Here is a 56,541-nt window from a genome sequence, read left to right as displayed (position 1 = left end):
CCGGACGCGCTGGACGCGGCCTGGCGTGGCCGCGTCTCGGTGGCCGAGGGGGACGCCGCCGACGCCGCCCTCCTGGGCCGCGCCCTGCACGGGGCCGACGTGGCCTACTACCTGCTGCACTCGATGGACGCCCGCGGCGACTTCGTCGCGCGGGACCGGGCGCTGGCCACCGGGTTCGCCGACGCGGCCCGTGCCGCCGGCACCGGCCGCATCGTCTACCTCAGCGGCCTCCACCCCGGAGGCCACCTCTCCCCACACCTGGCCTCCCGCGTCGAGGTGGGCGAGATCCTCCTCGATTCGGGCGTCCCGACCGCGGTGCTGCAGGCGGGTGTCGTGTTGGGGGCGGGATCGGCGTCGTTCGCGATGCTGCGCCACCTCACCGAACGGCTGCCGGTCATGGTCGGCCCCCGGTGGCTGACCAACCGCATCCAACCGATCGCGTTGGCCGACGTCGTCCACTACCTCGTCCGGGCGGCCGACCTGCCGCCCGAGGTCAACCGCACGCTCGACATCGGGATGGACGAGGTGCTCACCTACGCCGGCATGATGCGGCGCTACGCGCGGATCGCCGGGCTGCGGCCCCGCCTGGTGGCGACGGTGCCGGTGCTCACGCCTTGGCTGGCCTCGCACTGGGTGGGGCTGATCACCCCCGTGTCCGCCGCCATCGCCAAGCCCCTGGTGGGGAGCCTGATCCACGAGGCCGTCCGCCGGGAGACGGACGCCGCCGACCTGCTCGGCGACCCCGCCGGCGGGCTGCTGGGGTACGACGAGGCCGTCCGGCGTGCTCTCGCGGGCGCCGACCCGAAGCGGTGGGGGCGGAGGTTCGCCGTTGTCGGGGCCGCTCTGGTGGCCTGCGCCCTGGCCGGAGCCCTCTCCGCCCTCGTTCCGGCCCGACCGCGGCACAGCCCCGAACCGCGACCCGAGAGGAAGGCGGACGCCCGGTGAGTCGCTACTCCTCGCGGTCCCACGCGCGCGCGACGGCCACGGCGCCGATCGCGGACCCGTCGGTGCCGGAGACGACCGCGAAGGTCATCGTCACGTAGATCTTCTCTCCGGCGGGCCCCACCGCGCGGGTGTGCCGGGCACGGCCGTCCGAGGCGAGGTGCCCGCTCTCCATGGCCGTGAAGAAGCCGCGATCGTGGGAGCCCTGCAGGCGCTCGGGGATCATGATCTTCACGTCCTGCCCGATCACCTGCTCGGCGGTCCACAGGAACAGGCGCTCGGCGAAACCGTTCCAAGCGCGGATGATGCCGTCGCTGTCGATCACGATGATCGCGTCGCCGGCATGGTCGAGTGCTGCGGCCTTGAGGGCAACCAGGTCGTCGGTCATGTCCCCGATTGTCCATGAGAAGGCATGGACGCGCACCCTGACCGCAGGGAGGGGCCGCCTCAGACGGCTCGGCCCGCCTGCGCATTGCGCCAGAGGGCGACGCCGACCGGGATCAGCGACACGGCGACGATCCCGACGGAGATGACCTCGATGTTGTTCGCGATCCACGTGACGTCGCCCAGCCAGACGCCCGCGAGGATCAGCACGGCCGACCAGAGCGCCGCGCCGAGCACGTTCCAGCCCATGAAGTGCTTCCAGGGGTGGCGGACGGCCCCGGCGACGACGGGCAGGAACGTCCGGACGACGGGGACGAACCGGGCCAGCACGATCGAGCGCCCGCCGTAGCGGTGGAAGAACCCCTCGGCCTGCGCCAGGTACTTCGTCTTCAGCACGCGCGCGTCCTCGGTGAAGAGCCCGCGTCCGTACCGGTCGCCGAGGAGGTAGCCCGCGGCCGAACCGAGCACCGCTGCGCCGAGGACCACGCCGATGAGCAGGCTCATGTCGAGATTGAGTGCCAGGTGGAGCATGCCGGCGGTGAACAGCAACGAGTCGCCGGGCAGGAAGGGGAACAGCAGCCCCGACTCGATGAACACCATGGCGGCGATCCCCACCAGGACCCACGGACCCCAGCCGTGGAGCAGGTCGTGCAGGTTCGGGATTCCCGTCAGGGTCGGGATGAGGAGGGTTGCGATGGTCACGGGAGGCGAACCTACCCCCGGTTCCTGTGCGCGGCCTGTGCGTCGTCGGGTCAGGGGCCGGCGCTGGCCAACTGCACCACGAGGTTGATGGTGGTCGCGACCACGATCGACCCGAGGAAGAAGGAGAGGAGTGCGTGGCGCAGGGCCGTCCCGCGCAGTTCGCCGCCCTTGATTCCGGTGTCGGAGACCTGATAGGTCATGCCGATGGTGTAGGCCACGTAGGCGAAGTCCCGGTAGGTGGGTTCCTCGTCGCCGGGGAAGTCCACACCGTGCTCCGGGTCGGCCACGTGGATGCGCGCGTAGCGCAGCGTGAAGAGCATGTGGGTGGTGAGCCAGGACGCCACCACGGCCAGCACACCGATGAGGGCGTCCAGGGGTGCATCGGGCTGGGTGTGGGAGCTGGCCAAGAGCAGGAAGCCGACCCCCACCACGGCCGCCACCGAGGCCACCAGGAGGAGGACGTCACCCAGGGCTCGTCCGGTGTCCTCCCGCTGCGCGTGGGAGCGGACCTCCGCGGGGTCCATCCCGCGCACGCGCAGCCACACCCACAGGCACATGACGGCGGCCGTGGTGATCCAACCGCCCAGCGGGGCCCACAGCGCGCCCGTCCTCGCGAGCGCCAGCCAGGTCCCGAGCCCCACGGAAGCCGCGATGACGATGCGCGGGAGGGTCGAGTCGACCCAGGGCGGCGTGTTCATGGAGGCCATTGTGCCGCCAGCCGTGGAGGGCCCGGGCAGGGGGGTGGTCCCACCCTCGGGCGCTCAGGGCAGGACCGACGCCAGCGCCCAGCCCGCGCCGGCCGCGGCCACGGACGCCACCAGCATCACGGTGGCCAGGACCAGCGCGGCGTCGCGTCGGCCGTCCCGCCACAGTTCGGCCGACTCGGCCGAGGAGGTGGAGAAGGTGGTGAACCCTCCCAGCAACCCGGTGCCCAGGATCGTCAGGACGGCCTCGGGAACCAAGCGTCCGGCCCACCCGACCAGGAGTCCCAGCGCGAACGACCCGACGGCGTTCACGGCGAGGGTGGCCCATGACGACCGTCCGCCCGCCAGCTGGACACCGACGTGCGCCAGGTGCCGCAGGGCAGCACCGACACCGCCCGCGAGGGCCATCCACAGCCAGGTCACGAGCTCGCTCACCCCCGACGCCGCCGTGAGTTCGCGGCGTCCGCCAAGGCGAAGCCGAGGAGCGCCGCGACGAAGCCGCACGCCACTTGGCCGACGCCCAACGCCAGCCCCAGGGCCGGCCCACCGGCCGAGCCCAGCCGCATCACCTCCACCGCGAACGCCGAGTAGGTGGTGAACCCGCCCAGGAACCCGGTGCCGAGCAGCAGCCGTCGCTCCTGGCGAGGGGAGGAGCCCAGCAGCAGTCCGAGCGTGAACGACCCGAGCACGTTCACCAGGAACACGGGCCACAGGTCCGGCAGGGCCAGCCCGATGAGGTGTCGGATCAGTGAGCCGACCGCCCCGCCGACGAACACCAGTCCGACACCGCGCACCGGAGTGTCAGCCGAGCTTGTCGTACAGCGAGAGCGCCGGGTCGATGATCTTGCCCGGGTTGAGGTGCCGGCCGGGATCGGTCGCCTCGAACAGGGTTCGGATCAGGGAGACGCCCTCGGCCGAGAGCACCTGCTCCATCCACGGAGCATGCTCCATGCCGACGCCGTGGTGGTGCGAGAGCGTCCCCCCGTGGTCGATGAACGCCTGCTGGATCGCGGTCTTCACGGTCGCGTACTCGCGGTCGGCGTCCTCACCGGCCTGGAACGCGAAGGTGAAGTACAGGCAGGCACCGACGTGGTAGCTGTGCGACAGGTGGCACATGACGAAGCCCTGCTTGCCCAACGCGCTGAACGCGGCCTTCGCCGCCGCGTAGACGCCGTCGTGGATCGGGTTGATCCTCGACCACGGGGCCGAGGTCTCGGACACGTCGCCCATGACGTCCTGCTCCAGCAGGAAGTCGCGCAGGTAGGGGGTGTCGAACTTCTTCTGGTCGTACAGCGCGCCCGGTCCCGTACCGAGCACGAGCGCGCCGTGGCGCTTCGCGATGAGGGCGACCTGGCGGCGGCGGGCCTCGACGTCCGCCTTCGAACCCTCGAAGCACACATAGCTGATGCACATGGCGTCGGTGTCCCAGCCGCGACGGCGCATGAAGGCCCACAGCTGCTCCTGGACCTTGCCCTCCACCTTCTTCCTCAACGTGAGGGCCTCCTTCTGCGTCGACAGCGAGAAGGCGGTCTCGTTGGCGTCGGAGATGCGCACGAAGGTGGTGGGCACCTCGGCATCGGCCATCGAGTGGATCGCGTCGACGGCGTCCGACCACGTCGGGTACATGTACGCGACGACGGTGCGCTCCTCGGCGATCCGGTGGATCTGCACCCAGACCTCGGTGATGACGCCCAGGCGACCCTCGGAGCCGATGAACATCTCACGCAAGGACGGTCCGGTCGACTCCGACGGCACGGGCTTCAGCGTCACGGTGCCGGACGGCCGCACGACGGTCATGCCGCGGATGATGTCGGCGATGTCGCCGTACTTGTCCGACTGCATGCCCGAGGAACGCGTCGCCGCCCAGCCGCCGAGCGTGGAGTGGGTGAACGAGTCGGGGAAGTGGCCCAGGGTCCAGCCGCGGGCTGCGAGGGCCTCCTCGAGGTCGGGCCCGAGCATGCCGGCGCCGATGCGGGCCAGCCCCGACTCCTCGTCGAGTTCGTGGATGCCGACCATCAGGCCCATGTCCAGCGAGACGGCCGGGCGGGTCTCGGCGGGATCGAGCTGCAGGGAGCGGGCGATGTTCGTCCCACCGCCGAAGGGGACGACCACCGCGTCCGCCGCGACGCACGCCGCCAGCACGGCCGCGACCTCGGCGTCCGTGGACGGGTACACGACGACGTCGGGCAGTCGCCCGTAGTCGAAGCGCGACACGTGCAGAAGCTCGGTCACGGACGACCCGTGCCCGTGGACGACGCGCTCGTGGGCATCGGTCGTCACACGGTCCGGGGCCGTGGCGGCGACCAGGGCGTCGCGCAGCGCCTCGGGCAGCCCGGAGTCGGGGACGGTGGAGGAGTCGAACGGGATCGTGTCCACCTGGCGGGGGCGCAGGTCGATGCCGAGGTGCTTCTTCACGAAGGGGGCGAACGCCGGCTTGTTCTCGTAGTTGAAGAAGACGCCCTCCTCACCCCAGCCCCACCACTTCATGTGCTTGACGTGCTTCACGGCCGTGCTCCTTCGCTGGGGTTCTTCGACGTGCCCTTGATGCGGCGCGACAGCGCGCGGACGGCCGAGTTGGGGAGCAGGTTCAGCAGCGCCCCGGCCACCTTGTACCGCTTGCTGGGCACCGACACCACGCGTCCGGCCCGCGCGTCGCGCAGGGCGTCCCTGGCGACGCGGTCGGCGCTGAGCCACAGGAACCCGGGGACGCCCTTGCGGCCCGACCCGCCGCGTTGGTGGAACTCGGTGCGCGTCCAGCCCGGCAGGACCGCCGTCACGTGCACGCCCGAGCCGGCCAGCTCGAGGGCGAGCACCTCGGTGAGGGCGAGCGCGTAGGCCTTGAGCGCGGAGTACGAGTCCTGCCGCGTCAGCGCGGACACGCTCGCCACGGTGATGATCCAGCCCTCACCCCTGGCCCTCATGGCCGGCGCCGCTGCGCCCGCCAGGACCCGCGGTGCGCGGCCCATCACCTCGTAGGCCGCGTCGGCCAGGGCGTCGTCCCCGCCGACGATGGGGGTCTTGAGCGAGAAGCCGGCGTTGTTGATGAGCGTGTCGACGTCCCCCTGCCGCAGGCGGTCGGCGACCCTCGCCTGGTCGGCGCGGTCGGTCAGGTCGGCGGTCAGGGTCTCGACCCGGACGCCGTGGGCCGCGGCCAGTTCGGTGGCCACGGCGTCCAGCCGGACCCGGTCGCGTGCCACCAGGACCAAGGAGACGCCGTCGCGCGCCAGGGCTCGGGCGAAGGCCAACCCGATCCCGGACGTGCCGCCGGTGATGAGCGCAATCCGCATGGGACGGCACGCTACATTACGCTGCCCCCTCGAAGGTGACCCCCATCACCTCCCGGAAGGAGTGTTGCGTGTCCACCCAACCAGTGCGGGTTCTGCTGACCGGTGTGACCGGCTTCCTGGGGCAGGCCGTGCTCGAGCGGTTGCTCGCCGACACCGACGCCCACGTGACCGCCGTGATCCGCCGCAAGGGCAACCAGGACGCCCGCAACCGTCTCGACAGGCTCCTGCGCAAGCCCGTCTTCAAGACCTGGCGCGATTCCGTCGGCGACGCCGAGGCCAAGCGCATCTGGGCCGAGCGGACCGGGGTTCTCGAGGCCGACCTCGCCGCTCTCGAGCGCATCGACATCGACGTGGACGTCGTGATCCACTCCGCCTCGACCGTGAGCTTCGACGCCCCGATCGACGAGTCGTTCGCGAACAACGTCGGCGGGCCACGGGCGCTGTACGCCGCGCTGGAGGCGTCCGGACTCGATCCGCACGTCATCCACGTGTCCACCTGCTACGTGGGGGGCATCGCCAAGGGGCTGCGGCCCGAGGCGTCCGTCGACCACGAGATCGACTGGCGCGCGGAGCTCGCCGCCGCCGAGGTCGCCCGCGTCGAGGCCGAAGCGGCGTCCCGGACGCCCGAGCGCCTGCAGTCCTTCATCGACGACGCGACCCGCGAGCACGGCAAGGAGGGGCCCAAGTCGGTGGCCCGGGCGTCCGAGGCGGCGCGGCTGGCGTGGGTGAACCACCGCCTGGTCGAACTCGGCCGGACACGTGCCCGCTCCGTCGGGTGGACCGATGTCTACACGTTCTCGAAGGCGCTGGGGGAGCGGGTCGCCGAGGAGGAGTGGGCCGGCAGGGGGCATCGCCTGTCCATCGTGCGGCCGGCGATCATCGAGTCGGCGCTGCGGCATCCGTTCCCGGGTTGGATCGACGGTTTCAAGGTCGCCGACCCGTTGATCATGGCGTACGCCAAGGGGGCGCTGCCCGAGTTCCCGGGCCTGCCCGACTCGGTCCTGGACGTCATCCCCGTCGACTACGTCGTGAACGTGATCATGGCGCTGGTCGCGTTGGGTCACCAGTCGTCACCGAAGACGGGGACGAGCCGGGCCGACGAGGCTCGTGAGACACCCGAGACGGGCTACTACCAGGTGTGCTCCGGCGCCTCGAACCCGCTGCCGTTCCACCGGATGTACGCCGAGGTGCGTGAGTACTTCCTCGCCCACCCGCTGGAGGACGACAAGGGCCGCCCGATCGTCGTCCCGACCTGGAAGTTCCCCGCCAACAACGCAGCCGAGCGGTCGCTGCGGCTCAAGGAGCGCCTGTCCGCGCTCGGCTCGCGGGTGGGTGACGCGCTGCCATCGACGTCCCGGACGCGGCAATGGGCGTCCTCGTTGTCGAGGATGGAGCGTGGCCTGGGCTCGCTGCGCACCTACGTCGACCTGTACCAGAGCTACACCCGCACCGAGATGCTCTTCGACGACCAGCAGACCCGCGCCCTCGGGGCGAAGCTGCCGGCGGACGTCCCCGTCGACCGGACCTTCGACGTCCGCGACATCGACTGGGGCCAGTACTGGCAGCAGGTCCACCTGCCCGCGATGACGTCGCTGGCGAAGGTGCACGCGCGGGCCTCCTCCGCGCAGCGGGCGACGCGGTCGCAGGCCCGGAAGCTGGAATCCGGCACGGACGTGCTGGCGGTGTTCGACCTCGAGGGCACCGTGCTGCCGTCCTCGCTGGTGACCCAGTACCTGTCGATCATGGGGCGTCTGCGCCCGGTCGGTGATTTGCCGGGTGAGATCGTCGACCTCGTCGGCAAGACGGCGACCTACCTGAAGGCCGAGCGGCGCGACCGGGGCGAGTTCGTCCGGGCGTTCTCGCGGCGCTACGCCGGGACGAGGGTCGCCGACATCGAGCGCGTCGTCGGGGGAGGCTGGGGTCAGAACGTCGTGCGGTCCCTGCGCCCCGGGGCGCTGGCCCGCATCGAGGAGCACCGTGCGGCCGGACACCGCACGGTCCTCGTCACGGGCTCCCTCGACCTGTTCGCGGCCCCGGTGGCGCACCTGTTCGACGAGGTCGTGGCCTCCTCGATGGAGAGCCGGCACGGCGTCCTGACCGGCTACCTCACGACCCCGCCGCTCGTGGACGAGGCCCGCGCCCAGTGGCTCAAGTCATACGCCGCGGCTGGTGGCTACGACCTGTCCCGCTCGCACGGTTACGGCGACTCGATCTCGGACGCCTCCTGGCTGCAACTGCTGGGGCGTCCGGTCGCCGTCAACCCGGACCTGCCGCTGTACCGGACGGCGTCCAGGCTCTACTGGCCGATCGAGGACTGGCGCCACGCCTGACGCGACGGCGACGGCAGGCACGGCACCGTCGGCCCTGTGGCGGGGAACGCTCGCCGGCCAGAGCGCTCGTTCGGTTCGGTGGGCGGGAAGCTAGGGTGATCCCGTGGCTCGAACGTCCAGGATCACCGATGCCCTGCTGCTCTCCCACGTGCGCAAGATGGGGGAGGAGCACCCGCCCGTCCCGTTCGACTCCGTCGATTTCACGGTGAAGGACCCAGCCGCGATGCGGAGGCGCTTCGCCGGCGTCCTCGATTACCTCGCGCGCGTCGAGCTCGAGGTCGAGCGCAACGTCCTCGAACTGCTGACGATCATGCCCAACCCGTCGGAGGCCGACCGGGTCTTCTACGCCGACGTCTGGTACGGCCAGGAGATCCAGCACGGCCTCATCCTCGACGAGCTCAAGAAGCGCATCGGCCTGCCCGGGTCCGAGCCGCTGCTGCAGGTCGGCTTCGCGGTGAAGGTGCTCGGTGCGATGGCGAAGTTCGAGCCGACCCAGGACGTCGCCCGGACGATCTACTACTTCACCGGCGCCTCCACCGAGCGCCAGGCCGTCCTGGCGTACAACGCGTTCGCGGCGCAGCTGGACGAGATGGGGGAGAAGGCCACCCGCGAGACGATCATCAACCCGATCAAGCGCCAGGAGCCCGGCCACTTCGCCTTCTACCGCATGAGCGCCGAGAAGGTGACGACCGACGGCACACTCCGCCCGTGGCAGATGTGGCTGGCCCAGCGACTCCGCTCGTTCTCCTACGAGCTCGTGGGGACGCACCAGGACCCCCGGTACCAGGCCCAGATGGGCGAGGTCATCACCAAGCTCGGGTTCGAGAAGGAGCTGGAGGTCTTCGCCAAGGAGATCGGACGCCTCGAGGCCAACCTGCTGTGGGCGCAGTCGCAGGGCCTGGACTTCCCGCCCTACGTGCTCAACGCCCTGCGTGAGGCCGTCGACCTCTACCGCGAGCGCGGGGACTTCGCCCCCAACCTCTGAGCGTCACGTGAGCGAGAGGGCATGATGGAGCCATGACCGAGCACGACCCCCGCTGGATGTACCGGCAGATGATCGACGCCATGGTGGTGTGCTGCTCAGGCCCGGGCCAGGTGTCCGCCGAGCGCATCCGCGTGGGCGTCTGGAACGAGAACGCGGACGCCGACGACGCCCGCCAAACCGCCCTCAACCGGCTCGTCGGCAGCCTGGACCCGGACCAGCGGGAGGCCCTGGCCGTCGTTCTCGCCGAGGAGTTCGCCTCCGGCATGTTCAACGCCCTCGAGGTCCTGCAGGCCGCCAAGCTGGAGCCCTTCCACGTCGGCTATGAGGGCGATCCCTCGGACGACTTCCTCGGTCGGCTCGACGGCTGGGAGTGGCCGGTCGCCTGAACGCGGAGGCACCGCCGCACCGGGAGCCTCGCGGCTCACCCCCGCGGTCCACCCCGCCGGAACGCCCGCGCCCGGGCGAACACCGAGCGCAAGTAGACCACGGAACCGGCCCAGACCAGGACCAGCCCCGCCCAGTACGACGGTCCGACGTGCTGGCCGAACACCGTGATGCCGAGCAGGAACTGGATCGTCGGGCCCAGGTACTGCAGGATCCCGACGACGCCGTACGGCAGGCGCCGCGCGGCGATCGCGAACAGCCACAGGGGGATGGCGGTCAGCACGCCGGCGAGGACCAGCAGCCACGACAGGGACGCCGAGCTCCCGAAGTGGCTGCCACCGATCTGGGCCAGCCAGGCCCAGTAGCCCAGCGCCGGCAGCAGCAGGATCGCCGACTCCAGGAACAGTCCGCCCAGCGCCGGCGTCGTCGCACGCTTCTTGACGGCGCCGTAGAGGCCGAACGAGAAGGCCAGGAGCAGGGAGATCCAGAGCCCCGCCCAGTTCTCCCAGGCGATCACGCCGACGCCGATGGCGGCGAGCAGGGTGCCCACGCGTCCGCCCCGCGTCATGCGCTCGCCGAAGAACACCACGCCCAGGGTGATGTTGACCAAGGGGTTGATGAAGTAGCCCAGGCTCGCCTCGACCACGTGGTTCGAGTTCACCGCCCAGATGTAGGTGAGCCAGTTCACCCCGATGAGCAGTGCGGCGGTGACGATCCAGGGCAACCGCTCACGGGTCAGTGCCGTCCGCAGCCAGCCCCAGGACTGCCGCAGCGCCCCCATCGTCACCGTGACCGCCACCAGCGACCACACGATCCGGTGGGCGAGGATCTCGACCGGCTCCGCCGGCTTCAGCAGGGGGAACAGGAGCGGGAAGAACCCCCAGATGATGTACGCGCTGACGCCCGCGGTGAGCCCGCGTGAGCGCTCCACGCCGTCGGACGCGGTGAGCGCGGACTGGGCAGGGGGCTCGGACACCCGAGCACTCTATGGGCCGGACGACGGCCGGCCCCCCATCGGTCGAGGCATGGGCGACCCGGGGGCGCTGTGCCGGGTCGCCCCGTTGACCCGTCTGGTTCGATGGACCCATGACGACGGGCGCACTCGCGGGACTGACGGTCATCGAACTCGGCACGATCGGTCCGGGCCCGTTCGCGGCGATGATGTTCGCCGACCACGGCGCCACGGTGATCCACGTGGAGCGACCGGGCGGGGTCCCCCCGGTGGGGCCGATCGGTGACCGCAGCACCGACATCATCCACCGCAACCGGCGCACCATCGAGCTCGACCTCAAGACCCCCGAGGGCCGCGACGCCGTCCTCGACCTCGTCCGTACCGCCGACGTCCTCATCGAGGGCAACAGGCCCGGCGTCGCCGAGCGCCTCGGCGTCGGCCCCGACACCTGCCTCGAGATCAACCCGCGCCTCATCTACGGCCGCGTCACCGGCTGGGGCCAGCACGGACCCAAGGCCGCCCGGGCCGGCCACGACCTCAACTACATGGCGGCGTCCGGCACCCTCTCCACGCTGGGACGCGTGGGGCAGCCGCCCACCGTCCCGCTGGCCTACGTCGGCGACCTCGGCGGCGGGTCGATGATGCTCTGCTTCGGGGTCCTCGCCGCCCTGTACGAGCGTCAGTCCTCCGGACGCGGTCAGGTGGTGGACGCCGCGATCCTCGACGGGGCGACGCTGCTGGCCACGGCGTTCCACGGATTCGCACAACTGGGGCTGTGGGACGAGAACCGGCGCGGGGTGAACCTCGTCGACTCGGGTGCCCCCTTCTACGACTGCTACGAGACCGCGGACGGTGAGTGGGTCGCCGTCGGAGCCCTCGAACCCAAGTTCTACGCCCAACTGCTGGAGCTCCTCGAACTCGACCCCGCACGCTTGCCCGGCCAGCACGACCGAGCGGGCTGGCCGACCCTCCGTCAGGCGATCGGAGGCGCGATCAAGCTGCGCACCCGCGCCGAGTGGGCCCAGCGCGCTGAAGGGACGGACGCCTGTCTCGAGCCGGTCCTGCGCATGAGCGAGGTGCGGCACGACCCCCACAACGCGGCCCGGTCCACGATGGTCGAGGTCGACGGACTCTGGCAGCCCGCTCCCGCTCCGAAGCTCTCCCGGACCCCGGCCGGCCCGATCGCGCCGGGCAACACCAGGGCTGACCACGCCGGAGGAGTCATCGCCTGACCCCGTGCTGCATTTTGTGTCGGCAAAGTACCCGGATGATGACCAGAAACGCCGACACAAAATGCAGCACACCTACTCGGGGAGCAGCGTCGTCCCCGGGACTCCGTGCGGCGCGGGCTCGGGTGCCTCGAGCGGCTCGGTCAGGACCGTCTCGACCGCGTGGCGCTCGATCTCGCCGGCCGCGATGCCCTCGGCCCAGTGACAGGCCACGCGGTGCGACTCGGGGATGCCCGCGATCGACACCACGCGCAACTCCGGCCTCTCCGTCGAGCAACGCGTCGCCTGCGCCCACGGGCACCGGGTGTGGAACCGGCACCCCGTGGGTGGGTTCGCCGGCGAGGGCAGGTCGCCGGCCAGGATGATCCGCTCCCGGGAGTCCTCCACGACCGGGTCCGGCACCGGGATCGCCGACAGCAGTGCCCGCGTGTAGGGGTGGAGCGGCGCCACGTAGAGGTCGTCCGCGTCCGCCTCCTCGACCAGCGCGCCGAGGTACATGACGCCGATGCGGTCGGAGATGTGCCGGACGACGGCCAGGTCGTGCGCGATCACGAGGTAGGTGAGTCCGAACTCGTCCTGCAGGTCCTCGAGCAGGTTGATCACCTGCGCCTGCACGGACACGTCCAGCGCCGACACCGGTTCGTCCGCGACGATCAGCTCGGGATCGACCGACAGCGCCCGGGCGATGCCGACGCGCTGGCGCTGGCCACCGGAGAACTCGTGCGGGTACTTGCTCAACGCCGACGCCGGCAGCCCCACCGCCGAGAGCAGCCGGACGAGGCGTTCGCGCGCGCCCTTCCGGTCGGACGCCAACCCGTGCGCCTGCATGCCCTCCAGCAGGAGCTGCTCGACCGTCTGGCGCGGGTCGAGGCTGCCCAGCGGGTCCTGGAACACCATCTGCATGTGACGGCGTTGCTTGCGGAGTTCCTCGCCCCGCAGGGTGGCCAGGTCGACGCCACCCAGGTGCACCGACCCGGCGGTGAGCTCCTCGAGCTGCAGGAGGGCACGTCCGAACGTCGACTTGCCGCAGCCGGATTCACCCACGAGCCCATACGTCTCACCGCGCCGGATCCTCAGGTCCATCCCGTCGACCGCGTAGACATGGCCGACCGTCCGATCGAGGATCAGCCCACGCCGGATGGGGAAGTGCACCTTCACCCCGCGCACGTCCACGAGCACGTCGCTCATCCCAGCACCTCCTCGGTCGCCCGCTGGGGAGCAAGCGGGTAGTGGCAGCGCAGCAGGCGCACTCCGCCGTCGGTGCGTGCCTCGGTATCGGGTTCCAGCGGGGGCGACACCGTCCGGCAGAGCTCGCCCTCCTGGTGGCAGCGCGGTGCGAAGGCGCAGGCGTTCTCCCAGGGGATGTTGTCCGCGACGGACCCGGGAATGGGGAGCAGGCGCTCGGCGCGGTCGGCGTCCAACCGCGGGATCGAGGCGAGCAACCCTCCGGTGTAGGGGTGGCGCGGCGAGGCGAACAGGGGATGCCGCTTCGCCCGCTCGACGATCCGGCCGCCGTAGAGCACGTTCACACCGTCACACAGGCCGGCCACGACACCGAGGTCGTGCGTGATCATGATCAGCGCGGTCCCCGAGTTGACCACCAACTCCCGCAGCAGGGTCAGGATCTGCGCCTGGATCGTGACGTCCAGGGCGGTCGTCGGCTCGTCCGCGATCAGCAGGCGCGGCTCACAGGCGAGGGCCATCGCGATCAACGCGCGCTGGCGCATGCCGCCGGACAGCTGGTGCGGGTACTCCTTGAGGCGGCGCGTCGGGTCGGGGATGCCGACCTTCTCGAGCATGTCGGCGGCCTGCCGTTGGGCCACCGTCCGCTTGGCGCCCCGGTGGCGCTCGATGACCTCGGCCACCTGGACGCCGATGGGGACGACCGGGTTCAGCGACGACAGCGGGTCCTGGAAGATCATCGCCAGTTCCGCGCCCCGCTTGTCGCGCATCTGGGCATCCGTGAGGGTGGTCAACTCGGTCCCGGCGAAGCGGACGCTGCCGGTCACCCTGTTCCCCAGGCGCGGCAGCAAACGCATGATGGCGAGCGAGGTCACGGACTTGCCACAGCCCGACTCGCCCACCAGGCCGACGACCTCGCCGGGGCTGACGTTGAACGTGACCTTGTCGACGGCGGTGAAAGGGGTGCGCCCCTGACCGGTGAACTGGACCGAGAGGTCCTCGACCTCGAGCAATGGGTTCGTCATGCGGGTCACCTGCGGGACTTCGGGTCGAGGGCTTCGCGCAGCGCCTCACCCACGAGGGTGAAGCCGAGCGCGACGACGATGATGCAGAGCGCGGGGTAGACGGCGAGCTGTGGGTGGGAGTCGAAGTAGGGCTGCGCGTTGCCGAGCATCTGGCCCCATTCCGGCGACCGGTCGTCGGGATTGCCCAGGCCGAGGAACGACAGCGCGGCGGCGTCGATGATGGACGTCGCCAGCACCAGCGTCGCCTGGACGATGACAGGACCCATGGCGTTCGGCAGCATGTGCCGGAAGACGATCGGGCCCTTCCGCACGCCGAGCGCCCGCGCGGCGAGCACGTGGTCCGATGCCCGTTGGGCGAGCATCGATCCGCGCAGCAACCGGGCGAACACGGGCACCTGGATGATCGCGATCGCGAGGATGACCGTCCACTGCGACGGCGAGCGGAACATCGCGGCGATCGTGAAGGCCATCAGCAGCGACGGGATCGACAGCAGCACGTCGACGATGCGCATGACGACCGAGTCCACCCACCCGCCCAGCGCGCCGGCCAGGGTGCCGAGCAGCACGCCACCGGACAGGCCGCCCACCGTGGCGAGGACGCCGACGATCAGGGTCTGGCGGGCCCCCACCATCAGGCGGGACAGGAGGTCGCGGCCCAGGTTGTCGGCGCCGAGCGGGTGTCCCGGTTGGGGGCCGGGGACCGGGTTGGTCTGGCGGTTCACCTGGTCGATCAGGACGCGGGTCGCCGGGTCATGGGGCGCGATCAGCGGCGCGACGACGGCCAGGACGATGAACGCCACGACGAGGGCCGCGCCGAACAGGAACACCCAGTTGCGCCGCAGCCGGTGCCAGGCGCTCTGCCACAGGCTCACGCCCTCGCCGGACGCCACGTGTCCGGCCGTCTGCGCGAGGCCGTCGATCCGCTGCTTCCGGGCGGTCGGCGACAGGGGGGACGCCTTCTTCTCGGTCATGTCCAGCCCCCTCTCAGCGGACGCGCACGCGCGGGTCGATGGCGGCGTAGGCGATGTCGACGACCATGTTCACCAGGATGTAGATGAGCGCGGCCATCATGATCAGCACTTGGAGGACCGGATAGTCACGTGTCTCGAAGCCGTAGGCCAGCGCGTGGCCGACCCCCCGGAAGGTGAACACGCGCTCGGTCAGCACCGCGCCGGCGAGCAGGGCGCCCGTCTGGAGTCCGATGGTCGTGACGACCGGGATGAGCGCGTTGCGGAGGATGTGGCGTCCGCGGATGGGCGCGGCGCGAAGCCCCTTGGCCTGGGCGGTGCGGACGTAGTCCTCGTCCAGCACCTCGAGCACGGAGGCCCGCGTGATGCGCAGCAGTACTGCGAACGGGATGGAACTCAGGGCCAGGGCGGGGAGGACGAGGTGGCGCAGGGCGTCCCACGCGGCGTCCCACTCGCGGGTGAGGAGCCCGTCGAGGACGTACAGGCCGGTGACCGCGGTGGCGTCGATGCCGACGGACTGGCGTCCGGACGGCGGCAGCCAGCCCAGCTGGATCGCGAAGACGTACTTCAGCGCGAACGCCAGGAAGAAGACGGGGACGGCGATGCCCACGAGCGAGAACAGGACGGATCCCGTGTCGAGGAGGGTGTCGCGGCGACGGGCGGCGAGGTAGCCCAGCGGCACGGCGGCGAGGATCGCGAGCGTGAGCGCGAAGAACGACAGCTCGACGGTGGCGGGGAAGCGGCTGAGGAAGATCTCGAAGGCATCGCGGCCCGGCAGCACGCCGGTGGAGACGCCGAACTGGCCGGTCACCGCGCGCTTCAGGAAGAGCCAGTACTGCACCCAGATGGGCTGGTCGAGGCCGAGCGCGGCCTGGAGAGCCGCGAGGTCCTCCGGGGTGCTGCGCTCGCCGAGCAGCGCGGACACCGGCCCACCGGGCAGGGAGCGCAACCACGCGAACAGCAGGATGCTCAGCACGAACAGCGTGAGGACTGCCTGCAGCAGTCGCCGGACGATGTACCTACCCACTCACTTCCCTCACATCTGGTCGGTCGAAGGCGAGCAGCGGGGGCCGTGGACGGGCCACGGCCCCCGCTGCGAGGATCAGGCTTCGATGGTGACGGTCGAGAAGTCCTCCGCCGCCAGCGGGGTCGGGACCAGACCCTTCACCTTGCCCGACACCACCAGCGCGGGCGGGCTGTGCGAGATCGGGAGGGCCGGCACGTACTCCTCTGCGATCTTCTTGTTCAGGTCGGAGACCATCTGGTCGCGCTTGGCGGCATCCGGCTCGGAGTCGGCGGCCACGAGGGCGGCGGTCAGCTCGGCGGCGAACGGGTAGTTGCCGGTCGAGAACTGGTTGTCCTGCTTGGTGAAGAAGGTGCCGATGAAGTTGTCGGCGGAGTCGTAGTCACCGGTCCAGCCCAGGAGGAAGGCGTGAGCCTCGTGCTTGTTGACGCCGTCGAGGTAACCGCCGTTCCACGGCTTGGAGACCGGGTTCACCTTGACGCCGACCTTCTCCCAGTCGGTGCGGATGGCCTCGTAGAGAGCGGCCGGGTCCGGCATGTACGGGCGCGTCACCTCGGTGGGCATCCAGAACTCGATGCTGAGGTTGGATTGACCGGCCTCGGCGAGCAGGGACTTGGCCTTCTCCGGGTCGTACGGGTAGGGCTTCAATGAGGTGTTGTAGCCCGACACGGTCTTCGGGAAGAACTGGCTGGCAGGCTCGGCGCCCTCGGGCAGCTGCGACTTCACGAGCTGCTCGCGGTTGATGGCGTACGACAGGGCCTGGCGGACCTTGACGTCCTTCAGCGCCTCGTTCTTGGTGGCGTTGAGGCCGACGTAGAGCACGTTGAACGCCGGGCGGATCGCCACGGTGTTGCCCGCGTCCTCGAGCGCCTTCCAGTCGACGGGGTTCGGCAGGTCGTAGCCGTGGATGGTGCCCGCCTGCAGCTCCTGACGGCGCGTGGACTCGTCCGGGATCGTGCGGATGACGATCTTCGCGACGCCCGCCTTGTCACCCCAGTAGTCGTCGTTGCGGTTCAGCGTGACCTCGCCCTTGGCGTCGTCGTAGCCGCCGAAGGTGAACGGGCCGGTGCCGGTCGGGTGCTTGGTGGCGTACTCGGGGTAGGTGAAGCCGCTGCCCTGCGCGACGACGTTGCTGGCGTTGTACTTCTCCATGGCGGCCGGGCTGTGAATGGCGTACGCGTTGTGGGCGAGGATCGCCGGGAACTTCGAGGTGGTCCGCGTCAGCTTGATCGTGGCGACCATCGGTTCGGTGGCCTCGCAGCCGCCGTACAGGGTGTCCTTGCCGTCGCCGGCGAAGCCGCCCCAGTTGTTGGCCCAGTAGTAGGCCACGGCGGTCGTCTGGGCGACGCCCTTGAGGTTGTACCAGCGCTCGAAGTTGGTGCAGACCGCTTGGGCGTCCAGGGCCGTGCCGTCGTGGAACTTCACGCCCTCCCGGATCGTGAAGTCCCAGGTCAGGCCGTCCTCGGACCCCTTCCACTCCTTGGCCAGGCCCGGGGCAACCTTGGCGGTGCCGGGCTCGAAGGAGAGGAGCTCCTCGTAGATCTGGCGGGTGACACGGAAGGTCTCGCCGTCACTGGCGTAGGAGGGGTCGAAGAGCTTGGGGGCGCCTGCCGCGCCGAAGATGAAGGTGGCATCGGACGCCGAGGCGCCGGCCTTGCCACCGGTGGCACCGGTGGCGGGAGTCGAGGCGTCTCGCTGCGACGCGGCACAGCCGGTCAGAGCGAGAGTCACTGCGATGGCACCCACCGCAGTCTTCATGGTCCGGGACAGCACGTCGCTCGGTCTCCTTCCAAGGGGGTCGGGGCGCAGTGACCCGACGTCGGTGCCAGAACGTAACCAGACGAGCGAGGGACGTGTCTGCCCCCAATACTGATCGTGACCCAACCGAGACAGGCCCTATCGTGTTGCCCGTGCTCCTGTCAGACCGCGACATCTCCGCCCAGATCGACGCCGGGCGCGTCCGCCTCGACCCCTTCGACCCCGGGCTGGTGCAGCCCTCCAGCGTCGACGTGCGCCTGGATCGCTACCTGCGGCTCTTCGACAACCACAAGTACCCGTTCATCGACCCCGCGGCGGAGCAGCCCGATCTGACCCGCCTGGTCGAGGTGGATGCCGGCGAGCCGTTCATCCTGCACCCGGGGGAGTTCGTGCTGGCGAGCACGCTGGAGCAGGTCTCGCTGCCGGACGACGTCGCCGCCCGGGTGGAGGGCAAGTCCTCCCTCGGACGCCTCGGACTCCTCACCCACGCCACCGCGGGGTTCGTGGATCCCGGCTTCACCGGCCACATCACCCTCGAGCTGAGCAATGTCGCCACCCTGCCCATCAAGCTGTGGCCGGGCATGAAGATCGGCCAACTGTGCTTCTTCCAACTGAGCTCCGCGGCCGAGCACCCGTACGGTTCGGCCCGGCGGGGGAGCCACTATCAAGGGCAGCGCGGGCCCACGGCGTCCCGCAGTTGGGAGAACTTCACGAGGTCGGCGCTGGGGTGACCCGCGCGGCACCGCCGGCGGCGGCCACCGCCTCGAGGACCCCGTCCGTCGCCACGCCCGCGGCGAGGTGGGACTGCATGGCCGCGAAGTAGCGGTCCGCCTCAGGGCCTCCGTCCGGCCACTGGTCGAGCTCCAGCAGGATGAAACCGTGGAGGCAGACGAACAGGGTGAAGGCGAGGGCGCTCGGGTCGTCAGGGCGGACGATCCCCTCGTCCATCAAGCACTCCAGCATCGCGGCCACGCGGGAGAAGTCCGCATCGCTGACTCGCGACGGGGCACCCGGGGTGTTGAAGCCGTTGAACAGCAGCCTGTACAGCGTGGGTTGGCTGCGGGCCCAGGCGCGGACGCGGTGGCCTGCGGCCGCGAGGGCGGCGATGCCGGGCTCCGCGCAGTCGAGGTCGATGGCCGCGTCGGTGAGTTCGCGCAGTCCCAGCGGGACGACACTGGCGACCAGCTCGTCCTTCCCGCCGAAGATGGAGTAGATCGCGTTCGTGGACGTCCCGCACTCGGCGGCGAGGTCGCGGAGCGACACGTCCTCCGGCGCGTGCACGCGCAGACGTTCCAGCGTCGCCGCCACGAGGCGGTCGCGGAGGTCATCGGGGTACGTCCTGGGGCGGGGCACGGCCGCACAGTATAAGGAGGTCAGACGACCTCGGTCGAGAGCGCGGACAGCGCATGTCGGCCGATCGCCGTGAGCCAGGGCTGGTCGTCGGTCATGGTGGTGAGGATCAACCCGAGGTGCACCGCCCACGCCTTCGCGCGGGTCCAGGTGGCCTCGTCCACCGGCCCACCCTCGTCGATCTGGCCGCGGAACTCGGCGCGCCCGGCCTCGTCGAAGGTGAGCCAGGAGGTCGCCAGGTCACAGGCGGGGTCGCCGGGGGTGAGGTCGCCCCAGTCGATCACGCCGGACAGTTGCCCATCGGCGCCGCGCAGCATGTTGTGGGGGTGCAGGTCGCCGTGGAGCCAGACGTCCGCGCCGTCGAAGTCGGGCGCGTTCACCCATGCTTCCCAACGGGGGAGGAGCGCGTCGGCCAGGTCGCCGGCGCCGGACGCCCGGAGCTGCTGGAGGCGGGTTCCGACGCGAGCGGCCGCCTCGGGGGTGGCCAGGGAGCCACCCCGCACAGGGTTCACCGGCGCGGTCGCGGGGGCGGGCGCGTGGAGGGACCACAGGAAGTCGGCCAACTGCCGGGCGAACGCGGTCCGCTCAGCCACCGGGACCGACGAGACGGGGTCACCCGGGATGAACTCGGCGACGAGCCACGGACGAGGAAAGGCGTCCGACGGTTCTCCCGCGAAGATGGGCTGCGGGGTCCTCAGCGTGACGAGGTCGCCGACCGTCGTGAGCCAGGCCGCCTCGTGCTCGATGAGCGGCACCGCCTCCTCGCGGCGGGGAAGGCGGACCACGAGGGTCTCGCCGAGGCGGTAGGTGTCGTTGTCCCAACCGTTCGCGTGCAGGGTCACGGGCAGATCGGCCAGCGCGGGCGCCTGTGCGGCCAAGAGGCTCGCGACCAGGTCTGCGGACGTGGCCAGGTCGGCGGAGGGGGCAGAGGACATGAACTCATTCCACGACAGTTCTCAGGAACTGGCCAATCGTTGCTTGATGTTGCCGGGAACTCGGGGCCGGGAGGCGGTTCGCCGGGTGCGGCATGATGGGCCGCATGAGCGTCCTGGAAGCAGCCCTGCGTGGTCACCGGATCGTTGTGGAGGTGCCCCGCACGGGCGTGGAGGACTGGGTCGCAGTCGCCGAGGTCCTCCTCCAGGAAGGGTTGGGTGCGTGGGCCTTCCCCTCGAACCTGGTCCACCTGGTACCCGAGGTGCTCGCCGTCCATCGGTACCGCGCCCGGGTCGGCGTGAGCGGGGTGACGGACGCCGAGGGCGTGCGCCGAGCGGTGGAGGCCGGTGCGCACTTCGTCCTGGCCGCCGTCGGCGGCGCGGACCTCGTCGAGGCCGGTGGGGGAGTGCCCGTCCTGACGGGGGCGCTCACGCCGTCCGAGGTGGCGGCGGCCGTGCGCGCCGGGGTGGACGCCGTCCTCATCACCCCGGCCGACGCGCTGGGTACCGGCTACGCGCGGGTGCTTCCCCCGATGTTCGCCGACGCGGTGCTGGTTCCGTGGGGGAGGCTCGAGCGCTACCAGTGCGACATGTGGTTCGAGGCCGGTGCTGCGGCTGCCGTCGTCTCGGAGGTGGTCCTCCGCCCGGAGGACGGCTCGGGCGTCAATTCCCCGGACGAAGTGGCGCGCCGGGCCGGGGCGTTCAGGCCGTTGGTTGGCAACTGAGCGGAACCTGAGTGCCCCCGATTTGACCCTGAGAAAATCTCAGCTAAGTTGGGTCTCGTCTCAGCGTCAAAGCAATCGGAGTCAGTGATGTACGAAGCTCGTCGAGCTGCGAATGCGCAGGCCACCGAGTACACCGGTGCTGCCGCTTTCATGATCGCGCCCCGACGTGCAGCGCGTACGCGTTCTGACGTCCTGCGCACCCGGGTCGCACCGACCGCGGTGTCCGTGGCCCTCCTGGCGACGTCCGGCGCCTTCGCGCTGAACCTGCGCGCCGCGGAGGCGACGCCCGCCACCGCGGTTCCCCTCCGCAACACCGAGCCCGTCAGCCGTGACGCCGTCCGCGAGCTGGTCGAGACCGCCACCGAGACCCCCGCTGCCGAGGCTGCCACCGAGCAGACCGCGGCCGCCGAGAGTGGTGTGGGTGCCGACGGCGTCGTGGGTGGCGAGTGGGCCGCAGCGTTCGGTGCGCCGGCCGGCGTGAAGTTCGCCCAGGCCAACCTCGTCGTGCGCGCCGGGGCCTCCGGCGATGCGGCCGAGCTCGGCTCGGTCAAGGTGGGCGACAAGCTCCAGGTGCTGAGCAAGGTGACCGGCGGGTATCGACAGGTCGCTTTCGAGGGCAAGGTCGGCTACGTGCTCGAGGCGCGTCTGGGTGACAAGGCGCCGGTCAAGGCCACCCCGAAGCCCAAGCCGGCCCCCGCAGCGGCGGCCCCCGCGGCGGCACCGGCGGCCGCCCCCAAGGCGACCGCGCTCCCCGCAGCCGGGAAGTCGGTCCTCGGCCTCAAGCCCCGCGCCATGGTCGTCTACAACGCCGTGACCGCCCGCTGGTCGTTCTCGTCGATCGGCGGCTACCGCCCCTCGTCCCGATCGAACCACCAGTACGGCGGTGCGATCGACTTCATGACCTACAGCGATTCCGCCAAGGGCTGGGCCGTTGCCAAGTACCTCGCCGAGAACGCGGCCGCCTTCAACGTCGACCACATCATCTTCGAGCAGAAGATCTGGACGCCCTACAAGCCCTACTGGCGTCCGATGGCGGATCGTGGGTCCATCACCGCGAACCACTACGACCACGTGCACGTGTCCGTGAAGCTCTGACGCCTCGCATCCCACAGTCGCCCGGCCCCCGACGCTTTCGACAGCGACGGGGGCCGGCGCATTTCTGTACGCCGACCCGCCCGGCCCGCCGGGTCCCTCTAGGCTGGCGTCCATGACCGACGTCACCACGACCGCTGCCTGGGCCAGGCTCGCCCAGCTCAAGGAGACCTTCGCCCCCGACCTTCGTGGCTGGTTCGAGGCCGACCCGCATCGTGCCACCGCGTTCACCCGTACCGCGGGCGACCTGCACGTCGACCTGTCGAAGAACCTCCTCACTGATGATGTGCTGGACGCCTTGGTGGCACTGGCCGACGAGGTTGGCCTCGCGGGGAAGCGCGACGCGATGCTGCGTGGCGACCACATCAACAACACCGAGGATCGCGCCGTCCTGCACACCGCGCTGCGGCGTCCGAGGACCGACGCGCTGACCGTCGACGGCCAGGACATCGTCGCGGATGTCCACGCCACGCTCGACAAGGTGTACGCGTGGGCGGACAAGGTCCGCTCAGGGGAGTGGACCGGCGTCACCGGACAGCCGATCAGGACCATCGTCAACATCGGCATCGGTGGTTCCGACCTCGGCCCGGTCATGGTCTACGAGGCGCTCAAGGCCTACAAGCAGGACGGTCTGGAGTGCCGCTTCGTCTCCAACATCGATCCCACCGACGTGTACGAGAAGACCGTCGACCTCGACCCCTCGACGACCCTGTTCATCGTGGCCTCCAAGACCTTCACCACGCTGGAGACCCTCACCAACGCCGGGATGGCCCGAGCGTGGCTCCTGGAGGGCCTCGAGAAGGCAGGTGCGATCGACGGCTCGGACGCCGCGAGGGCCGACGCCATCGCCAAGCACTTCGTCGCCGTGTCGACGGCGCTCGACAAGGTCGCCGACTTCGGCATCGATCCCGAGAACGCCTTCGGGTTCTGGGACTGGGTCGGGGGCCGTTACTCGGTCGACTCGGCCGTCGGCACGGCTGTCGTCGTGGCGATCGGCCAGAAGAACTTCGAGGATTTCCTCGCCGGCTTCCACGCGATCGACGAGCACTTCGCCTCCACGCCGTGGCGCGAGAACGTGCCCGCACTCATGGGGCTGCTCAACGTCTGGTACGTGAACTTCTTCAAGGCCGGATCGCACGCGGTCCTGCCGTACGCGCAGTACCTGCACCGCTTCGCGGCGTACCTGCAGCAGCTCACCATGGAGTCCAACGGCAAGAGCGTGAAGTCGGACGGCACCCCGGTCACCACCGAGACCGGTGAGGTCTTCTGGGGCGAGCCCGGTACCAACGGGCAGCACGCCTTCTACCAGCTGATCCACCAGGGTACGCAGCTCATCCCGGCAGACTTCATCGCCGTGGCGACGCCCCACCGTGCACTCAAGGACGGCGATCAGGACGTGCACGAGCTGTTCCTGGCGAACTTCTTCGCGCAGACCAAGGCGCTCGCGTTCGGCAAGACCGCCGACGAGGTCCGCGCCGACGGCGTGGCCGAGGAACTCGTCACCGCGAAGGTGTTCGAGGGCAACCGTCCGACGACGTCGATCATGGCACCGGCGCTCACGCCGTCCGTCGTCGGCCAGTTGATCGCCCTGTACGAGCACATCACGTTCACCCAGGGCATCGTGTGGGGGATCAACTCCTTCGACCAGTGGGGCGTCGAACTGGGCAAGGTGCTGGCCAAGCAGATCACGCCGGCCATCGGCGGCGACGCCGAGGCTCTGGAGGCCCAGGACCCGTCCACCAAGGCCCTGATCGAGTACTACCGGGCAAACCGGGCCTGACCGCCGAGGGCTCGGGTCCCTCGCGCCGAGGGCCTGCACCACGGGGCCGCATAAGGTGGAGGCCGTGACGTCCCCTCCCCAACGGCGCCCCTCGGTGCCCGTCCTCGGTGCCTTCGTGGCGTTGGTCGGTCTCGGCGCGGCGGCCCTGGCGGCACCCACGGTCTGGACGCGCGTGATGGCGTTCGATCGCAACCTCACCGCCGGGCAGGCCCCGGCTCGCGACGTCGCGATCATCTTCGGTGCCGAGATGTTCCCCTCCGGTCGCCCCTCGCCCTACCTGCGCGCGCGGCTCGACCTCGGCGTCCGGCTGTTCAAGGACGGCAAGGCCAAGGTGCTCATCGTCTCCGGAGACGACGACCCCGCCCACAACCGGGAGTCGACCAACATGAAGAAGTACCTGGTCGGCCAGGGGGTCCCGGCCGACCGCATCGTCGTGGACGCGTACGGACTCGACACCTACGACACCTGCGTCCGTGCCCGGGACGTGTTCGGCGTCACCGAGGCCCTGCTGGTGAGCCAGCGCTACCACCTGCACCGCGCGGTCGCCACGTGTCGGGCCGTGGGGGTGGACGCCGTGGGTGTCGGGGACGTGTCGGTCAAGCGCACGAGCAAGCGTTGGGACGAGTTCGCCCGCCGCGAGGTGGGCGCGAACCTCAAGATGGTGTGGGACCTCGCCACCGCGCGGACGCCCAACCTCGAGGGTGACCGCGACGCCGTCCGGCGGGCGTTGGCATCAGGCTAGAGCGACGCTCCCACCAAGCGAGGCTCCCTCCCACGGGGCGTCTTCCCGGTGGGCCCTGAGCAGGAGGGGCCGGTCGTCGCTGGTCCGTGCCGGGCCAGCGGAACAGGAGCCGCGGTGTCCGGCCTGCACTCTTCCCGGCCGGGGCAGCCACAGCCTGTGCTGCATTTTGTGTCGGCGAAGTACCCGGATGATGACCAGTTCTGTCTACACAAAATGCAGCACGGGGGGTAGGTGACGCCGTGTGGGAGAATGTTCATCATGCAATCGCTCGCCTCGCTGCTCACCGCGCGCGTCGAGGCCGCCTCCGGGATCGACCCGGAGATGCGGCCCGCCACGAAGCCCCAGTTCGGTCACTTCCAGAGCAACGTGGCGCTGCGCCTGGCCAAGACCGAGGGACGTCCCCCGCGCGACGTCGCCGCAGCCCTCATCGAGCGGATCGACGTCGCCGACCTGTGCGAGCCGCTCGAGGTCGCGGGCCCCGGCTTCATCAACTTCCGCATCAAGTCGGGCGTGCTGGCCCAAGCGGCGTCCGACCTGCTCGCCGACCCGCACGCCGGCATCGATCAGGCGGCCGCTCCGCAGAAGATCGTCATCGACTACAGCTCCCCGAACGTGGCCAAGCAGATGCACGTCGGTCACCTGCGCACGACGATCATCGGCGACTGCTTCAACCGCGTCCTGACGGCGCGGGGCAACGAGGTCCTGCCGCAGAACCACATCGGCGACTGGGGCCGCCAGTTCGGCATGCTCATCGAGCAGACGCTGGACGAGGGCCTCGACCTCACCACGCTCGACCTCGCGGGGGCCGAGGAGCTCTACAAGCGTGCCCATGAGCGGCTCAAGGCGGACGAGGCCTTCGCCGACCGGGCCCGCGCGCGCGTCGTGCAGCTGCAGGCCGGTGACGAGCAGACCCGCGGCATCTGGCAGCGCCTGATCGACGTCTCGCAGGTCGGCTTCAACGAGACCTACGACCGGCTCGGCGTCCTGCTCAGGGACGAGCACATCGCCGGCGAGTCGTTCTACAACGACATGCTGGAGGACGTCTGCACCGACCTCGAATCCCGGGGCATCGCCGTGATGGACGACGGCGCCCTCGTGGTGTTCGTCGAGGGCTTCGAGGCGCCGGCGATCCTGCGGAACCGGCACGGCGGCTACGGCTACGACGTCACCGACGTCGCCGCCCTGAAGCACCGCGCCCAGAACCTCAAGGCCGACCGGCTCATCTACGTCACCGACGCGCGACAGCGGAACCACTTCGAGCTCGTGTTCGCCGTCGCGCGCAGGGCGGGCTACATCCCCGAGTCGCTGATCACCGAGCACGTCGGCTACGGGATGGTGCTCGGACGCGACGGGCGCCCCTTCTCGACCCGCGAGGGCACGGCCGCCTACCTGATCGACCTGCTGGACGCGGCGGAGGAGCACGTCACTCGTCCGGTCGCGCTGGCCGCGATCAAGTACGCCGACCTGTCCAACCAGCTGCAGAAGGACTACGTCTTCGACGCCGAGCGGATGACGGCGACGACCGGGGACACCGGCCCCTACCTGCAGTACGCGCACGCCCGCGCCAACCAGATCCTCCGGCGCGCGGAGGCCGAGGGGATCGCGTGGTCGACCATCACCGTGCTGGAGGAGCCGGCCGAGCAGGCGTTGGCGTTGCTGCTGTCCCGCTTCGGTGAGATCGTCTCCCTCGTCGCGGAGGACCTCCAGCCGCACAAGCTCTGCACCTACCTGTTCGAGCTCGCCTCGGCGATGAGCGTGTTCTACGAGCAGTGCCCGGTGCTGAAGTCCGAGGGCGACGTGCGGGCCTCCCGCCTGGCCCTGTGTGCCACCACCAAGAAGGTCATGGCGACCGGTCTCGGCCTGCTCGGTATCGAGGCACCCGACCAGATGTGAGGTCCGGGACCCACGAGTGAAGCCCCGTCGGTTGTGCAACCGGCGGGGCTCTCGCGTCACTGCTTCTTGGACTTCTTCTTGGCGGCCCTGATCTTCTTCGCCTTGTCCTTGAGCTTCTCCGGCGAGGTGCTGTCCATCTCCTCGGGCAGGACGTCCTTGAGTTCGTCGGGGTGGGCCAGCCTGTCGACGGCGAGCCACGCGGCGCCCACGATGCCGGCGGCGTTGCGGAGCTTCGCGGGCACGATGGGGGTCTTCAGGTTCAACAGGTTCAGGAACTTGTCGGAGTCCCGGGAGACGCCGCCGCCGACCACGATCAGGTCGGGCCAGGTGTAGAACTCGAGACGCTCGTAGTACGGCTGCAGGCGCTCGGTCGCCCACGTCTCGTAGCTGAGGCCCTCGCGGTCCTTGATGGACGCCGCGGCCTGGGGCTCGGCGTCCCTGCCGAACATCTCGATGTGGCCGAGCTCCTGGTTCGGGATGAGTTCACCCTTGTGGATCACGGCCGTGCCGATGCCCGTCCCGAGCGTCGTGAGGATGACGAGGCCCGGGTGATCCTTGGCGGCACCCCAGCGCACCTCGGCGACACCCGCGGCGTCCGCGTCGTTGACGAGGGTGATCGGACGCCCGAGGGCCTGTTCGAAGATGCGCTCGGCGGGGGCGTCCACCCAGGTGGGGTCGATGTTGGCGGCCGAGCGGGTGATGCCGTGCGTGACGACCGCGGGGACGGTGATGCCGACGGGGCCGTCACCGAGCTGGTCGGCGAAGGAGTCGGCGATCTCCTTGACGACGGCGGCGACTGCCTCGGGCGTGGCCGGCTGCGGTGTGGCGATGCGGAGGCGGTCGCTCGCGAACTCGCCCTTCTTGAGGTCGACGATGGCCCCCTTGATCCCGGAGCCGCCGATGTCGATGCCGAGTGCGTACCGCGTTTTCATGGGGCACACACTAGTGGCAACGAGGGTCAGTCCGGGGAGTCCCCGGGGGTGGTGCCGGGGGACGTCGGCAGGGCGGTCGGCAACGGCGCGGTGGGCGGCGTCCAGACGTCCGGGACGCCGCCCGGCACCACGCCGATCCCGGCAGCGGAGACGGACGCCTCGCGAGCCCCGGGCGGGTGGAGGAGCGCGTGCATGCGCGAGGTCCGGACGCGGTCCATCTCGGTGAAGGCGAGCGCGCGCGCCTGCGCACCGTCGAGGTGGCGGATGTGGGTGAGGCTGAGCGCGTGGGTCGTCTCCGCGCGGACACCGGCCAGGCCGAGCCGACGCTCGAGGGGACCTTGGGAGATGGTCACCGCCTGGAGCCGGGCGTGGGGAACGATGAACTGGCGGCGGTGCAGCCAGCCCGCCCTGCCGACCAGGACCTGGTCGTCCCACGCGTACCCCTGCCACGTCCACTGGAGGGGGTCGAGCCAGCGGGCGCGCGCGGGTGTGCGGGTGAAGCGGAGCCGCTCGAGTTCCAGCCCGGGCCACAGCGCGGCGAGGGCCACCTGCACCTGGGCGGGTGTCCCGAAGGGGAGGTAGATCATGGAGGCCGTGGGGTCGCTCTCATCGCCCGGCCCGCCCAGGATCGTGATGTCGAGGCGGGCCCGATCGAGGAACCGCCACGGGAAGGGCTGGTTCGTGGTCACGGCCTGCACCCGGTGGGTCGGGATGGTCTGCGACCGCAGGGTGAGCAGGCCCCGCGTGATCCGCAGGCCCGTGGGCGTCCGGGCGAGCGTGTAGTTGAACTGCCCGAAGAGCCGATGCGAGAGGTAACCCAGCAGGGCCACCCCCATGCCGACCAGGCCGCCGCCCCAGGCCAGCACGTTCCAGTCGAAGATGCTGCCCAGCACGAGGGGCATGAGGAAGCCCAGCATGATGAACGGCATGTCCAGCGTGGCGAAGGCGCTCAGGATGATCTCGCCCGGCGTCAGGCGCACGAGCACCTGGTCGCCCTGGGCCGAGTCGTCCCAGGCGGACGCCGTGCGTCCCGGCTCGGCGGTCGAAGCGGCCGGCCCATGGGCCCGGACCATCAGGTGGTCGCGGATCTCCACCGCGCGCTTGCGGGTCAGGTACTTCAGGGACGCCCCGCCCTCGGCGCCCACGTCGATCCGCACCTGCGCCAGCCCCAGCAGGCGCGCCGCGAACGGCTGGGTGACGTCGACGGACTGGATCCGGCCGAACGCGATCCGCCGGCTCTCCTGGAACGCGCCGAGGTTCTCCAGCCGGAACTCCCGGTCGTCGATGACGAACTTCGTCGTCCACCAGGACCAGTAGCCGAACCCCAGCCCCAGTACGACCGCGCCCCCTGCCACGAAGACCCACCACGGCACCTCGGTCAGCCAGGTGCGGAACCTGTCGACGTCCTGCCAGATCGGGTCGCCCTGGATGAAGGACGTGGCGGCGTACCAGCCCAGGGCCACGACGCCCAGCCACAGGCTCACCAGCGGGCTGAGCGGGTGCAGGCGTTCCTCGATGATGGGGCCGGACGCACGCTGGGGCGGATGGGATGACCGGGGTTCTGGTGGTGGCTGCTGCTCCGACCAGCCGTACTCGTGGCTCACAGGCCGGACCCCTCGGCGTCACTCAGCTCGATGATCAGGTCGCGGAGGGCCTTGGCCTCATCGGCCGGCAGGCCCGGGATGACCGCGTTGATGCTGGCGCTCGCTGTGACCAGCTCCACGGTCGCCAGGCCGAAAGCGCGTTGGAGTGGCCCCGAGCTCACCTTGGCGACCTGCATGCGCCCGAAGGGAACGACCTCGAGGCGGCGGAACATGAGGCCGCTGGCGACACAGAGGTCCTTCTCGCGCCGGGCCCAGCCCAGGGACCGCACGTAGCGACCCGCCCGGAAGAATGACCAGACCCACCACGCCAGCCCCACGGCCGCCACCGCGAACGACAACCACCGCATCTCGGGGGGGACGATGAACCAGAGGGTCAGCGCGATCGGGACGAGGATCAGGACCACCCGGACGGTGGAGGCGATGCGCTGGACCGTGATGAGCTTCGGAGACACCCGGCGCCAACGGTCGGACGGGGGAGCGAAGGGTTCGGCCGTGCGATCGGGGAGTCCGGAAAGGCTCGGGTCGGGAACGAACGGTGCCGGTGGGGGAGCCATGGGGGTCAGCGCCGCCGGCGCTTGCCCTTGGCGTCGATGCCGCCGAAGAGGACCAGGCCCTTGAGCACGAGGGTGGGGGCGCCCGGTGCCGGATCGATGTTCTTGACGTCCGTGCCGCCGAAGATCGCGACGGTCTCGTTGCGGATGTTCACGCCGTCGGGGACGGTGACCTCCACGCCACCGAAGGCGCAGAACACGTTCAGGGTGACGATGTCCGAGGCGAAGGTGGCGTCGCGGAAGTCGAACGACGACCCGCCGAACAGCGTCAGGTTGGAGATGTTGCGCCGGGCTCGCCACACCCCGGCACGCTCCATGCCGCCGAAGACGGCGAACGTGGTCTCGGCCTCGTTCGTGTCGAGCGAGCGGTCGATCGGGGCGCCGGCCGAGGAGAAGGCGCCGATGGTACGTCCGGGCGTGGAGCCGGGGACCAGGTCGGCGGTCAGCCCGCGCAGGTCGTCGAAGGTCTTCGCCTCCATCGCCTGGGCGAGCCGGACGTCGTGCTCGTCGCGGGTGAGGCGACCTTCGGCGTAAGCGGCGGAGAGCAGGTCGGTGACGATCGCACGATCCGAGTCAGCCGCGCGCATGTGGCCGGGGAATCGCTGGGGCTCGGGGTACGCGTTGCTCATGGCGCCAAAAATAGTCCGCCGAACGGTTGTTCCGGACCGCATTCCGAGGGGGGTGGGGAGAGACCGGGGTACCCCCTGAGCGTCGACGTGCGAGCAGCCGCTTCGGGTGGCTATGATGGCCGGGTTGCGCGAGCAACACGCGGGCGTAGCTCAATGGTAGAGCGCCAGCTTCCCAAGCTGGACACGCGGGTTCGATTCCCGTCGCCCGCTCTCTTCATGCCTCAACCGCGGCGCGATGCGTACGGTTCGAGGCCCCAGTGCGGAAACACGGCGCGCGAGGTGGCGATGATGGACGCGTTGGGCCAGTGGGTACGCACGTCGTCCGTCCAGTGCAGTTCGGCCTCGGCCCAGGGGTCACCGAGGGTGGCCGAACCCTTGCCGTCCGCCAACACGCTCCACTCCCGGGGCAGCTTCGTCCCGGGATCCAACCGGACGCCCTGTGCCGCGGCCAGCAGGGTCGCCCAGGTGCGACCCAGCGCGTCCCGGTTGTAGCCGCCCCCACCCACGCCGATCCAGCGGCCACCGGCGAAGCGGTCCGCGAGGTCGATGACGAGGTGCGGGGCCAGGGCCATGGCGTCCACGGACAGGGAGAGATCGGCCAGCGGGTCCGCGCGATGGGGATCCGCTCCGTGCTGGCTGATGATGATGTCCGGTCCGAAGGCCTCCACCAGCGGTGGGACGATCGCGGCGAACGAGTGCAGCCACGCCGTGTCGGTCGTCCGCGGCCAGAAGGACAGGTTGACGGCCCGCCCGCGCGCCGCCTCTCCGCCGACCTCGTGGGGGAACCCCGTCCCCGGGAACAGATGCAGCCCCGACTCGTGCATGGAGATCGTCAGGACACGGGGGTCGTCCCAGAACACGCGCTCGACGCCGTCGCCGTGGTGGGCATCGAGGTCGATGTAGGCGACGCGCCGGGCCCCGTTGTCGAGCAGCCAGCGGATCGCGATCGCCGCGTCGTTGTAGATGCAGAACCCTGCGGTCGCGCCCGGCAGCGCGTGGTGCAGCCCGCCGGACAGGTTCACCGCCCGGCGGGTCTCGCCCGTCCACACCTGGCGCGCAGCCTCGACCGTTGCGGACACGATGCGCGCGGCCACCGCGGCCAGTCCCGGCACGAGCGGGTTGTCGTCCGATCCGATGCCGCGGTGGGGGTGGGGGAGTCCATCCGCGAGGGCCGCGAGGTAGTCCTCGGTGTGGACGAGCCGCAGCCACCTGTCATGGGCCGGTGGCGCGTCGACGAGCCGGACGCCGGCGTCCAGGTCGAGCTTCCCGGCCAGCCACCAGGCCAGCTCCCCCCGGCGCGGGCCCATCGGGTGGTCATCACCGAAGCTGTAGCCGAGCAGGTCGGGGGAGTGGACGGCGACCGGTTTCACGAATCCACCCGGCGCGCGAGGGTGTCCCGCTCGTGGGGGATCGGCAGGACCCGGCCCGCAGCGTCCGACACGGTGACGCCACCGGCGTCGACGAGCACGTCCAAGGTCAGCTCGACGACCTCGGGGAAGGCATCCTTGAGGGCGGCCACCCGTGCGATCAGGTCTGCGAGATCGTCGAGGACGGCCTCGCCCGCGTCCGCGAGCAGGACGCGCGCGCGCAGTCCGTCCACCATCGCGCGGGCCCCCGCGGCGTCCAGGGGTGGGACCCGCCACGCGACGTCGGCGAACACCTCGGTGGGGATCCCCGCGACGCCCACCGACACCGCCGGCCCGAGGATCCCGTCCTCGATCGCCCGGACGGTCACCCGCACGCCAGAGGCGTCCGGCGCGACCGACACGTCGATCGCCCCGAGCAGCGACTCCATCTCGGTGGGGCCCAGCGCGCGGCCCCGGGGTGCATCCTGCAGCACGGCATGCACGGCGGAGTCCGCGGCGTTCCGGTCGAACGCGACAGGGGCCGGCGACTCGCCGCGGAGCGGTTGTGCCAGCGCCAGCAGCCCCAGCGCCTCGAGGGCCTCGCCGTAGTTGTCGAAATGGGGCAGCGAGCCCATCTCGTCCGTCGGCGGCAGCTCCAGGGCGGGCGGATTCAGCCCGACGGTCACCAGTAGGACGGGCACCCCCGTCCCGGCTCCTGCCACGACGGACAACCGCTTGTGCGCCTCGGTCAACACCGGCACGCCGATCTCGACGGCGGCCACGACGACGGCGTCCACCTCGCCGGAGGCGGCCTCGGCGTGGGCGGCCTCGGCGAGGTGCGCGGCGACCTGGGGCCCACCCGGCACGGCCACCAGGTGGGCGGCGCGCAACCCGTACCGGGCGCAGGCCAGCGCCAACTGGTCGGCCAGGCGTGCAGCGTTCGACACCACGGCCACCCGCACTCCGCGCGGTGCCGGTTGCCGTGCCGCGATCCGGGCGACGTCGATGAACGTGTCACGCCTGGGCACCACGACCGCGCCGGTCTGCCGCATGACCTGGGCGATCGCCTCGTCCGGCATGCGCGGCAACCCGGCCGACGAGGGCGCCACGCTGCGCAGCGCGCGCGCCGGCGCGAACAGCACCACCGTCTTGTCGGCGGCGACGCGCCGCACCACCCGGTGGAACGTGCGTGGGTTGCCGATGGTGTCCAGCGACATCAGGACCACCCGGGTCGCGGCGTCCGCTCCCCAGTGGCGCAGGGCGTCGTTGCCGCTCACGTCCGCGAACAGCCCGGTGGACAGGAACGAGGAGATCCCCAGCCCGACGCCGAGCGCCCGCCCCAGGACCAGGGCGGCGACACCCGCTGACTGCGCGAAGATCGCCACGCCACCCGGCCGGACGCCGCGGGCCGGGGTCAGGTTGAGGGGAGCTTCGGGAGCCGTGGAGATCAGGCCCAGCGACTCCGGACCCAGCACCCGGAGATCGTGCGCGCGCGCTCGCCGGACCAGCTGGCGCGCCTCGTCGGCATCCCAGGGCCGAGTCCCGACGGTGGCGAGCGCCACCACGGCGTTCGCGTCGTGGGCGGACGCCTCGCGCAGCAGGTCCCCGAGCTGGTCGAACCCGGCCTCCGTGACGACGAGGTCGACGTCGCCCTGCACCGAGGCCAACAGCTCGCCGGCGGTCCGTGTGTCCTCCGGTCCCGCCAGTCGGGTGACCACGCGCCCCGCGAACGACGACCGGACCTGCTCCACCCAGGGGCGCAGCGCGGCCTCCGACCCGACGAGCGCGACGCTGTCGGGGTGCAGCAACCGCCGGATCGCCGCGGACTGCGACCGCAGCGTCCGCCGCCGGGACTGCCGGCGGGTGTCCTCGGTCGGGTCCAGCGAGAAGTCGACCATCACCAGGTCGTCGACCAACTCGGGCCGCACCGAGTAGCCGGCACCGGCGAAGACGCGGATCATCCGGCGGTTCTCGGGCAGCATCTCGGCCACGAACCGGACGATGCCGTTCTCACGCCCAACGGCCGCGAGGTGTTCCAGGAGCAGGTGCGCGACGCCGCGTCCCTGCTGGTCGTCCCGCACCAGGAACGCCACGTCCGCCACCCGCTCGGACCTGCCCGGCAGCAGGTCGTACCGGCCGAGCGCGATGAGCTCGCCACGGAGTTCGAACACCAGCACCACGTGGTCGCGCTGGTCCGGGTGCGTGGCGTCCCGGAGTTCCTCCTGCGTCAGCTCGGCGTGGGGCTGCATGAACCGGAGGTACTTGGACGTGTCCGAGACCCGCTGGTAGAACTCGACGAGTTTGGTGACATCCGTGGGCGCCACGGCACGCAGGCGGGCAGTGCCGCCGTCGGCGAGGACGACATCGGCCTCCCAGTTCTCCGGGTGCATGCTCCGAGGCTAGCCGCCCGGAGGCCGCGATGTAACCGTTATAGATCTAATCTATTGACTTCTTCAACGATGTGCTTTGTAATCGAGTGCAGGCAGTGGCGAGCAAAGGAGCAAGCATGAACCTCGGGATCGGGACCTGGCCGGCGCGACGCGCGGCCGTCCGCCCGCTCGACGTGTGCATCGAGTTCGAGAGCGCGGCCACGACGTACGCAGACTTCGCGACGCGCGTCAACCGCCTGGCCAATGCCCTGACGGACGCCGGCGTCCGCCACGGCGACCGCGTCGCGGTCGTCTCGTTCAACCACCCCGCGGTGCTGGAGACGTTCTTCGCGTCCGGGCTGATCGGTGCGATCTGCGTGCTGGTCAACCCGCGCCTGCGCACTCCCGAGATCGAGTACATCCTCCGCGACAGCGCACCGAGCGTCGTCGTCCACGGCGGCCAACTGGTCGGGGTGGCGGCCGAACTGGCGCCACGGCTCGAGGTGCGGGAGTGGCTCTCGGTCGACGAGCCCGGTGTGGGGCGGCCCTTCGAGGAGTTCCTGCGGTCCGGCGCTCCGGAGATGCCGATGGTCGACGTCCAGCAGGACGACGTCGCGCTGATCATGTACACCTCGGGCACGACCGGCAATCCGAAGGGCGCCATGCTCACGCACGGCAACCTCTTCTACCAGTACGTCAACGCGCTCATCGGGCAGGACCTCCGCCAGGACGAGGTGCACCTCGCGGTCGCTCCGTTGTTCCACATCGCGGGGCTCAACATGATGACGCTGCCGACCTTCACCCTGGGCGGGCGCATCATCATCCACCGCGGGTTCCAGGCCGAGGCCGTTCTCGCCGAGATCGCCCGCTCGCGGGTGACCAGCACCTTCATGGTCCCGTCCATGCTCGACCTGCTGTCGCAGTCGCCGGAGTTCGCGGCGTCCGACCTGTCGTCGTTGCGTGCGGTCATGGTGGGCGGCTCGCCGCTGCCGGAGCGGACGATCCGGACGTACCTGGCCCGCAACATCCCCACGATGCAGGGCTTCGGCATGACGGAGGCGTCCCCCGGCATCACGATGCTCGAGCCGCGCGACAGCCTCGACAAGCTCGGCTCGGCCGGCCGCGTCCACTTCTTCGCCGAGTACCGCCTCGTCGACCTCAACGGCGACGATGTCGAGCCGGGGGAGACCGGGGAGATCCTCGCCCGTGGCCCCGCCGTCATGAAGGGGTACTGGAGCAACCCGTCCGCCACCGAGCGCGCGCTGGAGGGGGGCTGGTACCACAGCGGTGACATCGGCTCGTGCGACGAGGACGGCTACCTCTACATCCGTGACCGCCTCAAGGACATGTACATCTCCGGCGGGGAGAACGTGTATCCCGCGGAGATCGAGAACGCCTTGCTGAACCTCCCCGGGGTCCGGGACGCCGCGGTCATCGGCGTGCCGGACGAGAAGTGGGGCGAGACCGGACGGGCGTTCGTCGTCCCGACCCCGGACGCCCCGGGCGTGGACGAGATCCGCGCCCAGCTCAAGACCCGCATCGCCGGCTACAAGATGCCCCGCGACATCGTCATCATCGACGAACTGCCCCGGACCGCCACCGGGAAGGTCCGCAAGCACGACCTGCGCACCCTCACCGTCTGATCCCGTCGACCCCCAGCGCCCCTGCTCCACCACCAAGAAAGGCACCACCATGAAGAAGTTCACCGTTGCGGCAGTCGCCGCCTCCCTGGCGATCGCCCTTGCCGCGTGTTCGTCTCCCCAGGCCGGTGCCCCGGCCGCGGCGGGCGGCACGGCCGCCGCCGGAGGGGAACTCAAGAAGGTCACCGTCGGTGCCCTGCCCATCGCCCCGACGGCCGTCATCCACCTCGGCGTGGAGAAGGGCTTCTTCAAGGACAACGGCCTGGACATCACCCTCGAGACCGGCCAGGGCGGCGCGGCCCTGGTTCCGGCCGTCATCGCGGGCACGATGCAGTTCGGCACCGCCAACCCGCCGTCGCTGCTCCAGGCGCGCGACAAGGGTCTCGACGTGCAGGTCATCGCGTCCTACACCTACGACCCCAAGGAGGGGTCGCACGCGATCCTGACCAAGGCCGAGAGCGCGATCAAGTCCCCGAAGGACCTCGCCGGCAAGACCGTCGCGATCAACACGCTGCGTTCGATGGGAGACCTCTTGACCATGGAGGCCGTCTCCGAGGACGGTGGCGATCCCGCCGCCGTGAAGTTCGTCGAGCTCCCGTTCCCGAACATGGAGGCCGCGCTGCAGTCCGGCCAGGTGGACGCCGTCTGGACGCCTGAGCCCTTCATGTCGATCATCGAGCAGGGTGGTGCGCGGATCCTGACCCACGTGGGCGCCGACACCGTGAACGGCCACCCGACGATGATGTACTTCACGTCCGGCAACCTCATCGCGTCCGACCCCGCGATGGTCGGCGCGATGAAGAAGGCCATCAACCAGTCGATGGACTACGCGCAGTCCCACCCGGACGAGGTGCGCCAGATGGCGGTGGACAAGCTGAAGGTCAAGCCGGAGTTGGCCAAGTCCATGATCCTGGAGGACTTCGGTGGTCCCGTCCGTGCGGACAAGGTCAAGGCCATGGGTGACCTCATGACCAAGTTCGGCTTCGTCAACAAGCCCGCGGACGTCGACGGCCTGCTGGCCGGCGCGAAGGGCTGACCTCCCCAACCGCCGAGGGCTCGGCTCCTCTGTGCCGAGGGCTCGGCTCCTCTGTACCGAGGGCTTGTCTAATCGCTGTCCCGGGTGTGCGTGATTCTGCGTGCACCCGGGACTTCATCTTGTTCCGGCACTCGGCCAGGGTCTCCGGGCAGGCTGAGAGTGGACCGCACGGACTGCTGGCCGTGTCCATCCTTGCGGGGCCCTCGGCGTACAGGAGTGGGGCCCTCGGCGTACAGGAGTGGGGCCCTCGGCGCAGGGGAGCCGAGCCCTCGGCGGGGAGTCAGAAGGCCACGCGGAAGAGCAGGCCCTGGAGGGCCATCCGCTCGGCCCGCGACAGCGCGGCGAGGGACTCATCGTTCGCTTCCTCGCACAGCGCCTTGGCCTTGCGCTGGAGGGCGCGTCCGGCTGGGGTGGCGACGATGAGCTTGTTGCGGCGGTCGTTCTCGTCGACGACGCGCTGGACGAGCCCTTGCTCCTCGAGGGGGTCGATCAGCGAGACGATCTGGCCGGGGTCCAGCTGCAGGAACTGCGCGAGTTCGCGCTGGGTCGGCGCCTCTCCGCTGCACGCCAACGTCAGGACGGCGTACTGCCGCACCCGCAGGTCCAGGTCGCCGAGCCGTTGGGCGACGGCCGCCTGGACGATGTTGCGCGCCCGCACCAAGAGGAACCCAGGGTCCTGGGCGAGCTCGGACATCACCAGCCGATCGGATTCGGCGGCCGGGCGGGTAGCAGTCATCGAGGGGCTCCTTGAGAAGTCTTGCGACCACAATACTAACAATCCTTCACGATTCCTAGAACCAATCATTGACTTTTCCAACGATTGCTGGTGCGATGGTGCCAACGCCACCGGACCAATCAAAGGAGAAGGCCATGGGAGCACTTGACGGCAGGGTCGCCATCGTCACCGGATCGGGCCAGGGCCTCGGCCTCGCCTACGCCGCCGAGCTCGCCCGGCAGGGCGCGTCCGTCGTGATCAACGACGTCAGCCGCGACGCCGCCGACGCGGCGGTGCGGTTCATCACCGACGCCGGTGGCAGGGCGACCGCGGTCGTCGCGCCGGTCGGCACCACCGAGACGGCGCTCGCCCTCATCCAGGGCGCGCTGGACGCGTTCGGTCGCCTGGACATCCTGGTCACGAACGCTGGCGTCCTGCGCGACAAGTCGATCCTGAAGATGACCGACGACGACTTCGACACGGTCATCAACGTGCACCTGCGTGGCACCTTCACCTGCGTGCGCGAGGTCTACCGCCACTTCAAGGAGAACAACCAGCCGGGCCGCATCATCACCATCGGCTCGCCGACCGGCCAGTACGGCAACTTCGGGCAGACCAACTACGCCGCAGCCAAGGCCGGCATCGTCGGCATGGTCCGCACCTGGGCCTTGGAGATGAAGAAGGCCGGCGTCACGGTCAACGCCGTCGTCCCTGTCGCCGCCACCGCGATGACCGAGACCGTGCCCTACTTCAACGCTGCCATCGAGGCAGACAAGCGCGGCGAGGCGATGCCGGACTTCTTCCGCAAGACCCTCGGCTTCGGCCGTGTCGACGACGTCGCCGGCCTGGTGGCCTGGCTCGCCTCCGATGACGCCGCGAACATCACCGGCCAGGCCATCGGCATCGGCGGCGACCGGCTCCAGCTCTTCTCGCACCCCACCCCCACGGTCACCGAGTACGCCGACGGCGGCTGGACCTTCGACAAGCTGGCGGCCCAGGCGCCCGGCCTGTTCGAGGGCAGGCTCGCGAGCGTCGGCGAGAAGTTCCCGCCCCTGCCCGAGGAACTGCAGGCCCCTCAGGCCGTCTGACCACCGACCAGCCACCGAAAGGCAGCCATGCGTTACGAATCCGCCATCGACGTCGCAGCCGTCGCGGCCATCGACATGCACGTCCACATCGAGTGCTCCGATCACGGGCACCTCTCCCTGCCGGACGTCCTGAACGAGGCTTCGGCGGCCTACTTCAAGGCCGCTGACCGGACGCCCAAGCTCGACGTCATCGCCGAGCGGTACCGCGCGTGGGGGATGGCCGCGGTCGTCTTCACCGTGGACGCGGAGACCAACCTGAAGCACCCGCCGGTCAGCTCCGAGGAGATCGCCGAGGGTGCGGCGCGCAACAACGACGTGCTGATCCCGTTCGGCTCCGTCGACCCGCGCCAGGGGCAGAGGGCCGTCGACAGGGCGCGCCGCCTCGTCGAGGACTTCGGCGTCCGCGGCTTCAAGTTCCACCCGTCGGTGCAGGGGTTCGACCCGTCCGACGAGCGGTACTACCCGCTGTACGAGGCCGTGCAGGCGCTGCGGGTCCCGGCCCTGTTCCACACCGGCCAGAACGGCATGGGAGCCGGGCTGCCGGGCGGATTCGGTATCAAGCTGGGGTACTCCAACCCGCTGCTGCTCGACAGCGTGGCCGCGGACTTCCCCGACCTGCAGGTGATCATGGCGCACCCGAGCGTCCCGTGGCAGGAGGAGGCGAACTCGATCGCCACCCACAAGTCCAACGTGTGGATCGACCTGTCGGGCTGGTCGCCGAAGTACTTCCCGGAGTCGCTGGTCAAGGGTGCGAACCGTATGTTCTCCGACCGTGTCCTGTTCGGCACCGACTACCCGCTGATCGAGCCCGCCAAGTGGCTGTCGGCGTTCGAGCAGGCGCCGTTCGTCGACGAGGTGCGTCCGAAGATCCTCAAGGACAACGCCGTCCGCCTGCTCGGGCTGGGGGTGTGACGTGGCCGCCGACCTGTACGTGACCTGCGACCCCTTCGGCGTCTCCGACCGCCTCTCCGAGGCCGAGGTCGGCGTGCTGCGCGCGCTCCGCTCGGTGTTGGACTCCGAGGTGAAGCCCCTCGTCAACCAGTACTGGGAGGCGGGGGAGTTCCCCTACCAGGTGCTCGATCCGCTGAAGGCGCTCAACCTCATGCAGCCGGACGCCCTGGGTGAGCGGCCCAGCCAGCTGTACCACGGGTTCCGCATCTTCGAGCTGGCCCGCACGGACGCCTCGGTCGCCACCTTCTACACGGCGCAGGCCGGCCTGTTCCGGACGTCCTGCCGCCTCGGGGGGACGCCGGAGCAGTTCGCGCAGTGGGATCCGAGCATCCGCAGCTTCGAGATGACCGGCGTCTTCGCCCTCACCGAGCCCGACCACGGCTCCGACATCGCCGGCGGCCTGGCCACCTCGGCCCGCCGCGAGGGGGATGAGTGGGTCATCGACGGTGCCAAGCGCTGGATCGGCGGCGCCTTCACCGCCGACCACCTCGTCGTCTTCGCGCGTGACGAGGCGGACGGCCAGGTCAAGGGCTTCCTCGTCGACCGCGAGGCCGAGGGCGTCACGCTGGAGAAGATCGAGCGCAAGACAGCCCTGCGCATGATGCAGAACGCGCACATCACGCTGCAGGGCGTCCGCGTGCGCGAGTCGCAGCGGCTCGGCAACGTGAACTCCTTCTCCGACGTCGCCGCGATGCTGCGCGTCATGCGCTCGGACGTCGCCTGGATCGCCACCGGCATCCAGGCGGGTGCCCTCGAGGCGGCGCTGACCTACGTCAAGGAGCGCGAGCAGTTCGGACGTCCGATCGGCCACTTCCAGCTCGTGCAGGAGAAGTTGGCCCGCATCCTCGGCAACCTCACCGCCTCGCTGGCGATGGTGGCCGCGCTGGCCGACAAGCAGGAGCGCGGTGAGTACCGCGACGAGGACTCGGCGCTGGCGAAGATGTGGACCTCGCTCCACATGCGGGAGACCGTCGCCCTGGCCCGCGAGGTCGTGGGTGGCAACGGCATCACGCTCGACACCGACGTCGCCCGCTTCCACGCCGACGCCGAGGCCGTCTACTCCTACGAGGGCACCCACGAGATCAATGCGCTCGTCGTGGGCCGCGGCCTCACCGGCAAGGGCGCCTTCGTCTGACGACGCACCACCCACGAACCACACCAACAAAGGAGCATCACCATGGCCCAGACCGTCGTCGACTTCGCAGACGTCCAGTCCGTCGTCGGAACCACCCTCGGCCCGTCCGAGTGGATCGAGGTCACCCAGGACCGCATCGACACCTTCGCCGACGCCACCGGCGACCACCAGTGGATCCACGTCGATCCCGAGCGGGCGGCGTCCGGCCCCTTCGGCGCGCCGATCGCGCACGGCTTCCTGACGCTCAGCCTGCTGGTGCCGATGTGGAGCGAGCTGTTCGACGTGACCGGCGTCACCACCAAGGTGAACTACGGCCTCGACAAGGTCCGCTTCACCAGCCCGGTGAAGGTCGGTTCGCGCATCCGCCTCGTCGTCACGATCAAGGAGGCCTCCGAGGTCAAGGGCAACGGCATCCACCTGGTCGCCGACGGCACCATCGAGATCGAGGGCGGGCAGCGTCCGGCCGTCGTCGCGACGTTCCTCAACCGCTTCTACGCGTGAGTCCGTGGCGGGCCGACGTGCAGCCTGACTAGCGCGGACGCCCTCGGCCTGCCACGATTCGCAGGTGGCGGAGATGTGGGAGCACCAAGCGGGGTTCCGGTGGTCCCTGGAACAGTTGGCGAACGAGGTCCTCGACCGGGCCGGCGCCAACATGGATCCCCGCGCCTACCTCGTCGGGTTCCGCGACAACGGGCAGGTGACCGTCGAGCCCGCCCGCGGTCACTTCGACCGCGGCATTCTCGCCGACGCGCTGGAGAGGGCCCACCAGAAGTTCCTGCGTTCCAAGGCCCGACGCGAGGCCGGGGACGACGAGGCGGCGCTGGCCGCGGCCGAGTCGTACGTCCGCCGCGAGGTGATGGTCGAGAAGCTCGGCGAAGCGGCCCGCGCCGACGGGCGCCAGCACTTCGCCGGCATCGGCGTGCCGGTCGGGGAGTGGTTCGTCGTCCCCGTGCTCGCCATCCACGCCGATCACTGGCATGACCTGGTGCGCCTGCGCCGGACGCCCGCGGGCGACTCGTCGCCGCGCAGTTTCCCCGAGGCGGCCGTCGCCGGCGTGCTGGACGCCGCCAGTCGCGAGCTCGACCGGCGTGTGCCGGGCACGCGCCTCCACGTCGACCCGGATGCCGTGCTGAGGTCCGCCGCGGACGTGTTCGTGTCCTCCCTGGCCCAGCGGTCGGGCCAGGACCTCGCCCACGGCGTCCGCCACGCCCTGGACGCCGTGTCGGCGCAGCCGTACGAGGGGCGCGCCGGCTCCGGGTCGATCCTGCTGGCACACCAGGGGCATCCCGACCTCGCGGTGGAGATCGCGCTCGAGCACCCGGTGCCGGTGGCGCTGACCCGTTCGTTCCGCAAGGTCCTGGAGATGTCGGACGCCGACCTGCACCTGCTCTGTGACGGGCGGGAGGTGTACGGGCTGGGTGCCCTCGCCGACACCTACAACGCTGATTCGGACTACATCTTCACCGCCACCATCAGCGGCAACGGGTCATGGGAGCTCTGGCACCAGGCCAAGCCCCTGCTCCGCGTGGACAACGGGTTGCCCCAACTCCCGCGGGAGCGCCTGGACGAGGACGAGTTCAGCCACACCGTCGACCTGGTGTTCCCCGAGGTCAGCGCCCGCAACGCGCGCCACCTCTGGGACATGGCCGCCGCGTGCGCACGCCAGGCGCACGGGACGATGCTGGTCGTCCACCCGGACGCCGCAGCCGAGGCCGACCGCCTCCTGCCGCAGGTGCACAAGATCGCGCCCGCCCGGCTGTCGGGGCGGGTGCTGACGGCCGCGACCTCCATCGACGGTGCCGTGCTGGTCAGTCCGGACGGCCGGGTCCACGCGGTGGGCGTCATCCTGGATGGCGTGGCGACCGGCACCGGGGACTCCGGACGGGGTGCGCGCTACAACTCGGCCATCCGCTACCTCGCCGGCGCCGGACGCGGTGCGATGGTGATCATCGTCAGCGAGGACGGCAAGATCGACCTGCTCCCGAAGCTGAAGCGACGGATGCGTCGCGAGACGGTCCAGCGGGCCGTCGACCGCTTGGTCGCCCGCTCGGCCGAGGGCGAGGAGCTGGAGGCCTTCGACCGTGCCAACCGGGCGGTCATGGCGATCGAGTTCTACCTCAACCAGGACCAGTGCGACCAGGTCAACGCCGCCCGCGACGCGGTGCAGGGCCGCGAGTGGGCGGCCGAGCACCTGCGTCGCCAGTTCGTGCCGGTCGCGCCGGACCCGGCGATGGACGACAGCTACTTCGTCAACCCGAAGGCCGCCCAGGAGCGCGGCGCCTGATCGCTGCGCGCGTGGCGAAGGCCGGCGGCCGGCGTCCCGGTGGGGACGCCGGCCGCCGGTGCGGACCGTCCGGTGCTCAGAGGATCGCGTTGAACGGACCCGTGATCGCGTAGGTGCAGTCCCCCTGGATGTTGGAGAACAGCATGGTGCCGGACTTGTTGAAGCACGGACCGGCCCACTCGCCGCGGTCGGCGAGGTCGCGGGCGAACTCGACCGACTTCTTCGTGTGGGACATGGCCAGCATCGAGCAGGGGTTGTTCCCGTCCTCGGTGATGACGACGAGGCCCCTGCTGTTGACGGTGATGTTGTCGGGGCCGTGGAACTGCTTGACGTCCTCGGTCGCGTCACCGGGGACCACGCCGCCGGCGGTGTTGTCCTTGGCGTAGTGGTCCTTGATCGTGATGGTCTCGTCGGCGAAGCGGTAGTAGCCGATCATGCCCCAGTCGCCCGGCATGTCGATGCCGTGGCTCTTCCTGTACGAGTCGATCTGGCCCTGGTTGGTGAACGACAGCGTGAACCACAGGCCCTCGGCGTCCGGCCAGCAGCCCTCGACCTTCGGGTGCTGGGTGGCGCCGGGGTACTGGTCGCGCAGGTTCATGGTCTGCGCCTGGCGGTCCTCGCCACCGTCGACCCACTTCACCGGGTACGCCTGGTCGACGTCGTCAGCGGTCAGCTGGCCGTAGTGCACCAGCGGGACGCCGTTGCGGATGACCTGGGCGGCCTGCAGGACGCCATCGTTCTCACCGAACTGCTCGGCGATGTAGGCGCCGAGCTTCGTGCCCTCGGGGGCCGTCCAGCGGTAGAGGAGCCCGCGGCCGGTGTCCTCGGTGATGTACGCCTTGGTCAGGTCGGGGTCGATGGCGGCACCCTCCCAGACGGCGCGGCCCCAGGCCTTGATCGGCAGGGGCGACTGCTGGGCGACGACATCCGGGAAGACCTCGAAGACGTAGCCGTGGTCCTTCTGGGTGGTGCCCCACGACTTGCCGCCCCGGATGATCTCCGTCCCGGCCTTGGTGGTGTCCTCCTCGCAGGCCAGCCAGGAGCCCCAGGGGGTCTCGCCGCCGGCGCAGTTGCGGATCGTGCCGGACAGGGCGACCCACTGCTGCTTGAACCGACCCGAGGCGTCCAGCTCGACGACGGTGTTGCCGCCCATGCCGGTGGCGATGCCGGCGTCGTAGACCGTGCCCGCGACCAGCGGGACGGTCACATCGGTGTCCGCACGGCACTCGTGGTTGCGGACGAGGCGGATGCCGCCGGCGTAGTCGAAGGCGCCGGTGCCGTCGAGCTTGGACGGGGTCGTGCCGATCGGCGAGCCGTTGCGGTCGGACAGCAGGTCCTCGACGCCGATCGTGCCGACGCGCCAGGCCCGGAAGCCCTGCGGCAGTGCGACCTTGCCGTTGTCGGCGAGGGTGGAGAGGAGCCTCTGGCCGGCGGCCTTGGCGGCCTGCTTGGCAGGGCCCTGGCCCGCGGCGGGGGCGGCGAACGCGGGGAGTCCGGTGGCGGCGAGGACACCAGCCGTGGCGGTGGCACCCAGGAGGGAGCGGCGCGTGATGGACATGGAACCTTCTTTCGCGAGGGTGTGGCCACGGTGGCCACGTCCTGACCCAATCGCGTGAAGGTGTCTGCTCGGTGAAGACGGTTCGACCCGGAGATGAACGATCAGGTGACCGTCACGTCACAGGTGGCGGCGCATGCCCGCGACGACCTCGTCGAACAGGTCACGCGGCAGGGACACCGAGACGCGACGGACGGCGTCCGGGTCGACTCGGACGACGCGGTTGACCCGCACTTCGGACTCGCGACCGCGTTCGTCCCAGGCGCCCGGGCCGATGTCGACCCAGAAGCGTCCCGCGCGAGCCTCCTGGGCCTCGTCCCGGTCGTGGTCCTTGCTGGTCAACTGCAGGCCCAGCAGCCACGGCCCGTCGCGCCCGACGAGCAGGACGGGACGGTCCTTGCCGCGGGAGTGGTCCTCCTCGTAGGGGACCCACGTCCACACGACCTCGCCCGGGTCGGGCCGCTCCCCGCGCGCGGGTGCGTACTCGACCTTCGGCGTCCCGCGGAAGTCGCCGGGGTAGCGCCTGCCAGCCCGTGTGGCATTTCCGGGTGGCGCATCCCCAGGAATCCTCGGGCGTTTGCCACCCGGAAATGCATGCGGGAGCGCCTCGCGCAGCCCGGCACGGGCGACGTCGCGGACGATGCGCATCAGCGCGGTGAGGATCCTCCCGTTGTCCATGCCGAGACCCTAGCGATAACGGGGAAGCGGGCCGTACAGGACCTCGACCGGGGCCCCCAGCACCGGGGGCGCCGGATGCCGACGCAGGTGCCAGCGCTCGAAGAACCGGCGGGCCGTGGGCGTCCAGAGGAGGGCCGCCCCCGCCATGATCAGCGGAATCCCGATCCAAGCGACCCAGTTGATGAGCAGGGCCAGGAGCGAGATCCCCGCCGCGACGACACCCGCCCACCGTGTCCAGCCGAAGCCCCGCCACGCGTAATGCCCGGCGATGATCGATCCGGCGCCGATGAGCAGGGTCGCGACGAACAGGGCCGTCACCATCAACACCCGCGCCAGCGAGCCCGGTTCGGTGTCGACGAGCCCGGTCAGCCAGGCTGCGTCCGCGAACTCGCGCACGCTGCGCCAGAACGCCCACAGCAGCCCGGCGACCACGCAGGTGAGACCGCCGAAGAACAGGGCGGACGCCGCCCACACCACGCGGGGACGTCGCGGCTCACCCGTGCTGGGATCCACAGCCGCGTCGGCCACCCGCACGGCCGTGCCGATGCTGTGCTGCGGGGACGGGTCAGACATGACGCCAGTCTACGGGGGGCGGTCAGGGCCCCCGTGCTGCATTTTGTGTGGGCAGAACTGGTCATCATGCGGGTATTTCGCCTACACAAAATGCAACACGGGGGGTGTGGCGACGACGCGGGAGGCAGCCCGGGAGCCCAACGGGGCGCCGGCCTGCGCCGACGCCCCGTTGGGGATGACCATCAGAGGAGGGTCAGGCCCTCATGGAGCCGTTCTCGAGGAAGCGGCGGTGCCACGAGTGCGCGGTTCCGAGGTCGTGCGGCGTGTGCTCACCGTTGGCGTGCGCGGCTGCGCGCTCGAGGTACTCCTCGAGCATCGGACGGTAGTCCGGGTGCGCGCAGTTCTGGATGATGACCCGGGCGCGCTGCTTGGGCGACAGGCCGCGCAGGTCGGCCAGACCCTGCTCGGTGATGATGACCTGCACGTCGTGCTCGGTGTGGTCGTGGTGCGACACCATCGGGACGATGGCCGAGATGGCACCGTTCTTGGCCAGCGACGGCGACACGAAGCACGAGATGTAGGCGTTGCGCGTGAAGTCGCCCGAGCCGCCGATGCCGTTCTGCATGCGGGATCCCATGACGTGGGTCGAGTTCACGTTGCCGTAGATGTCGGCCTCGATCATGCCGTTGCAGGAGACGACACCGAGTCGACGGATGACCTCGGGGTTGTTCGAGATCTCCTGCGGACGCAGCACGATGTGGTCGCGGTACTTCTTGGCGTTGTCGTTCATCCTCTCCGCGGCCTCGGGCGACAGGGAGAACGCGGTGGCGGACGCCACCAGCAGCTTCCCGGAGTCGATCATGTCGACCATGCCGTCCTGGATGACCTCGGTGTAGGAGGTCAGCTGCTCGAACGGGCCCTCGTTCAGCCCGACGAGCACCGCGTTGGCGATGTTGCCCACGCCGGACTGCATCGGCAGCAGGTGCTTGGGCATGCGGCCCTGCTTCACCTCGTTGCCGAGGAAGTCGAGCAGGTTCTCCGCGATGGTCTTGGAGTCCTGGTCGAGCGGCTTGAACGGGGTGTTGCGGTCCTCGGCGTCCGTCTCGATGACGGCGACGACGCGCTCCCAGTCGATGGCATAGGTGGTGGAGCCGATACGGTCACCGGGGCCCTGGATGGGGATGGGCCTGTTGTGGCCCGGCTTTCCCATCGAGTAGACGTCGTGCATGCCCTCGAGGTCGAGGGACTGCCACGCGTTCACCTCGAGGATGATCTTGTCGGCGTTCTCCAGGTACACGTTGTTGTTGCCGATCGACGAGCTCGGGATCGCAGTGCCATCCTCCTTGATGGCGGCGACCTCGATGACGGCGGCGTCCAGGTTGCCCCAGAAGCCCGCGCGGATCTGGGGGCCGGAGTGGGACAGGTGCACGTCGTTGTACTCGGAGACGCCCGCGTTGATCTTGTTCCGCATCACCGGGTCCGACTGGTACGGCATGCGCATCGAGACGCCGTCCACGGCGGCGAGGGCGCCGTCGTGCTCGGGGGCGGTCGATGCACCCGTGTAGGAGGCGATCTGGAACTCCTCGCCGGCCTCGTGCGCGGTCTTGATCTGGTGGGCCAGGGCCTCGGGCAGGGCCTTGGGATAGCCGGCGCCGGTGAAGCCGGAGAAGCCGACGCGATCACCGTTCTTGATCAACTTGGCGGCCTCCTCGGCCGACATGACCTTGGACCGGTACTTGTCAGAAGCGATGCGGGACATCCATTTCCTCCCTGAAACGACGTGCTTGGGGACACCATAGCCAACCACGACTGGTACGCGCCCGCCCACATTTCCCTCAGTAAGCTGGCCGCGAAAGGGGTAGTCGTGAGCGATGCGCAGGAAACCGTCCCGCCCGACGAGACGCTGCCCGAACGCGAGCCGACGCCCCTGTGGCTGCTCCTCCTCGGCAACGTCGTCGTCGCCCTCGCGATCGTCTCCCTGGTGCAGGCCTTCGTGGTCCGTGTGCACAACGTCTCCTCGGGGTCCATGGAGCAGACCCTCGACGTCCGCGACCGCGTCCTGTCCTCGAACCTGCCCTACCTGAACTCGACCCCCCAGCGCGGGGACATCGTGATCTTCGCCCACGGTGACACCTGGGAGGATGCGATGCGCCCACCCGACACCAATCCGCTGGTCGCGGTGGTCCGGCTCTTCGGTGACGTGACCGGCATCGGCACCTCCCATCGGACGTACACGGTCAAGCGCGTGCTGGGCACCCCGGGCGACACCGTCGCGTGCTGTGATGCCGAGGGCCGGGTGGTGGTGAACGGGACGGGGATCGTCGAGCCGTACGTCTACCAGGACATCCCCTTCACCGCGGGCGGGCTGGACTGCGACAGCGACCCCCGCTCAGCCCGGTGCTTCGGGCCGATCACGGTGCCCGCAGGCTCCTACCTCGTGGTCGGCGACCACCGCTCCAACTCGGCCGACTCGGTCGCGGCCTGCCGCGGCAGGCCGGACGCCGAGGGTTGCGCCCGCTTCGTCCCGGCCGACCGCATCACCGGCAAGGTGATCGCGAAGGCGTGGCCGCCGGGTCCGGTCGACACCAACCGTTGACCGGGCCTCAGGGCGCCGCTTCGCCCAGGAGGTCGACGAGCACGTCCCGCACCTGCTCGGCCTCGGCGTAGGTCACCGACAGGGTCGGGGGACGCGCGGCCAGGAACTCGGCCAGCGTCCGCAGGGGACGCACGAGCGAACTCAGCGACGAACTCTCGGTGGCCAGCCGCAGGATGGCGTCGGCCACCGACACCGGTTCGATCACCGGGGTCGACAGGGTGTGGTCCCGGGCGATCAGGACGAACCGGTGCAGGCGCGGCTCCGGGTGGACCCGGACGAGGCCGAGTTGGTCGGGGGAGATCTCGTCCTTGACCCCGGCGCCGTCGTGCGTGCGCACTGACAGGGGCTTCTCGTAGGGGTGGATGCGGCCGTCCGGGGTGAAGCCCACGGTCTCGTCGGTCACGTACCCGTGTGTGCGTCCCAGCACCCGCGACAGGGTCGTCTTGCCCGTCCCCCCGGGTGCGACGTAGGCGATCGCGGCACCCGTCCGGGGGTCGGTCACCGCGCCCGCGTGGAACATGAACAGCCGGCCGCGCTGGGCGGCGATGGCGGCACCGGTGACCTGCTGCGTGAAGCCCTGCAGGAACGGGGCGAGGGGGCCGGTCAGCTCGGCGACCTGGGGTTCGGCGTCGATCTCGCCGCCCCGGGGGCGCAGGCACCGGGACCAGACCCGGCGCAGGGCGTCCGCAGCCTCGTCGGCGCGTTCGCCCCGCAGCGTCACCGGGACACGCGTCCCCAGGCCATGGAGGTCGAACAGCGTCACGCCCGCCACCCTAGCGGGCAGGCGGGCGCGAACGGTCGGTGGATCAAGCGAGCCAGATGCGCTGGCGCAACGTGTGGGTCTCGCCGGGCCGCAGGGTGAGCTGGTCGCCCAGTGCGTTGGCGGCCTCGATGCAGATCATGCCCTGCCACTCGTCGTCGCCGAAGTCGGGCATCGCGGCCGACTTGTCGGCCCACGGGTTCCAGATGACCGTGTTCGCTGAACCGGACTTGGCGATGACCAGCTTCCGGCCGAGCACCGGATCCTCGAGGGTGACCTCGCCGGTGGACCGGTACACGCGGTCGGTCTCGGCGGTGATCGTCACGTCGCCGGACTGGGTCTCGGTGCTGCCCGTCACCTTGTCGAAGTACTCGGCACCGTCCAGGCCGGTGACCTTCACCTGGCGGACGTCCCCGACGGCCAGGTAGGTGTGCAGCGCGTTGTCGAGCGGGACGAAGCTCTGGCCGGTGTTGGTGACCTCGAGTGTCAGGCCCAGGTACTCAGGGGTGAACTTGGCCACGTAGCGGGCGCTGTAGCGGTGCGGCCAGTCGGGCTGCTCGCCGGTCATGGCGTTGTCGAGGGTGTACTCGACGATCAGCCGGCCGTCACGGTCGAGCGTGTCCTTGAGGTCGCTCAGGTGCCAGGTCGCCAGGCGGGCGAAGCCGTGGCCGGGGTTCTGGTCGCCGGCTCGGCCGTTGCCGAACCAGGGGAAGCAGATCGGGATGCCGCCGCGGATGGGTTGGCCATCCGCGAACCACGACTTCGCGCTCATCCACAGGACGGGGGCCGCGCCGTCGGGCTGCCAGGACCACACGTGCGCGCCATGGTCGAACACGCCGTAGTGGCCCGAGCCGATCCTGGCCTCGACGCCCCGTAGTGGGTTTTCGGTGATCTCATGCTCCATTGGTCAAGACCTCCTCGTAGGTGGTGCTTCGGTGTCCCCGAGCCTAGTCCGACTCACTGTCGTATTCATGCCTCCGTGGGAGAAAGTCACCTGATCGCACGCGCCTCAAGGTAGAACCGCTTGTCGTGGGCGTGCCCCATCGAGAACGTCTTGCGCGGCATCGGCCCGTCGACCGCGATCGACCTGAAGAACGCGTCCTTGCCGATGCCGGGGACCAGGAACCCGACGTTCCCGTCGCGGGCACCCAGTTCGGCGGTGACGTCCTCACCGTGCACGTAGTCGACCTCGGCGTCCGGGTGTGCCGACAGCCAGCGGTCCAGGAACGCCTGCAGGGTGCCCACCGCCAGTTCGTGGGTCGGGTGCGGGATCTCGACCACACGGACGCCGGATGCCTGCACGACACCCACCCGTTGGACCCCGTCGGCGGGGCCGGACGCCACCGCGTCCAGCGCCTCCTGGAGCGACCCGACGGGATGCGCGCCGGCCTCCAACGCGGAGATGAGGTCGTCCGCAGCGGCCGCACCGTCGAAGACGACCCGGTGGATGGGCTCGAACGCCAAGGAGGCGTCGTGCAGGTTGACCAGCTCCACCAGGGCCCAGCGGGCGGGGTGGTCGGGCGATGCGCCGGCGGCCCTGTGCTCGTTCCAGATGGCCTTGGCCGTGGCGAGGGAGTGGTTGCCGTCGCCCATCGCGAACAGGAGGGGATGGTCGGCGTCCAGGCCGTAGCGAGCCCTGTACGCCTCCGGTTCGACGAGGGCGCCGAGGGCGTCGAGGATCGCCCGCTGCACGTCGGCGTCCTCGACGAGGCGGCCGGACACGTGGCCCGATCCGAGCATGAGGTCGACGTCGTAGGCGACGGGCAGGTCGCCCAGGACTGCGTCGAGCGGGGCGAGCACGGTGCCGTCCGGGTCGTCGTACAGCACCATGATGTGGGGGAGCTCCAGCGGCGCGTCGCGGCGGACGGCCATGCGCGGGGGCAGGCGGTCGAGCACCGTGCCCTCGGTGGCGCGCACCGGCGTGAGGGCGGTCGAGGTGTAGTCGTACGCCTCGAGGTCGACCTCGACCAGCAGGCCGCGCTGCACCCCTCCGCTGTGGGTGCGTTCGACATGGACGATCGCCTCGTGGGGTTCGAGCAGCCCGCGTCCGAGGTAGTCGTGCATGGCGGCCTGACAGGCGTGGACGCGCTGGGCCACGTCCGGCTCACCGAGGAACAGTTCGGGCAGCACCATCCGCAGGGTCGACGGCGCGTCGCCCACGACCTCCTCGACCTGGGCCCAGTACTCGGGTTGGGAGGTGAACTGGTCGCACGCGATCACGGCCCAGCGGTGCACGTCGACGGACGCGGTGGGCAGCAGCAGGCGCGGGACGCGGACGCAGTCAGCGGGGGTCACAGGGGGCTCCTCACGGGATCGGATCGGCTTCGGAAGCGGGTTCGACGGCACCCAGGGCGCGGAGCTCCTCGACGATGCGCGCGACGGCTTCCGCCGGCGTCTCGTTCGGCGGTGCACCGAAGGTCGCGACGAGGAGATCGGCGAGGGCGTCCGGTTCGATGCCGCCCAGGGCGGCGTCATGGGCGCACTGCGCCAAGTCGCTGAGCTCGACGACCTGACGCTCGAACAGCAGCAGGGTGCGGCCGTCGTGGTCCAAGCGGTCGACGGGGGATCGCGATCGGATCACGGCACCTCCTCGACTTCACCTCGGCTGGTGCCCGCCAGTCTGCCACCGAGCCGCGTCGGCGGGGCAGCGGGTTCCAAACCCCCGCTCAGGCGTCCTGGCTGTACACCAGCACCGAGTAGGGGCCCACGGACACGTTGCCGTGCCACTGCATGTCGTCGGCGTCCTCGTCGTAGGCCTCCAGGTCGAAGCTCTCGAAGTTGCCGAACAGGGAGCTGTAGATGGCGGCGTCCGAGTTGAAGCGCAGCTTCCACAGCCCGCCGGACGGCAGCCCGATGCGCCGGTACTCAAGGGGGGCGGCGGACAGGTTGACCACCACGATGACGTCGTCGCCGGGTCCGTGGTCGAGCCAGCGGTGGAAGACGAGCAGGTTGTCGTCCTCGTTGATGTGGTGGATCGTCAGGCCGCGGCCGGTGAGCCCTCGCGTGACGCCGCCCCGGTTGAGGCGCAGGTCGATCAGGTCGCTGTACAGCCGGGCGATGCCGGAGAAGTTGTCGTTGCGCTTCCAGTCCAGCGGCACGTCGTCGCGGAACCAGCCGCCCTCGAGGAACTCCTGGCCCTGGAACACCATCGGGATGCCCGGTGCCGTCATGACCAGGGAGGCCCCGATCGTGGAGCGCTTCTGCGCGGGCCACCCGGTCGCGTTGTCCGGCTCGATCTCCTGTGGCACCCGTGCCTGCCCGTTCGCGACCTCGTCGTGGGACTCGGTGTAGATGACGCGTTCCAAGGGGTCGCCGTAGTGGTGGGCGACCGCCTCGGCGATCGCACCGATCGAACGGGAGCCGTCGTCGGGGGAGATCAACTCGGCGCGCACCGGGTGGACGAAGGCGGCGTCCCACTGGGCGTGGAAGCCGGCGCCGTCGGCGTCGTCGTCGGTGATGAGGGGGTTCTTGTGCAGGTCCTCGGCGATCATGATGCGGCCGGGGAACTCCTCGCGGACGGTGTCGTTGATCCAGCGCAGGAGCGACCACCCCTCGGGCAGGTAGTTGCCCTGGTGGGTGTACATGTGGGGCACCATGTCCAGGCGCAGGCCGTCCACGTGGTACTCGCGGAGCCACATGAGCGCGTTGTCGTGGATGAACCTCCGCACCTCGTCACGGCCGTAGTCGGGGCGGGTGTCGCCCCACGGGGTCTCGCTGCGGTCGTCGTTGTAGAAGTAGATGCCCCCCTTGCCGTTCTCGCTCCAGCCGTCGAAGGCCCACAGGTCGAGGTCGGAGGGGCCGAAGTGGTTGTACACCACGTCCTGGATCACGGCCAGACCGCGGCGGTGGCACTCCTTCACGAACGACTTGTACGCGTCCGGGCCGCCGTAGGCGCTCTCGACGGCGAAGATGTGGGCCGGGTTGTAGCCCCAGCTCATGTCGCCGGCGAACTCGGCCATCGGCATGACCTCGACGGCGTTCACGCCGAGGTCGACCAGGTGGTCGAGGCGGGCGATGGCGTCCTCGAGGTGGCCGACCGTGCCGTCGGAGTCCTGCCCGCCGAACGAGCCGATGTGCATCTCGTAGATCACCAGCTCGTGGTGGGGCGGGCAGTTGGCGGAATCGCCCTCCCAGTCGAAGGCGGAGTGGTCATGGATGACGCCGTTCCCCACGGAGTTGGTCACCTGCATCGCGTACGGGTCGACCCGAGCGAAGGAATCCTCCCCGTTGGTGATCTGGTACTTGTACTCCTGCCCGGGCTCGGCCCCGTCGACGAACCCGTACCAGTAGCCGTTGCCCTCGGAGGTGAGGGCGTCCTTCCTGGGATCCCAATCGTTGAAGTCACCGACGACGGCCACCGCGTCCGCGTTCGGCGCCCAGACCCTGAAGCCGACGCCCCCATCAGCGGGGATGGCGCCCATACCGGGGATCGGTTGGTTCTGTGCGCTCACGTCGAGTCTCCTTCTGCCGGGTCCGGCGCCAGCGTAGCCGCTGGGGTTTCTGCTAGCCGTGCTTGCACCCCGAGGCCGTTGTCGGGGGGATGTCAGGGTCCCTTTCCGGGGGCGGAGGGGTTGCCAGTGCTAACTCTGGCTAGCAGACTGGTAGCCATGGCGCGCGACAAGGTCACCGAGCAGCACGAGCGGCTGCCGCTGGGTGACTTCATCGCGGCCCACCGCCGGGCGGCAGAGATGTCGTTGCGGCAGCTCGCCGAGAGGGCGGGCATTTCCAATCCGTATGTGAGCCAGATCGAACGTGGGCTGCGCAAGCCGTCCGCGGAGGTGCTGAGTCAGCTCGCCACCGCCCTGTCGGTGTCCGCTGAGTCCCTGTACGTCCGCGCCGGCATCCTCGACCCGGACGAAATCCATCCGACGTCGGTGGAGCGTTCCATCCACGCCGATCCAGCCCTGACCGCCGCACAGAAGGAGGCCCTGATCTCCGTCTACCTGGCGTTCGTCCAGCCCGACGGCGGGGCCGAAGCACCCCAACCCCAGCCGGAACCTCCGGCGTCCACCGAGGAGTGACCCATGTCCGATCAGTTCAACGAGCAGACCACGCCCGAGGGCGAGTTCGTCGAGGAGTACGAGGCCCCCGCCGATGAGGCTCACCTCGCCCCCGGCGAGAAGTTCACCCCGGAGCAGCTGGGCGACGCGATTCTGAAGTTCGCCACCGAGTCCGCCTACGCCGCCGCAGGTGCCGCGCAGATGCTCGCCGAGAGGGCCAAGGAGTTCTACGAGGCCCAGCGCAAGCAGATCGCCGAGCAGACGCCGGAGGGGGTCGACCCGAACTTCCGCCAGTTCGTGGACTCCATGCCCGACCAGTTCAAGGGCTTCTTCGACGAGGCGACCAAGGCCTTCCACGACCTCGCGGACCGCGGGCGTCACACCGTGGCCGACTTCCAGGGTCAGGTGACCGCCGCGCGCGAGGCGGCCCGTGAGGCCCGGACCAACTCACCGGAGGCCTTCGACCTCCAGGACGACGCCTCGGCCGCGGACGCTGTCGCCGCCGAGGACGGCGTGGACATCGAGGATGTGCCCGAGGGGTACGCCGCGGCCGAAGAGCCGGTGACCGACGGTTGGCCCGGCGAGGCCAAGGGTGAGAACCGGGGCTGACGCCTCCGGCCTCCCCGTGGCCGCGCCCAAGGCCACGCCAGGAGTCGCCAGGCCGCCAAGGACGAGCCCTCCTGGCCTCGTCCCTGTGGGCCCAACGGCACGACAAAGGCCCCGCCCCGGTCCATCCTGGGCGGGGCTTTCGGCGTCTCCGGAGGCCCTAAGGCCGTCTCGGCGCACGAGGCATGGACGCAGATAAGGAATACGCTAATAAACCAACTCCACCGGCTTGGGCTCGCGGATCACCACGTCGGAGGGGTTTGTCCATCGCCATCAGAAGCCCCACTCCCAACCGCCGTCCATCCCGGGCTGCTCAAGCATCACTGCGCCACTGGTGTACCTGGAGTCGAGAACCACGATTCCCTTGACGTGCTCCCCGGCGCCAATCATCCCGGGCAGACTGTCGGCCTCATTGGCGCAGCCCCAGGCGTTGCCGTTAGAGTCGTTTTCCGTCGTGCCGTCCGGGCCGATCACCTTCCACTGATCCGTCCAGAACTTGTCTGAACCGAGCGCCCTGGTTGTCTGAACGTCCATGTGAATCGCGATGAAGTTGCCGTTTTTCGACCGCTCGGCGTACTTGGCGGGGCATTTGTAGCCAGCCTCGATCATTGTGACCTTGAACTGGACCGTCCACTCGTTGCTCTCCAGTTTGAGGCCCGCCATCTCGCCGATCTTCTTCACGATCGCGCCACGATCGTTCAGGGTCGGACTCGATGTGGCGGCAGCCGTGGGTGTCGGGTTAGGGGTCGCCACTTGCGACTGTACCGACACGGTGCCGGGTGAGGCCGGCGGTACCGGGGCCACGGGCGGGCCTGCGGTGGGCGCGGCGCTGCAACCCGCCAGAAGAAGGCCGAAGCCTACGAGGCTGGCAAGAGTTCTCATGTTCCTGACTTGCACACGTTTAGTGACCCAAACGGGCGAGCACTTGGGCGATGTCGTCGGGGATTCGGGGTTCGGCTTGGAGTTGTTGACCTCCGAGTTGGATGGTGACCTGCTGCAACGGGCGTAGTCCGCGGACGATCTTCTTCAGCGACCAGCCGCTGCGGGCTTGCAGGTCGCGGGCGATCGCGAGTGCGGTGAACACGATGGTGAGGTGGGCCTCGATCGAATCCTTCAAGTAGTGGTAGATGGGACGCGCGGCCAGGTCGCTCTTGGACATCCGGAACGACTGCTCGACGTGCCACAGGTCGTGGTAGCTGGCAATGATTTCGGTGGCGGGCATGACGCTGCTGGTGATGTTGGTGACGTAGCCCTTCAAGCCGACCAGCGCTTGGGCGCGGGCGAGGGACGACTCATCGAGGCTCGCCTGCTGGCCGGTGGTTTTCACGAACCGGACCTTCTTGGCCGGCTTGTCACCGTCGACGACCGCTTGGGCACGGTCGCGTTGCAGGGTCAGGGTGCGGGTGTCCCGGGCTGCCCGCTTGGCTGAGTACTGCCACACGGCCCGCCACGCCGTGGGATGCGCCACGGGATCCCACACGGGTTCGGCGCGCGTCTTCACCCGGTCGGGGTCGGGGGCGGTGGACCGCATCGTGATCGTGTCGATGACCTGGCCATCGGTGAACGCGGTGCCGTGCCAGCGGAAGTGCTTGGCCAGATCATGGGGAGCCTTGGTCATCCTGGAGCCGACGATGAACCGCAGGCCAGCCTCGTCGATCGTCTTCAGGTTGCTCGCCGACAACATGCCCGCATCAGCGACCACCACCATGTCCGCCACCTGGTGGCGCTGTTGGAAGGCTTTGATGACCGGGATGAGCGTGTGGGTCTCGGGCTTGTTCCCTTCGAAGCAGGCGATCTCCAACGGGTGGCCCGACCGGTCCACGAGCAGGCCGACCACAATCTGGGGGTCGACCCGACGTTCCTTGCTGAATCCGACCTTGCGGAGGTCGTCCTCGGTGTCGGTCTCGAAGTACAACGTCGTCACGTCGTACAACAGCAGCGACACGTCACCACCCCGCTCGGCCCACACGTGTTGGAAGCACGCCTGCGCGATCTGGTCGCGGTAGTCCTTGTCAGCGCATCGTCGCAGCGCCTTGGTGAACGTGTTGCGGTGCGCGGCAACCAGCCCGAGCTCCTCGATCACCCGGACGCTGTCCAGCTTCGAGGTGGGTTCCACCAAGCGGGCGAGCACGAGTTGGAAGAACGCCTCATCGTCGATGGTGTCGAACCCGAGCCGTTCCCAC

General features: G+C 70.0%; 54 protein-coding genes and 1 tRNA gene (1 of these 55 only partly in view). 22 read left to right on the top strand and 33 right to left on the bottom strand.

Annotated features, from left to right (window positions below; genetic code table 11):
• Nucleotides 1–945, top strand: partial view of an NAD(P)H-binding protein gene (locus tag AC5YDA_RS05120; protein ID WP_496189976.1) — the 3' portion only. It extends 105 nt beyond the left edge of the window; only the last 945 of its 1,050 coding nucleotides appear in the window; its start codon lies beyond the left edge, outside the window; the stop codon is at nucleotides 943–945.
• Nucleotides 946–949: 4 nt separating this feature from the next.
• Here AC5YDA_RS05120 and AC5YDA_RS05115 read toward each other — a convergent pair whose 3' ends face one another.
• From AC5YDA_RS05115 to AC5YDA_RS05085, 7 genes are all read right to left on the bottom strand, one after another.
• A complete protein-coding gene (locus tag AC5YDA_RS05115) occupies nucleotides 950–1,330 on the bottom strand; it encodes a PAS domain-containing protein (protein WP_496189975.1) in 381 nt (126 codons plus the stop codon).
• Nucleotides 1,331–1,389: 59 nt separating this feature from the next.
• Entirely contained in the window at nucleotides 1,390–2,028 is a 639-nt protein-coding gene (locus AC5YDA_RS05110) for a VTT domain-containing protein (RefSeq protein ID WP_496189974.1), read from the bottom strand.
• A gap of 50 nt (nucleotides 2,029–2,078) precedes the next feature.
• Entirely contained in the window at nucleotides 2,079–2,726 is a 648-nt protein-coding gene (locus AC5YDA_RS05105; protein ID WP_496189973.1) for a DUF1345 domain-containing protein, read from the bottom strand.
• Between the two features lie 63 nt (nucleotides 2,727–2,789).
• Complete coding sequence (locus tag AC5YDA_RS05100) at nucleotides 2,790–3,167, bottom strand: fluoride efflux transporter FluC (RefSeq protein WP_496189972.1); 378 nt, start codon at nucleotides 3,165–3,167, stop codon at nucleotides 2,790–2,792.
• Nucleotides 3,164–3,526: a fluoride efflux transporter FluC gene (locus tag AC5YDA_RS05095; RefSeq protein WP_496189971.1), complete on the bottom strand. Its 363-nt coding sequence runs from the start codon at nucleotides 3,524–3,526 to the stop codon at nucleotides 3,164–3,166. The genes AC5YDA_RS05100 and AC5YDA_RS05095 overlap by 4 nt, the downstream gene beginning before the upstream one ends.
• A 7-nt stretch (nucleotides 3,527–3,533) precedes the next feature.
• Nucleotides 3,534–5,237 carry an FAD-binding oxidoreductase gene (locus AC5YDA_RS05090; RefSeq protein ID WP_496189970.1) on the bottom strand — a complete coding sequence of 568 codons (1,704 nt, stop codon included), beginning with the start codon at nucleotides 5,235–5,237 and terminating at the stop codon, nucleotides 3,534–3,536.
• Nucleotides 5,234–6,019 carry an SDR family NAD(P)-dependent oxidoreductase gene (locus AC5YDA_RS05085; protein ID WP_496189969.1) on the bottom strand — a complete coding sequence of 262 codons (786 nt, stop codon included), beginning with the start codon at nucleotides 6,017–6,019 and terminating at the stop codon, nucleotides 5,234–5,236. The genes AC5YDA_RS05090 and AC5YDA_RS05085 overlap by 4 nt, the downstream gene beginning before the upstream one ends.
• 68 nt (nucleotides 6,020–6,087) lie before the next feature.
• Between AC5YDA_RS05085 and AC5YDA_RS05080 the strand changes: the two genes are divergently transcribed.
• From AC5YDA_RS05080 to AC5YDA_RS05070, 3 genes are all read left to right on the top strand, one after another.
• Nucleotides 6,088–8,349, top strand: a complete 2,262-nt coding sequence (locus AC5YDA_RS05080) for an SDR family oxidoreductase (RefSeq protein WP_496192826.1) — start codon at nucleotides 6,088–6,090, stop codon at nucleotides 8,347–8,349.
• A 103-nt stretch (nucleotides 8,350–8,452) separates the two neighbouring features.
• Complete coding sequence (locus tag AC5YDA_RS05075) at nucleotides 8,453–9,334, top strand: GTP-binding protein LepA (protein WP_496190292.1); 882 nt, start codon at nucleotides 8,453–8,455, stop codon at nucleotides 9,332–9,334.
• A gap of 32 nt (nucleotides 9,335–9,366) precedes the next feature.
• Nucleotides 9,367–9,720, top strand: a complete 354-nt coding sequence (locus AC5YDA_RS05070; RefSeq protein ID WP_496190291.1) for a DUF6547 family protein — start codon at nucleotides 9,367–9,369, stop codon at nucleotides 9,718–9,720.
• 35 nt (nucleotides 9,721–9,755) lie between these two features.
• Here the strand turns inward: AC5YDA_RS05070 and rarD are convergent, their stop codons facing one another.
• Nucleotides 9,756–10,694, bottom strand: a complete 939-nt coding sequence (gene rarD / locus AC5YDA_RS05065) for an EamA family transporter RarD (protein ID WP_496190290.1) — start codon at nucleotides 10,692–10,694, stop codon at nucleotides 9,756–9,758.
• A gap of 110 nt (nucleotides 10,695–10,804) precedes the next feature.
• Here rarD and AC5YDA_RS05060 point away from each other — a divergent pair, with 110 nt between their 5' ends.
• The gene (locus AC5YDA_RS05060; protein WP_496190289.1) at nucleotides 10,805–11,902 is read left to right on the top strand and encodes a CaiB/BaiF CoA transferase family protein; all 1,098 of its coding nucleotides are present in this window, start codon (nucleotides 10,805–10,807) and stop codon (nucleotides 11,900–11,902) included.
• 72 nt (nucleotides 11,903–11,974) lie between these two features.
• Here the strand turns inward: AC5YDA_RS05060 and AC5YDA_RS05055 are convergent, their stop codons facing one another.
• The 5 genes from AC5YDA_RS05055 to AC5YDA_RS05035 form a co-directional block, all read right to left on the bottom strand.
• The gene (locus tag AC5YDA_RS05055; RefSeq protein ID WP_496190288.1) at nucleotides 11,975–13,087 is read right to left on the bottom strand and encodes an ABC transporter ATP-binding protein; all 1,113 of its coding nucleotides are present in this window, start codon (nucleotides 13,085–13,087) and stop codon (nucleotides 11,975–11,977) included.
• Nucleotides 13,084–14,106 (bottom strand): ABC transporter ATP-binding protein, encoded by a 1,023-nt coding sequence (locus tag AC5YDA_RS05050; RefSeq protein ID WP_496190287.1) that lies wholly within the window; start codon nucleotides 14,104–14,106, stop codon nucleotides 13,084–13,086. The genes AC5YDA_RS05055 and AC5YDA_RS05050 overlap by 4 nt, the downstream gene beginning before the upstream one ends.
• A 5-nt stretch (nucleotides 14,107–14,111) precedes the next feature.
• Entirely contained in the window at nucleotides 14,112–15,077 is a 966-nt protein-coding gene (locus tag AC5YDA_RS05045) for an ABC transporter permease (RefSeq protein ID WP_496190286.1), read from the bottom strand.
• Nucleotides 15,078–15,090: 13 nt separating this feature from the next.
• Nucleotides 15,091–16,101 carry an ABC transporter permease gene (locus AC5YDA_RS05040; protein WP_496190285.1) on the bottom strand — a complete coding sequence of 337 codons (1,011 nt, stop codon included), beginning with the start codon at nucleotides 16,099–16,101 and terminating at the stop codon, nucleotides 15,091–15,093.
• 75 nt (nucleotides 16,102–16,176) lie between these two features.
• Nucleotides 16,177–17,871 carry an ABC transporter substrate-binding protein gene (locus AC5YDA_RS05035; protein WP_496192825.1) on the bottom strand — a complete coding sequence of 565 codons (1,695 nt, stop codon included), beginning with the start codon at nucleotides 17,869–17,871 and terminating at the stop codon, nucleotides 16,177–16,179.
• Between the two features lie 137 nt (nucleotides 17,872–18,008).
• Here AC5YDA_RS05035 and dcd point away from each other — a divergent pair, with 137 nt between their 5' ends.
• Complete coding sequence (gene dcd, locus AC5YDA_RS05030; protein ID WP_496190283.1) at nucleotides 18,009–18,587, top strand: dCTP deaminase; 579 nt, start codon at nucleotides 18,009–18,011, stop codon at nucleotides 18,585–18,587.
• Here the strand turns inward: dcd and AC5YDA_RS05025 are convergent.
• Nucleotides 18,565–19,209, bottom strand: coding sequence for a TetR/AcrR family transcriptional regulator (locus tag AC5YDA_RS05025; protein WP_496190282.1), 645 nt, complete (start codon nucleotides 19,207–19,209; stop codon nucleotides 18,565–18,567). The two genes, dcd and AC5YDA_RS05025, sit on opposite strands and share 23 nt — an antisense overlap.
• A 20-nt stretch (nucleotides 19,210–19,229) precedes the next feature.
• Nucleotides 19,230–20,141, bottom strand: coding sequence for an aminoglycoside phosphotransferase family protein (locus tag AC5YDA_RS05020; protein ID WP_496190281.1), 912 nt, complete (start codon nucleotides 20,139–20,141; stop codon nucleotides 19,230–19,232).
• A gap of 104 nt (nucleotides 20,142–20,245) precedes the next feature.
• On the opposite strand from AC5YDA_RS05020, the gene AC5YDA_RS05015 reads away from it, so the two are divergent.
• The 5 genes from AC5YDA_RS05015 (at nucleotide 20,246) to argS (ending at nucleotide 26,370) form a co-directional block, all read left to right on the top strand.
• The gene (locus AC5YDA_RS05015) at nucleotides 20,246–20,863 is read left to right on the top strand and encodes a hypothetical protein (protein WP_496190280.1); all 618 of its coding nucleotides are present in this window, start codon (nucleotides 20,246–20,248) and stop codon (nucleotides 20,861–20,863) included.
• A gap of 87 nt (nucleotides 20,864–20,950) precedes the next feature.
• Nucleotides 20,951–21,958, top strand: coding sequence for an SH3 domain-containing protein (locus AC5YDA_RS05010; protein ID WP_496190279.1), 1,008 nt, complete (start codon nucleotides 20,951–20,953; stop codon nucleotides 21,956–21,958).
• A gap of 103 nt (nucleotides 21,959–22,061) precedes the next feature.
• Nucleotides 22,062–23,735: a glucose-6-phosphate isomerase gene (gene pgi, locus AC5YDA_RS05005; RefSeq protein ID WP_496190295.1), complete on the top strand. Its 1,674-nt coding sequence runs from the start codon at nucleotides 22,062–22,064 to the stop codon at nucleotides 23,733–23,735.
• 64 nt (nucleotides 23,736–23,799) lie between these two features.
• Nucleotides 23,800–24,477: a SanA/YdcF family protein gene (locus AC5YDA_RS05000; RefSeq protein WP_496190278.1), complete on the top strand. Its 678-nt coding sequence runs from the start codon at nucleotides 23,800–23,802 to the stop codon at nucleotides 24,475–24,477.
• 258 nt (nucleotides 24,478–24,735) lie between these two features.
• Nucleotides 24,736–26,370, top strand: coding sequence for an arginine--tRNA ligase (gene argS, locus AC5YDA_RS04995; protein WP_496190277.1), 1,635 nt, complete (start codon nucleotides 24,736–24,738; stop codon nucleotides 26,368–26,370).
• Nucleotides 26,371–26,426: 56 nt separating this feature from the next.
• Here the strand turns inward: argS and ppgK are convergent, their stop codons facing one another.
• From ppgK to AC5YDA_RS04975, 4 genes are all read right to left on the bottom strand, one after another.
• Nucleotides 26,427–27,302: a polyphosphate--glucose phosphotransferase gene (ppgK, locus tag AC5YDA_RS04990; RefSeq protein WP_496190276.1), complete on the bottom strand. Its 876-nt coding sequence runs from the start codon at nucleotides 27,300–27,302 to the stop codon at nucleotides 26,427–26,429.
• A 26-nt stretch (nucleotides 27,303–27,328) separates the two neighbouring features.
• On the bottom strand, nucleotides 27,329–28,906 hold the full coding sequence (locus AC5YDA_RS04985) for a PH domain-containing protein (RefSeq protein WP_496190275.1): 1,578 nt from the start codon (nucleotides 28,904–28,906) through the stop codon (nucleotides 27,329–27,331).
• A complete protein-coding gene (locus AC5YDA_RS04980) occupies nucleotides 28,903–29,358 on the bottom strand; it encodes a PH domain-containing protein (protein WP_496190274.1) in 456 nt (151 codons plus the stop codon). The genes AC5YDA_RS04985 and AC5YDA_RS04980 overlap by 4 nt, the downstream gene beginning before the upstream one ends.
• Before the next feature lie 107 nt (nucleotides 29,359–29,465).
• Nucleotides 29,466–30,086 carry a DUF1707 SHOCT-like domain-containing protein gene (locus AC5YDA_RS04975; RefSeq protein ID WP_496190273.1) on the bottom strand — a complete coding sequence of 207 codons (621 nt, stop codon included), beginning with the start codon at nucleotides 30,084–30,086 and terminating at the stop codon, nucleotides 29,466–29,468.
• Between the two features lie 139 nt (nucleotides 30,087–30,225).
• Here AC5YDA_RS04975 and AC5YDA_RS04970 point away from each other — a divergent pair.
• Nucleotides 30,226–30,296: transfer RNA gene (locus tag AC5YDA_RS04970), tRNA-Gly, on the top strand.
• A gap of 11 nt (nucleotides 30,297–30,307) precedes the next feature.
• Here the strand turns inward: AC5YDA_RS04970 and AC5YDA_RS04965 are convergent.
• Both AC5YDA_RS04965 and AC5YDA_RS04960 read right to left on the bottom strand, forming a co-directional pair.
• Nucleotides 30,308–31,456: an acetoin utilization protein AcuC gene (locus tag AC5YDA_RS04965; RefSeq protein WP_496190272.1), complete on the bottom strand. Its 1,149-nt coding sequence runs from the start codon at nucleotides 31,454–31,456 to the stop codon at nucleotides 30,308–30,310.
• A complete protein-coding gene (locus tag AC5YDA_RS04960; RefSeq protein ID WP_496190271.1) occupies nucleotides 31,453–33,822 on the bottom strand; it encodes a GNAT family N-acetyltransferase in 2,370 nt (789 codons plus the stop codon). The genes AC5YDA_RS04965 and AC5YDA_RS04960 overlap by 4 nt, the downstream gene beginning before the upstream one ends.
• Before the next feature lie 116 nt (nucleotides 33,823–33,938).
• On the opposite strand from AC5YDA_RS04960, the gene AC5YDA_RS04955 reads away from it, so the two are divergent.
• On the top strand, nucleotides 33,939–35,444 hold the full coding sequence (locus tag AC5YDA_RS04955; RefSeq protein ID WP_496190270.1) for an acyl-CoA synthetase: 1,506 nt from the start codon (nucleotides 33,939–33,941) through the stop codon (nucleotides 35,442–35,444).
• A 49-nt stretch (nucleotides 35,445–35,493) separates the two neighbouring features.
• Nucleotides 35,494–36,477 carry an ABC transporter substrate-binding protein gene (locus AC5YDA_RS04950; RefSeq protein ID WP_496190269.1) on the top strand — a complete coding sequence of 328 codons (984 nt, stop codon included), beginning with the start codon at nucleotides 35,494–35,496 and terminating at the stop codon, nucleotides 36,475–36,477.
• Between the two features lie 280 nt (nucleotides 36,478–36,757).
• Here the strand turns inward: AC5YDA_RS04950 and AC5YDA_RS04945 are convergent, their stop codons facing one another.
• Nucleotides 36,758–37,213 (bottom strand): MarR family winged helix-turn-helix transcriptional regulator, encoded by a 456-nt coding sequence (locus AC5YDA_RS04945; protein WP_496190268.1) that lies wholly within the window; start codon nucleotides 37,211–37,213, stop codon nucleotides 36,758–36,760.
• A gap of 134 nt (nucleotides 37,214–37,347) precedes the next feature.
• Here AC5YDA_RS04945 and AC5YDA_RS04940 point away from each other — a divergent pair, with 134 nt between their 5' ends.
• The 5 genes from AC5YDA_RS04940 to AC5YDA_RS04920 all read left to right on the top strand — a co-directional run bounded on the left by AC5YDA_RS04940 (nucleotide 37,348) and on the right by AC5YDA_RS04920 (nucleotide 42,650).
• Nucleotides 37,348–38,280, top strand: a complete 933-nt coding sequence (locus AC5YDA_RS04940) for an SDR family NAD(P)-dependent oxidoreductase (protein ID WP_496190267.1) — start codon at nucleotides 37,348–37,350, stop codon at nucleotides 38,278–38,280.
• A gap of 27 nt (nucleotides 38,281–38,307) precedes the next feature.
• Nucleotides 38,308–39,192 carry an amidohydrolase family protein gene (locus AC5YDA_RS04935; protein WP_496190266.1) on the top strand — a complete coding sequence of 295 codons (885 nt, stop codon included), beginning with the start codon at nucleotides 38,308–38,310 and terminating at the stop codon, nucleotides 39,190–39,192.
• Between the two features lies 1 nt (nucleotide 39,193).
• Nucleotides 39,194–40,366, top strand: a complete 1,173-nt coding sequence (locus AC5YDA_RS04930; RefSeq protein WP_496190265.1) for an acyl-CoA dehydrogenase family protein — start codon at nucleotides 39,194–39,196, stop codon at nucleotides 40,364–40,366.
• Nucleotides 40,367–40,408: 42 nt separating this feature from the next.
• Nucleotides 40,409–40,867 carry a MaoC family dehydratase gene (locus AC5YDA_RS04925; protein WP_496190264.1) on the top strand — a complete coding sequence of 153 codons (459 nt, stop codon included), beginning with the start codon at nucleotides 40,409–40,411 and terminating at the stop codon, nucleotides 40,865–40,867.
• Nucleotides 40,868–40,940: 73 nt separating this feature from the next.
• Nucleotides 40,941–42,650 (top strand): DNA integrity scanning protein DisA nucleotide-binding domain protein, encoded by a 1,710-nt coding sequence (locus AC5YDA_RS04920; protein ID WP_496190294.1) that lies wholly within the window; start codon nucleotides 40,941–40,943, stop codon nucleotides 42,648–42,650.
• A 76-nt stretch (nucleotides 42,651–42,726) separates the two neighbouring features.
• On the opposite strand, the gene AC5YDA_RS04915 is transcribed toward AC5YDA_RS04920, so the two are convergent.
• From AC5YDA_RS04915 to scpC, 4 genes are all read right to left on the bottom strand, one after another.
• Entirely contained in the window at nucleotides 42,727–44,208 is a 1,482-nt protein-coding gene (locus AC5YDA_RS04915; RefSeq protein ID WP_496190263.1) for an alkaline phosphatase PhoX, read from the bottom strand.
• Between the two features lie 117 nt (nucleotides 44,209–44,325).
• Nucleotides 44,326–44,883, bottom strand: coding sequence for a type II toxin-antitoxin system PemK/MazF family toxin (locus AC5YDA_RS04910; protein WP_496190262.1), 558 nt, complete (start codon nucleotides 44,881–44,883; stop codon nucleotides 44,326–44,328).
• Nucleotides 44,884–44,892: 9 nt separating this feature from the next.
• Nucleotides 44,893–45,456 carry a hypothetical protein gene (locus AC5YDA_RS04905; protein WP_496190261.1) on the bottom strand — a complete coding sequence of 188 codons (564 nt, stop codon included), beginning with the start codon at nucleotides 45,454–45,456 and terminating at the stop codon, nucleotides 44,893–44,895.
• A 193-nt stretch (nucleotides 45,457–45,649) separates the two neighbouring features.
• Nucleotides 45,650–47,155 (bottom strand): succinyl-CoA:acetate CoA-transferase ScpC, encoded by a 1,506-nt coding sequence (gene scpC / locus AC5YDA_RS04900; RefSeq protein WP_496190260.1) that lies wholly within the window; start codon nucleotides 47,153–47,155, stop codon nucleotides 45,650–45,652.
• A gap of 105 nt (nucleotides 47,156–47,260) precedes the next feature.
• Between scpC and lepB the strand changes: the two genes are divergently transcribed.
• Nucleotides 47,261–47,992 carry a signal peptidase I gene (gene lepB / locus AC5YDA_RS04895; RefSeq protein WP_496190259.1) on the top strand — a complete coding sequence of 244 codons (732 nt, stop codon included), beginning with the start codon at nucleotides 47,261–47,263 and terminating at the stop codon, nucleotides 47,990–47,992.
• Nucleotides 47,993–47,999: 7 nt separating this feature from the next.
• Here the strand turns inward: lepB and AC5YDA_RS04890 are convergent, their stop codons facing one another.
• From AC5YDA_RS04890 to AC5YDA_RS04870, 5 genes are all read right to left on the bottom strand, one after another.
• A complete protein-coding gene (locus AC5YDA_RS04890) occupies nucleotides 48,000–48,755 on the bottom strand; it encodes a hypothetical protein (RefSeq protein WP_496190258.1) in 756 nt (251 codons plus the stop codon).
• A gap of 43 nt (nucleotides 48,756–48,798) precedes the next feature.
• Complete coding sequence (locus tag AC5YDA_RS04885) at nucleotides 48,799–49,656, bottom strand: D-hexose-6-phosphate mutarotase (RefSeq protein ID WP_496190257.1); 858 nt, start codon at nucleotides 49,654–49,656, stop codon at nucleotides 48,799–48,801.
• Between the two features lie 86 nt (nucleotides 49,657–49,742).
• Nucleotides 49,743–51,047: a DUF1015 domain-containing protein gene (locus AC5YDA_RS04880; RefSeq protein WP_496190256.1), complete on the bottom strand. Its 1,305-nt coding sequence runs from the start codon at nucleotides 51,045–51,047 to the stop codon at nucleotides 49,743–49,745.
• Between the two features lie 10 nt (nucleotides 51,048–51,057).
• A complete protein-coding gene (locus AC5YDA_RS04875; RefSeq protein ID WP_496190255.1) occupies nucleotides 51,058–51,333 on the bottom strand; it encodes a hypothetical protein in 276 nt (91 codons plus the stop codon).
• An 85-nt stretch (nucleotides 51,334–51,418) separates the two neighbouring features.
• Nucleotides 51,419–53,203 (bottom strand): alpha-amylase family glycosyl hydrolase, encoded by a 1,785-nt coding sequence (locus tag AC5YDA_RS04870; RefSeq protein WP_496190254.1) that lies wholly within the window; start codon nucleotides 53,201–53,203, stop codon nucleotides 51,419–51,421.
• Between the two features lie 156 nt (nucleotides 53,204–53,359).
• Here AC5YDA_RS04870 and AC5YDA_RS04865 point away from each other — a divergent pair, with 156 nt between their 5' ends.
• Entirely contained in the window at nucleotides 53,360–53,773 is a 414-nt protein-coding gene (locus tag AC5YDA_RS04865) for a helix-turn-helix domain-containing protein (RefSeq protein ID WP_496190253.1), read from the top strand.
• Nucleotides 53,774–53,776: 3 nt separating this feature from the next.
• Nucleotides 53,777–54,361, top strand: coding sequence for a hypothetical protein (locus AC5YDA_RS04860; RefSeq protein WP_496190252.1), 585 nt, complete (start codon nucleotides 53,777–53,779; stop codon nucleotides 54,359–54,361).
• A 270-nt stretch (nucleotides 54,362–54,631) separates the two neighbouring features.
• Here AC5YDA_RS04860 and AC5YDA_RS04855 read toward each other — a convergent pair whose 3' ends face one another.
• Together AC5YDA_RS04855 and AC5YDA_RS04850 are read right to left on the bottom strand one after the other, a co-directional pair.
• On the bottom strand, nucleotides 54,632–55,039 hold the full coding sequence (locus AC5YDA_RS04855; protein WP_496190251.1) for a hypothetical protein: 408 nt from the start codon (nucleotides 55,037–55,039) through the stop codon (nucleotides 54,632–54,634).
• Between the two features lie 220 nt (nucleotides 55,040–55,259).
• Nucleotides 55,260–56,541: IS1634 family transposase (locus AC5YDA_RS04850; protein ID WP_496192738.1), on the bottom strand; the 1,282-nt coding region annotated here is incomplete at its 5' end.

This window comes from Propioniciclava sp. LT294 (genome assembly GCF_059516005.1).
The sequence above is the reverse complement of the archived record's forward strand: the minus strand, read 5'-3'. Positions and strand labels throughout refer to the sequence as shown.

Bases quoted from the DNA above. Each gene is read 5' to 3' on its own strand.
- AC5YDA_RS04865 (WP_496190253.1), top strand. From the start codon at position 53,360: ATGGCGCGCGACAAGGTCACCGAGCAGCACGAGCGGCTGCCGCTGGGT.
- AC5YDA_RS04925 (WP_496190264.1), top strand. From the start codon at position 40,409: ATGGCCCAGACCGTCGTCGACTTCGCAGACGTCCAGTCCGTCGTCGGA.
- argS (WP_496190277.1), top strand. From the start codon at position 24,736: ATGCAATCGCTCGCCTCGCTGCTCACCGCGCGCGTCGAGGCCGCCTCC.
- AC5YDA_RS04915 (WP_496190263.1), bottom strand. From the start codon at position 44,208: ATGTCCATCACGCGCCGCTCCCTCCTGGGTGCCACCGCCACGGCTGGT.
- ppgK (WP_496190276.1), bottom strand. From the start codon at position 27,302: ATGAAAACGCGGTACGCACTCGGCATCGACATCGGCGGCTCCGGGATC.
- AC5YDA_RS05085 (WP_496189969.1), bottom strand. From the start codon at position 6,019: ATGCGGATTGCGCTCATCACCGGCGGCACGTCCGGGATCGGGTTGGCC.
- AC5YDA_RS05045 (WP_496190286.1), bottom strand. From the start codon at position 15,077: ATGACCGAGAAGAAGGCGTCCCCCCTGTCGCCGACCGCCCGGAAGCAG.
- AC5YDA_RS04940 (WP_496190267.1), top strand. From the start codon at position 37,348: ATGGGAGCACTTGACGGCAGGGTCGCCATCGTCACCGGATCGGGCCAG.
- AC5YDA_RS05050 (WP_496190287.1), bottom strand. From the start codon at position 14,106: ATGACGAACCCATTGCTCGAGGTCGAGGACCTCTCGGTCCAGTTCACC.
- AC5YDA_RS05020 (WP_496190281.1), bottom strand. From the start codon at position 20,141: ATGTCCTCTGCCCCCTCCGCCGACCTGGCCACGTCCGCAGACCTGGTC.
- AC5YDA_RS04955 (WP_496190270.1), top strand. From the start codon at position 33,939: ATGAACCTCGGGATCGGGACCTGGCCGGCGCGACGCGCGGCCGTCCGC.
- AC5YDA_RS05015 (WP_496190280.1), top strand. From the start codon at position 20,246: ATGAGCGTCCTGGAAGCAGCCCTGCGTGGTCACCGGATCGTTGTGGAG.
- AC5YDA_RS05010 (WP_496190279.1), top strand. From the start codon at position 20,951: ATGTACGAAGCTCGTCGAGCTGCGAATGCGCAGGCCACCGAGTACACC.
- AC5YDA_RS04945 (WP_496190268.1), bottom strand. From the start codon at position 37,213: ATGACTGCTACCCGCCCGGCCGCCGAATCCGATCGGCTGGTGATGTCC.
- AC5YDA_RS04885 (WP_496190257.1), bottom strand. From the start codon at position 49,656: ATGGAGCATGAGATCACCGAAAACCCACTACGGGGCGTCGAGGCCAGG.
- scpC (WP_496190260.1), bottom strand. From the start codon at position 47,155: ATGTCCCGCATCGCTTCTGACAAGTACCGGTCCAAGGTCATGTCGGCC.
- AC5YDA_RS05115 (WP_496189975.1), bottom strand. From the start codon at position 1,330: ATGACCGACGACCTGGTTGCCCTCAAGGCCGCAGCACTCGACCATGCC.
- AC5YDA_RS05055 (WP_496190288.1), bottom strand. From the start codon at position 13,087: ATGAGCGACGTGCTCGTGGACGTGCGCGGGGTGAAGGTGCACTTCCCC.
- AC5YDA_RS04950 (WP_496190269.1), top strand. From the start codon at position 35,494: ATGAAGAAGTTCACCGTTGCGGCAGTCGCCGCCTCCCTGGCGATCGCC.
- AC5YDA_RS04975 (WP_496190273.1), bottom strand. From the start codon at position 30,086: ATGAGCAACGCGTACCCCGAGCCCCAGCGATTCCCCGGCCACATGCGC.
- AC5YDA_RS05105 (WP_496189973.1), bottom strand. From the start codon at position 2,726: ATGAACACGCCGCCCTGGGTCGACTCGACCCTCCCGCGCATCGTCATC.
- AC5YDA_RS04935 (WP_496190266.1), top strand. From the start codon at position 38,308: ATGCGTTACGAATCCGCCATCGACGTCGCAGCCGTCGCGGCCATCGAC.
- AC5YDA_RS04905 (WP_496190261.1), bottom strand. From the start codon at position 45,456: ATGTCTGACCCGTCCCCGCAGCACAGCATCGGCACGGCCGTGCGGGTG.
- AC5YDA_RS04860 (WP_496190252.1), top strand. From the start codon at position 53,777: ATGTCCGATCAGTTCAACGAGCAGACCACGCCCGAGGGCGAGTTCGTC.
- AC5YDA_RS04960 (WP_496190271.1), bottom strand. From the start codon at position 33,822: ATGCACCCGGAGAACTGGGAGGCCGATGTCGTCCTCGCCGACGGCGGC.
- AC5YDA_RS04920 (WP_496190294.1), top strand. From the start codon at position 40,941: ATGTGGGAGCACCAAGCGGGGTTCCGGTGGTCCCTGGAACAGTTGGCG.
- AC5YDA_RS05070 (WP_496190291.1), top strand. From the start codon at position 9,367: ATGACCGAGCACGACCCCCGCTGGATGTACCGGCAGATGATCGACGCC.
- AC5YDA_RS04910 (WP_496190262.1), bottom strand. From the start codon at position 44,883: ATGGACAACGGGAGGATCCTCACCGCGCTGATGCGCATCGTCCGCGAC.
- AC5YDA_RS05060 (WP_496190289.1), top strand. From the start codon at position 10,805: ATGACGACGGGCGCACTCGCGGGACTGACGGTCATCGAACTCGGCACG.